Here is a 57,671-nt window from a genome sequence, read left to right on the forward strand (position 1 = left end):
TTCCAGGTTCACAGAGTTTTGCCATCGCGGCATCGCCTCTTCGTTAGAAATTCCGCTCCATATCCTTACCCGTTAGGGACAACCCATAGCTGGTGGGTATAGAACAACGCGATCCATGAATTCCCAGTAGTTTTGCACATCCGTAAATTCCCGATAAAGATTGGTGATTTACATCACTTCTTTTTTGTCGTCTGGAGTATTGTCGTACAAGCACGTACAAGAAAACTTGGAAAATGCACTGCCATGACCTCTCTGAACTCAGTGATTTTACTGGGTCGTGGTCATCGTTGCGGGCCGCGTTTGGAAAAGTCGCTTAGCAATCCTCGTTCCATCATGTCTTTCAACTGGCAGCAAATTTTGACAACGAAAGTACCCGTACTATCCCTGGCGCTGGCCCTTGCTGGTGTTGGTTGGGGCGCAGCGTTCGCTCCTCCTGCCAGCGCCGCTTCGTTCTCATTTTCCGTGAATGAATTTACGGGAGACGACACCAAAGTTGATTTCTTGGTCGAGGATATTGCTGGCGGTGTCCGCATTTCAGCCTCGATCAACACTTCGGGAACCAATGTTGCTGGAGACATCAGTGGTATTTGGTTGAATCTTGTGAACGATGCGATCGCCGGTAGTTTGGTCATCACTGGTGCAGACATCACTAAAGCGGTGCAACAGGCCAATGCTGTCGATGACTTAGGCGGCGGCGTCAACTTCAATGGTGGCGGCAATACCAATACTTTGTTCGACCTGGGCCTGAAAATTGGCCGCAACGGTAATGACGATATCGAACAAACCAGCTTTGAAATTTTTGGTCAAGATCTCAGCATTGTTGACTTTTCTGAGCAGATGTTTGCCGTCAGGATTAAATCTAGCGACGGCAATGAAGGGAGCAGTAAGCTGATTAGTACTGGCGGGCCTGCGAATCAAAGCCGGGGTTGGCAAGAATGTGGCCAAGGGGACAATCCGATTCCCTGTGTGACAGAGCCCAGCGAAGAACCTGAACTTGAGTTCACACAGCCGACTCAACTGCCTCCGGGACAGCAGAAAAGAAATCCACCCAAGCGTCGATAACGATCGAGCCGTATCTGCGCTAGATCGTCTGCCGATACTTGTAAAGCCAGACTTGGCAGACACTTTACAAGTATTGCTAGAGCAGGTCTTGAGTGGACTGGACGAGACTTACGACAAGACCCAGTTCACCAGAGTGCGCACGCCGTAGCCTGTCGCTCCCGGACTGTTGTAGGCGTTTTCGCGCTCGTTCCACACGGGACCAGCAATGTCGAGGTGTGCCCAGGCCGTCTCTTTCACAAACTGTTTGAGGAACAGCGCTGCGGTAATCGAGCCGCCAAAGCGAGGTCCGGTGTTTTTCATGTCGGCGGCTAGCGACTTCATCCCTTCAAAGTATTTTTCTTCTAACGGCATCCGCCACAGCTTTTCGCCAGCGGTGACGGATGCCGCCTCAATTTCGCCTGCCAAAGTATCATCGGGACTCCACAAACCCGCGATGGAATCGCCCAGCGCCACGATACAGGCTCCGGTCAGGGTCGCCAGGTCGATCATGGCGTCAAGACCCAGTTTTTCCGCAAAGACGAGGGCATCTGCAAGGGTCAGGCGGCCTTCGGCATCGGTGTTGTTGACTTCGATGGTTTTGCCGTTAGAGGCAGTGATGATGTCGCCGGGATGCAGCGCATTGCCGCTGATCATGTTTTCCGCAGCGGCGCTGATGAAGTGGACTTCGACATCGGGCTTAATTTGCGCGATCGCTTTCGCGGCTCCCAAGGTGGCGGCGGCACCGCCCATGTCAAACTTCATCATCTCGATCATGCTGCCAGCCCCAGCCTTGATATTGAGGCCACCGGAGTCAAAGGTCAGGCCCTTGCCAATGATGGCGAGCTTGCGGCGCGGAGTGCCGGTCGGTTTATAAGTCAGGTGAATGAATTTGGGCGGCAGATCAGAGGCTTGCGCTACCCCGAGGAAGGCCCCCATGCCGAGTGCTTCGCAGGCTTCCTTTTCCAAAATCTCGACTTCAATGCCGTGATCCCGAGCGATCGCTTCAGCCGTCTCGGCCAGCATGGCGGGGGTTGCGACATTGGGCGGGGCGGCAACCAGTTCTCGCGCCAAAATCACGCCGTCGGCGACCTGCTGGGCGCGAGCGATCGCGGGCGCTTCGTTCGGGTAGCCAATTAGCTCAATGCGCTCGATGGCAAAACTTTTGTCATCACTCTCTGACTTGAAACGGTTATCTTCATGCAGGGCCAGCAGTGCCCCTTCACAAATGCCCTGGGCCGAAAGCGAGGTGTCTGCGTTCCAGGTCGGCAGGCTCATGCCCACTACTTTGCACTTTTCTTTTTTAGCTAGTCGCGCGGCGATCGCCCCCGCCCGGCGCAGGGTTTCGAGCGTCATGGCCTCCGGTTTGCCCAGGCCAATGAGGGCCAACTTTCGCACCGGGCCGCTAGAGCCGACACGAATCACTGCACTGCTATCAGCCGCAGCCTTAAACTCAGATTCGTCAATCAACTCTTGCACCACACCCGAGAGCTTGCTGTCCAAATCTGCCAACCCTCCAGACAGGGGCAAATCTGCCTCAGTGACGCCAATTGCCAGGCAGTCGCCAGTCCAGTCAAGTACGGGCTGAGTTGATAAATGGAGATCCATAGGGAGGCCGATCGCTGTTGTGAAGAAAATACCTTTTACATTTGACTACAGCTTGGAAGGTTCTGCAATTTTCTGGCGGGTGGGGCAGCTAATTTTCGAGTCAGGTCGGCAAGGCGTCTGGGTTGTCGCCCCCTGCCGTGTTGTCGGTAAACGATAGCGAGGGGGTGTTATCCACCCCAAAAGCGCATTAGCAAACAACGCATTTGACGGGGGATTTGTTAGAACTGCTAGAGGCAGCGCACTGGCACTACACGATTTTGTAATGAAGGGGAAACAGCAATGCGGCGGCGGTTAGGAAACTGGATGCCCTGGATTGGACTTTCGGGGGCAACGGCCTTGGGGCTCGGCGCAACGTTGGCGTTGGTGGATGCCGCGGGCTGGTTGCCGAACCCGTCGGGACTCTCCGATCCGGCGGCAGATGTCGAATCGGCTACTGTGATGGGGGCTCCAGCCGATTCGCTGGTGTGGTCCTTGGCACTACAATCGCCCGAAACGCGAGCGGAGTCATTGCAGGCGATCGCCGCCCAACCCGTCTCCGAAGAACAGGTGCGCGCGCGCTATTTGCTAGCCCAAGATCTGATTGACCAAGGCCGGGGCGGTGCGGCGGTGCCCCTGTTGGAAACCCTGCCCGAAGATTTTCCTGAACTTGCCGTCCACAGTCGCATACAGCTCGGCAAGGCCCAAAAAGCCAGCGGCGACACCGAAACTGCCAACACGACCTGGCAAACCGTCCTTCAGCAGCATGGTGAGCATCCTGCCTCTGGGGAAGCGTTGTACCAACTCGGCCAGCAAGAACCGCAGCAGTGGGATCAGCTGTTGCAAAAATTTCCCGCCCATCCCCGCAGTGTCGAAGTCGCCCACAAGCGCTTAGTGGAAACAGCACAACCCCCAGACGAAAAAGGGCTACTGCTGATCATGACGCGCCACGGCATCTATCATCCTGATGTCCTGACGTTTGTTGATTTGCTGGTGGAAAAGTATGGCGACCAACTGACCCCCGAAGAGTGGCAGGATGTGGGCTTCGCCTATTGGGAGCGGCAAGCTTATAAGTCGGCGGGCAATGCCTACAGCCAAGCGCCTGCCAGTCCGCAAGTACTGTATCGCGCCGCTCGGGGATCGCAAATTGGCGAGCAACGGGCCGCTGCGATCGCCGGATACTACCGGCTAGATGCCGAGTTCCCCGAGGCTTCTGAAACGGCCCTGGGGCTGATTCGACTGTCTTACCTGGTGGATAAAGAAACGGCGCTGCAAATTCTGGATCAGGTGGTGGAGCGTTTCCCTGAGCGAGCGGCGGAAGCTCTGGCCGAACAGGCGGCGATTATGGCGTCGCTCGACAGTCCCGACACGGCGGCCCAACTGCGCGAACGCATCCTCGCGGAATACAGCGGTTCCGAAGAAGCGGCCAAGTTGCGATCGCAGTATGCCCATAACGCGGGAGATGCGGGGAATTGGTCGGCGGCGATCCAGTGGGCCGATCAATTGCTGGCGGAAAACGCCGATGACGAGCTCGCCCCAGAGCTCGGCTTTTGGGCCGCCAAGTGGGCGCTCCAATCGGGGGATGAGTCAGGCGCGACCCAGCGGTTGGAGCAAGTCATTCGCGACTATCCCGAGTCTTACTTTGCTTGGCGGGCCGCCAGCACCCTGGGCTGGGAAGTGGGCGATTTTCAAACGGTGCGATCGCTACAGCCCGATATTGCGCTCCCTACTCAGCGGCAACCGTTGCCCGCCGGGTCTGACAAGCTGCAAGAACTATATCTGCTGGGCCAGGACAAAGACGCCTGGACCCTCTGGCAAGTTGAGTTTGAAAATGCTCAAGATCCTTCCGTCACCGAACAATTTACCGATGGGGTCTTGCGGGTGGGCGTGGGCGATAATCTCGACGGCATGTTTATGATTTCCAGCCTGGACTGGCGCGATGCGCCCGACGAGCAAGCCCAACAGGCTGAGGTGCAGCAGCATCCGGCCTACTGGCAAACGCTGTATCCGTTTCCCTACAGTGGCCTCATCGCGAAGTGGTCAGCCGAACGCCAGCTGAATCCGCTGCTAGTCACGGCGCTCATGCGGCAAGAATCGCGCTTTGAGCCTCAGATTCGCTCTGTGGTGGGGGCGGCAGGGCTCATGCAGGTCATGCCCGATACCGCCGATTGGATTCGGTCGAAATCGGATATCACGGCTGCCAACCTGGATGATCCCAACGACAACATCAACTTGGGAACTTGGTATCTCGACTACACCCATGAGGAATACAGCAACCATTCCCTCTATGCCGTGGCGAGTTACAACGCTGGCCCGGGCAACGTCGCCGACTGGATTGCTCGGGGCGGCTATGTCGATGACGATGATTTTGCGGACAAGATCCCGTTCCCTGAAACCAAGAACTACATTCGTGCTGTTTTTGGTGGCTACTGGAACTATTTGCGACTTTACAATCCCGCGATCGCCCGCCAGGTTGAGCGCTTACAGCAGTCTGACCCAAAATAACGTAACATTTCCTTTTACAATTAGCTGGTGATGGGTGGCTTGTCAGACGCAATTCATTACCGTTTCCCTGAAAGAGGCAAGGTGCAAGGTGAATCCAGCTCAGCAGGAGCAACTTAGCAACGTGGGTGCTTATCTCCGTGATTTGAGAAAGGAGCAAGGCACAACCATCGATGAAGTTGCCAACCAAATCTTTATTCGGCCTGCGTTAGTGGCCGCGATCGAGTCCGGTGACTGGGAATCGTTGCCTGAGCCCGTTTTTGTCCAAGGGTTCATCCGCCGCTATGCCGATTACCTGGGGCTCGACGGTCGCGAGATTTCGCAGCAGTTTGAGCCCACGCCAGTCGCTGTACTGCCCGATCCTGTCTTAGCCACCAGCAGCACGGTGGAAGGGGTGGTCAAGCAGCAAGACAAGCACGGCTTAAAAGTATTGTCTAAAGCGGAGCCCGTCCCCAGCAATGGCAGCCTCGCCACATCGTCTAGCGGTGGGGCTAGCCGTAACTGGATTTTGGGCATTATCGGCCTCGCCGCCGTGGTCGGGTTAATTACCTGGGCCGTGACGCGCCCAGCTCCTGAGCCTTCTACCGCGCAATCTGACACGGAGACCCCCGAAACTTCTACCGAAGCGGCAGATGCGATCGCCCCAGATGAGGTAGATCCGGATGAGGCAGATCCGGATGAGGCAGATGCCCCTACCACCACCCCTAGTGATGGCCTGACCTTTGCGGTCAACCTGGAACAAGACGCCTGGATGCGGGTGACTGTGGATGGCGAGGTGGCATACGAGGGCATCCTCGCGGCTGGCAGCCAAGAAACCTGGACCGGGGAAAACGAAATCCGCATCACGTCAGGTAACTCCGGGGGCGTTTTATTCTCCTTTAACGGTAGTGAAGAGCAACCCTTGGGGCAGCCCGGTGCCGTTCGTAACCTGACGCTGACCCCGGATACCGATGCCGAGACGCTCGCCTCCCCATGACCAGCGATGACTCTTACAATGAATAAGGGTTTGACCTTACCTGAACCACTCTTACCTTGGCTATGACCACTTCTCCCGAGACCAAAACCCTAGCGCCTCGCACCGATGAGCTTGACCCAGACGCTTATATGGATGAGGTGCCGGGCGATGTGGAGATGTCGATCTTTGATCACCTCGAAGAACTGCGGATGCGGATTTTTTATTCGCTCATTGCCGTCATTGTCGGGGTGATCGGCTGTTTTGCCTTTGTGGAAAAAATTGTTCAGCTCTTGGAGGTTCCAGCCAAGGGTGCGAAATTTTTACAGCTCTCGCCGGGAGAATATTTTTTCGTCTCGTTAAAGGTCGCCGGGTATTCTGGCCTGCTCATCGCCAGCCCCTTTATCCTGTATCAAATCATTATGTTTGTGCTGCCGGGCCTGACTCGGCGTGAACGACGGGTAATCGGGCCGATTGTTCTGGGTTCTAGCGTCCTCTTTTTTGTGGGGCTCTTTTTTGCTTACATTGCTCTCATTCCTGCTGCCCTCAACTTCTTCATCAGCTATGGCGAAAACGTGGTGGAGCAGTTGTGGTCGATCGATCGCTACTTCGAGTTCGTATTGTTGTTGCTGTTCAGTACGGGGTTAGCTTTCCAAGTACCTGTAGTACAGTTCCTGCTTGCCCTCCTGGGCATTGTCAACTCACAATCAATGCTGAAGGGTTGGCGCTATATTTTGCTCGGGGCGGCGATTTTAGGAGCGGTATTGACCCCCTCGACCGACCCCGTCACCCAAAGTTTGTTGGGCGGCGCAGTGCTCTCTCTCTATTTCGGCGGCATTGGTTTGGTCAAACTCTCAGGCCGCTAGGGATGCGCTTCTCGGCGCTTGACGAGGATCATTCTGATTACCTATCCACTGCCCTCAAGCAAGTGGCGGTGGCTACCAATACTGGGGATCACTTAAGGCGGCGACACAAGTACAGCGACCAGAGTAGGTTGCGATCGCTGCTTCACTCAGCGATTGCCCTAACCATCCCTCCGGTTGCGACAGCGCGAAGGGGGGAATGATCTGCTCGGGTGAAATCGCTTGAAAACCTACCTTGCTGTAAAACGCTGGATCACCGTAGGTCAGCACTAAGCTTACTCCCTGATGCTTGAGTTCTGCCAAGCCATAACGGATTAAAGCCTGACCAATGCCCTGGCCTTGGCGATCGCTGCGCACCGCGACAGGCGCGAGGATGAAAGCCGCGATCGCCGGGTCAAACGTTAATCGACTAAACGCGATCGCCCCCAAGATTTGCTCCGCTTCGGCGGCTACAAAGCAAGCCAGGTCAGACTCCTCGGTTTGCGCCAGCAAATTTCGGGCGAGTTGACCAATCAACGCTCCCTCTGCCTCACCTTCCGACCGGGCAAAGACCGAAGTAAATAGCGACACAATCGCTGCGGGGTCATTTTGAGTCGCAAATCGGAAATTCATGGGGAGTTGGGAGCATTGGGTAATGTGCCCTCTAGGGTAGGGCATGACGGGAGGGTGCGTGACTGCAGAGTCGCGATCGCCGCCACAGGCTGGCGTTTGTGACCATCATTATCGGCACGCAAGCCCGTTCATATTGCTGTCGGTTAACGGAAATGTCGTCCTATGAAGAGCGGCAACATTCATGGCTAACCGGAGGTCTTAACCCTTGTGAGTACCTAAAAAAAGGAACCGCCCAGACAAAGTCTGAGCGGAGTGTGGTGTGAGGAGTGAACGGAAACTTTCGTCTCCGATACACCTTATTGTAAGTGTGACAGTTACAATTCCGCCACTCCCAACCTTGTCAAAATTAATGTTTCTTTGGCTAAAGATAAAAGCAAGTTAAAGCCAACCGCTCAAGGCTATAAGCCGCAAGCGATTGGCGAATAGTTGTGAATTGTTAATGCTCTCTACCGTTACCGCTAGCAGCGAAGCGCTGACAGGCCAGAAAATGGCGAGAATCAGGGACCGATGATCGCCCTATTTCCCCATGCCTAACTGCTGAGCCTTTTGATAAACTTTGCCCTCAGTTAACAAGGACGGAGCCACTACCACTTCTACCTGCTGCATTTCCTTCAAGTTCTTAGCGCCGAGGGTGCCCATGCTGGTTTGCAGCGCGCCCAATAGATTGTGGGTGCCATCATCTAGCTGAGCCGGGCCTCGGAGAATTTGCTCCAGGGTGCCGGTGCTGCCCACCTTGATGCGAGTGCCCCGCGGCAACACTGGACTGGGGGTCGCCATGCCCCAGTGATAGCCGCGCCCGGGGGCCTCTTGTGAACGGGCAATGGGTGAGCCAATCATCACCGCATCAGCACCGACGGCAATGCACTTACAAATATCGCCGCCCGTCACGATGCCACCATCGGCAATCACTGGAATGTATTGCCCCGTCTCTCGTTGAAAGTCATCGCGGGCGGCGGCGCAGTCAGAGACGGCCGTGGCTTGAGGTACGCCGACGCCAAGTACACCCCGCGAGGTGCAAGCCGCGCCTGGTCCAATGCCGACGAGAACGCCTGCGGCTCCGGCTTTCATGAGATTAAGCGCCACATCGTAGGTGACGCAGTTACCTAAAATCACGGGCATTGGCATGGCTTGACAAAATTCCGCCAGATCCAGCGGTGTGATGGATTCGGGGGACAGGTGAGCAGTGGAAACCACGGTCGCCTGGACGAACATTAAATCAGCGCCCGCTTCGGCGATCGCTGGCCCAAACTTGGCGGCTCCTGCTGGGGTCGAACTCACCGCCGCAATGCCCCCTTGGGCTTTGATGGCAGCAATCCGTTGTTGAATGAGTTCGGGGCGAATGGGTTTGGAATACAGCTGTTGCATCAGCGTGACAAATTCATCCTTGCCCACTGCCGCAATTTGGTCGAGGATGGGTTCGGGATCGTCGTAGCGAGTCTGAATGCCTTCCAGATTCAACACTCCGAGGGCACCCAACTGTGATAACTTAGCAGCGATGTTGACATCCACTACGCCATCCATCGCGCTTGCAATAATGGGAATCTCACGCTCAATGCCGCCAATTTCCCAACGGGTGTCGGCTAATTGAGGGTCTAACGTACGGTTACCTGGCACCAGGGCAATTTCATCAAAACCGTACGCCCGACGAACAGTTTTTCCTCGACCTAATTGAATCTCCACGGCTCTCTCCATCCCAGAAGTCATTCAGACAGGCTAACATTTTGTCGGGCTACTTAGTCCATCGCCACAGGCGAGGTTACTGGGAGGGGAAACGAAGTCGTGATGGGCTCTCGTTCATGGCCGACTCTCCGCTGTCTGTCATCTCGCGGCATGATGGTAGCCGTGGGCGATCGCCTCTGCCTCGCGAGTGATATTGGCAATGCCTCACAATTAAATTTCGCCAAAGTAACGAGCAGTCACGCAGGTATCGGTAGACTAAATCTGAAGGTCAAGTGACCGGGGCACGGTTGCGACTGTTCTCTTTTCTCCAGATCCTAAGGAGCGTTTTCCGTGAATCTGTCGTCACTAGGCTTTTTTCGCAGTTTAAGGACTCGTAATCGCCAATTTGCCGTGATTGGCCTGGGGCGCTTTGGCCGAGCTGTCTGCATGACTCTCAACGCGCTCGGGTATGAGGTTCTCGGTATTGACCAAGATGAACAAAGTGTGACCCAAGCCTTGAAGGATGAGATTGCCGCTCATGCTGTACAACTTGATTCGACCCAGCGGTTGGCGCTCGAAGAAGCGGGTATTCCTGACTTTGACACGGTGATTGTGGCGATCGGCAATTACATCGAAGAGAGCGTCATTACCACGTTGAATGTGAAAGAACTGGGCGTGAACTATGTGGTGGCGAAAGCGTCTAGCGAAACCCATGGCAAGTTGTTGCATCGGGTTGGTGCTGACCAAGTCGTCTTTCCAGAACATGAAATGGGGTGCAATTTAGCGCGAGCGATTACCCGTCCCGGCATTCTCGATCGCTTTGAGCTGGATCCCGACAACAGCATTGTGGAACTGCGAGTCCCGACTGCCTTTGATCAGCGCACGATCGCAGATTTAGATCTGCGTAATAAATATGGGGTGACTTTACTGGCCATTACTCACCCCGGCAATGACGAAAAATTTGAAGTGAACCCGAGTCCTGTGACGCAGTTGCATAAAGGGGCGGTGATGGTCGTCATCGGCAGCAACCACGGTTTGGAACGTTTACCCCTGGAAGATGATGAAAAAGCCTAGCCTGCGTGTCATCGGCCTCATTAGTGGCACCTCCGTAGATGGCATTGATGGGGTGGTGGCGACGATTGCGGGCACGGGTTATGACTTGCAAGTAGATGTCATCGGCGGTGACACACTGGCCTATCCAGCTGCCCTGCGCGACCAGGCACTCGCTGTGGGAGCAGGCGCACCGTTGGCGATCGCCGACCTCGCTACTTTGGATGATGCGATCGCCCGCCAGTTTGCTCAAGCCGCGCAAACGCTCATCGACCAATATGGGCCGGTTGATCTCATCGGCTCTCACGGACAAACCGTTTTTCATCGCCCTCGTACTGCGGGCTCTCCCTCAGAAACTCATCTGGCCTACAGCCTGCAACTGGGGCGTGGTGATCTTATTGCTGCCCTGACCCAGTGCCCCACCGTGAGCAATTTTCGCCAAGCAGACATCGCCGCTGGGGGGGAGGGAGCGCCGCTGGTGCCGCCAGTGGACTTAGCGTTGCTGAGCCATCCCACTCGTACCCGCTGCATTCAAAACATTGGCGGCATCGGCAACGTGGCCCTGCTTCCTCCCTGGCCGGCCCCCCGTCAAACTCCACCTAAAGTAATCGGTTGGGATACCGGCCCTGGTAATAGCCTGATTGACTTAGCCGTTGCCCAATTCACCCACGGTCAGCAAACCTACGATCGCGATGGTGCTTGGGCTGCCCAGGGCACGCCACATCCTGCCTTGGTGGCCCACTGGTTAGCGCATCCGTATTTTGCCCAGCTACCGCCCAAATCGACCGGACGAGAACTGTTTGGCCAGGACTTTTTAAACCAGTGTTTGCAAGATGCGGCGGCGTATGACCTGCCCCCGGCGGATGTCTTGGCCTGTTTGACCGAACTCACTGCTTGCTCCATTGCCCACAGCTATCAGACCTTTCTGCCCCAACTCCCCGATGAGGTGTTGCTCTGTGGCGGGGGTAGCCATAATCAATCCCTGGTCAGTCGGTTGCAAGCGCATTTACCGACAGTCACTATACAAACGACGAGTGCGGCGGGGGTCGCCGCCGATCTGAAAGAAGCCCTGGCCTTTGCGGTGTTGGCTTATTGGCGGCAACAAGCCTTTCCAGGCAACTTGCCAAGTGTGACGGGGGCACGCCAGGAAGCAGTACTGGGTGAGTTATGGCAGCCCACACCCAGCGCCTCAATTGGCATAGGGCGGAGATAAGCATTGGCAACAAGCTGAACCGTCCAAATCCATGAGCTGACCCAGTCTGAATTAGCTGTGAAACCGTGCGGATATTCGCGTAACTTTAATAACTTTTTGCTCACTAGTCAGTGGCTACTGCCGCCGATAGTCGCTACTATTTTTGTCAGGCTTGTTTGTGAAATCGGGGCAGATAATCTTTGGGCCTCTGCTTGCGCGATCGCAATTAGCCAGTCATCAGCCTTATCAGGAAACTCGGTTTGGATCACACATTTTTAATTGAGCCTGGTCGCTGGACGCTGCAGGGCAATTGGTTAGAGCGTGATAAGCCGCCGATGGTATTACGAGGAGGGATCCTCATTGCCTGGGGCCGAGATAATTGGTTCACTATGGTGATGAAACTCACATTTCCGAATGATGACCACGACGAAATTTCATTGCAGTACAAAGGCCGCCTAGCCGGTGGCGAACGTCAGTACACCTTTGTCTTGCAGCACAGTGAACTAGGTCGGGTCGAAGGTGAAGGTTGGGTCGCCCCTGCCTCAGTCGTTCAGCGGTATTGGTGTTTGGGCGATCGCCAACGGCGGACTGGGTTTGAAACCTTATACCAAGTGGGTGAAGCGCATTACCACCTCTCTAGTGGCATCATGGCGGGGCATTATCTAACCACTGCAATTGAGGCTAACCTAGAGAGGCAATAATCGGTAGAGGTGTCCCGACATTGGGTATCTTGAACCTACTTGCTTAAGTTAAAGCGGTCAGGGGGAGGCGATCGCCAATCAGGGATCGTAAACCCTTTAATGGTTGCCGCTTTCTGCCGCTAGATTCCGGTGCATTTACTGTCTGTAGCAGAAAGGACAATCGTTTCAGCATCGCTTCTCCGACCTACTATTGACCCGGCATCGCTAAGATGGCGGTTGGTATGAGTCAGGTACGGAGATGTCTGACTGCTCATTCGTCACCTGATCATTGCGATTCATTTGAGCTGAATGCTCCCTCCGCTAGAGCCGGAGTTAGACCCAACCATATCTCAAGCTGGGGGTGACTGAGCTCTTGGGATGATCGCGGTGAATCATTTGACTACTCAACTTGCAACTTGTGCGCTTGCGGCATCAACTATGACAGATCCCAATATTGGGCAAAAACTTGCGAATCGCTACGAGCTGATGGAACTTGTAGGGCAAGGCGCGATGGGCAAGGTCTATCGGGCAGAAGACACGTTGTTGGGAGGGGTCATCGTTGCGGTTAAATTTCTATCCCAAACCTTGCTGACCGATAAGATGCGCGATCGCTTTGTGCAAGAAGCCACCACCTGCGCTCAACTCGGACAAAACAGTATTCACGTAGTGCGCGTCACTGATTACGGCGTCAACGAAGATGACATCCCGTTCTACGTGATGGAATATTTGCAAGGAGAAAGCCTCAGCATCTTAATCAGTCAAAAAGCGCTCCCGCTGCCCCGATTTTAGGCATCATTCGTCAAATTTGCTTAGGTCTTAAATCCGCCCATGACGGGATTCGTGTCCGCGGCTACGATCGCCCTGTTCCCATCATTCATCGAGATATCAAACCCAGCAATATTTTGGTCACTCAAGACCCGACCCTCGGTGAACTGGCTAAAGTCCTGGATTTTGGCATCGCCAAGCTGATGCAGACCGATAGCGAACAGACCAGTTCCTTTATGGGAACGCTGGCCTATGCCTCGCCCGAGCAAATGGAAGGCAAAGAACTGGACAACCGCTCTGACATCTACAGCCTGGGAATCTTGATGTACCAAATGCTGACAGGGCATTTGCCGCTGCGGGCTGCAAGCCACACTTTTGGCGGTTGGTATAAGGTGCACCATACCGAGCCGCCGACGCCGATGAGCCAGGCCGCCCCAGATTTGCAAATTCCCCAGGTGTTAGAAAACTTGGTGATGAGCTGCTTGGAAAAACAGGTAGATAAACGCCCGCAAAATATTGTGGCGATTCTCAACACCCTGGAACCGCTAGAACAGCGATACGGTACAGGCTTTCGGGTCGGACAACGAATTGGGGCAGCGTTATCGCGCGTGCCGATCTCCCCCAAAGCTAAAAAAGAGAGGCCGGCTGAAATTCCCTCCGATGCGTTATCAACGACTGAAGGGGATGTCTGTCGCCTCGCCTCGTGGCCGCCGAATAAACCGATCGCCGAAATTGTCTTTCCCCATATTCTCCAAAGTCGTGACGGTGCACTCTCGACGTTGTGGGTGATGATGCCGCCGGACGAGATTGCCAAGCGCCTGCGAGGAACGCGCTACAACACCTTTATTTGCACTATGTCACCTCATCCCATGGCGCTGTGGCTCACGGTCTTGTATAGTCCCAAGCATGGACCGCGTTGGCTCCCCTGCTTCCTCGATCTCAAAACTCAGGCAGGCCAGGAAATTGCCTTCCATTTGGGCCAAAGTGGAGAGTACAAAGTCCTCTACTTTTCGACCCAGGAACCCCAAAAATGTGCCCACGTGGTCACTTGTAGCATCGCTGCCCCGCAACAAAAGATGCTGCAAAGCTGGGTCATGACGGCCCGTACTCAGCCATCGGTGGGCAGCCCAAATTTCAGCAAACAAATGCTGCGCGATGAACTCAACAACAACCTCAAGGAAAAAGTCTTACAGCATTTAGAGTCGTTGTATCTCGATACTGATTGATATGTCTGCCGCTGTGGCCAGCTCTGAGTCAACGACAGCTTTAAGCCGTTGGGAGAGACGGCGCTGGATTTCTGCCTTAATCAGCTTTTGGGAAATACAGCACCGGATGCCAGCTATGGCGCAAAATTTCACGAGTCAAGCTAGGCACTGACCAGCGCAGTAAGCCGCCGATGCCCCGCGAAGAGGTCGCGATCGCCCCGATATCGTGACGGTCAGCTGCCCGCAAGATTTCCGTCAGTGGGTCTCCCTCGACCACCAAGGTTTCCACCTTAAGATTCAGTTCCCGCAACATTTCAGCGGCTTTTTCCAAGCGTTGGCGGGCATCCTCCATGGGACGATCCCCCTGCAATTCCCGGCGAATGTTGTCGTCAATCACCCAAAGCAGCCAGTATTGATGATCGGCTGGGGGCGGATTTTGCTGAATTCTGGCTTTGAGGGCCTCTAAAAACTCTGTGGAGCCTGCTGTTCCGTCATAAGGGATCAGCAAATAATGAAACAGATGGCGACAGCGTAGCGACAATTCTTCCGTCGTGAATGTCGAAATCAGATGGGGCCGCAAAATCATCATCGGCACTGGCGTCCGCTCCACGAGTTTCATCGTGGTGCTGCCAAAGAGCTTTTCCGACAAGATATTGCGGGTGGGCATCCCCAAAAAGAGGACCTCACAGCCGGTCTCCTCAACTGTTTGCAAAATGTTGCTGCTGGCCCGACCGCCGCTTACCAGGACCTTGACATCTACCCCGTCAGGCACCTCTTGAATCACCTCTTTGAGCTTGGTCTGCGCGGCGGCAACTTCATCTTCATCCACTCTCGGGACGCTGCGATCAGTTTCGACTGGCACATTGTGGAAAAAGGTAATGTCTTTGAAGCCACTCTCTACCAAGCTAGGAATGGTATATGCCAAACGATATAGGCCATCTTCTAAATCAGTACTGATCAGAGCTTTCTGAAACATCAAAAGGCTACTCCACCGAGCGCTAGCGTCCTTATCATGATGCATTTAAGCACCAGCAGCAATGAAAGATGGGGATACGGTAACAACCGCTTAAATATCTAAACGCCCATTTTGAGCGGGATGAACTCTTGGGGGATGATCGAGCAATTCCTGAAAGGCCAGCAGCGAATGCTTGGTCAGGGCAGCCGCTAAGCAACATTATCAAGCGGGGAAAGTCAGCCGGACTACTCAAAGGAATGAATTTGCAAGGTGAGCTTTTGTTCCCTTCTTGCTGTCGACTCTACGGCTGTGAGGAGGGCTGGCTTTCCAGTTCTGCAGGCGATCGCAGCAGCCTGCGAGTCAGCTAAAAAATCACGAAAGTTGGTCTAGTGGAGAGCACCATACGGCTGTGAAAAGAATGGTGCCGATGTGGTTCAAAAATATCGATGTAATGGCCAGTTACGCTGACAGACAGCGAGGAATCACAGAGAGCTGCATGAGTTCAACCAAGCCAATACTAAGGTCGAGAGATGTCGTTGGAAGTTGATGAATAAGGTAAACGCCCCATCATCCCCAGCTCAATTCTGAGTAGAACTCAGCGAGAGAAGGAGGTCGTCCCTCATCAGTACAGAACAGATCGATAAAGTCAGTAACCGTTCAGAGCGATACGTTACGCGGCGGAGTCGATGCCCCATTCATGCTTCAAGAATTGCTTGTACATGGTTTCGCGCATCATCATTTGCTCGTATAGCTTGACCAAGAACTCTTGGGCTTGCTCACGGCTCATCTTATCGACTTGGGTCTCAAAGGAGCGCAAGCTAAACTTTTGCTCCAACGTGAGTTTCATCGGTTCGTTCATGATTCAATCGTCCAACTTGAGAAACAACCCTTGCTAGAACGTGTGAGACAAATTCACTCGCAAGTTGCATCTTTTGTACCCGCGATCGCCTCAAACTTCCGCAAGTGGCTATCAATATCTTACAAAATGTAAAAAGCGTTTGACAAATAGACTACTGTTTGTGGCTGGAGTGACAAGTAGGCTACCGTTTCCAGGGATGAAATTTTGTGGGGGAATTTTAAAGTTGCACTTACAGCTGGCGTTCTCGCCGCAACATTTGTCGGTAAGCGGCCCAACCCGCAATGAGCATTGCCCCTGCAAAGCCCACTAAAAAAGTTAGGTGGGGGACAATTACCTCGCCGTCTTCGGTGTTATCCACTGCCGCTTGCAAGGCCAAAATCATGTGATACACCGGATTATATTCGGCCAGGGAAAGTAGCGAATCGGGAAATAGACGGATAGGTAAGAACGCTCCTCCGAGCAACAGCAGCGGTACTCCAAAAGCCGCCACCAACGCATTCACGTCTTCGGTGCGTCGCGCCAGTTGCGTGCCTAAAATAAAGCCCAATCCCACATATGCGCCAATGCTGAGCAGAATGATCAGCACAGCTAGCGGTAGCGATCCGGTAAACTCAGCGCCGACGGCGATCGCGATCGCCCATACCAAAAGCGCTTGAGCCAGTCCAATGCCACAGTGCGCCACAAAAATGCCTAAAAAGTAGGCCATGCCGCTGAGCGGTGAGAGAAACAATCGCTTGAGGGTCTGTTGTTCTCGCTCCGATACCACAGTCGCGACACTGCCCCCCAAGCAGCTAAAAAAAAGCGCCGCCCCGACCAGCGTGGGGGCCGCCGCTTGTTGATAGGCGAGCGCGGTATCAATCTGTGCCCGCTCAGCCAAGATCAGGCTGTTCATCACCAGCATCAAGACGGGAAAGACTGCCCAAAAAATCAGGCTACGTCGTCGCCGCCACAACTCTTGCCAAATTCGTTGCGCCACTGCGATCGCTTCTTGCAGGGTTTTGACTGCCATAGCTGTGCACCTTAAGGCCTAATCCTGACTGTAGCCACGTTACCAATGCAAGTTGGCATGCCACAATAGATTCACCCCAGAAAAAATCTCCGTTGCGAGTAATTGACTGTCGCTGTTAAGAGTTATGGTCTCAGGCTCGAAGCCATGTTGGGGCAACACCGTAAACGATTTGCTAGCTGGAGATAGCATTGATCAGCCTGCTCAAAAAAACTCAGGATGTCTTGATGCGCTGGTGGCGTGACTTCACGCTACAGACGCGCTTGCTGGCTGGGGCTACCCTTGTTGTCTCACTACTTATGAGTGGTCTGACGTTTTGGGCCGTTAACTCCATTCAGCAAGATGCGCGTTTTAATGACACACGGTTTGGTCGCGACTTGGGCTTGCTCCTGTCAGCCAACGTCGCTCCCCTGGTTTATGAAGGGGATACTGAAGAGCTGGCGCGGTTTTCCTACAGCTTTTATCAGAGCACGTCGAGTGTGCGGTACATGCTCTATGCCGATGATGAAGGCTCCATTTACTTTGGGATTCCCTATTCCGATGCCTCCGTTCAAAGCTCGCTCACCCTGCGGCGGCGGATGCAATTGCCGGATGACTACGCCCGCAACGCCAATCTGCCCTTTGTTCGTCAGCATTTAACCCCAGCGGGGGAAGTGACCGATGTTTTCGTGCCCATCAAGTACGACGGCAATTATCTCGGCGTCTTAGCCCTGGGAATTAACCCAAATCCCACCGTCGTCGCTTCCTCAAACTTGACCCGCGATGTCACAGTGGCGGTATTCGTGTCGATTTGGGCCATGGTCATTTTAGGTGCGGTATTTAATGCGCTCACCATCACTCAACCCATCAAAGAGTTGCTTACTGGGGTGAAAAACATTGCTGCGGGTAACTTCAAGCAGCGGATTGATTTGCCGTTGGGCGGTGAATTGGGGGAACTGATCTACAGTTTCAACGATATGGCCGAGCGCCTGGAGCGCTACGAAGAACAAAATATTGAAGAATTAACCGCTGAAAAAGCCAAGCTAGAAACACTCGTTTCCACGTTCGCCGATGGGGCAATTTTGCTCGACACCAATATGCATGTTGTGTTGGTCAATCCGGCCGCTCGACGCATCTTTGGGTGGGAAGGGCGTGACCTCAGCAACACCACGGTTTTGCAGCATTTTCCGAATGCGGTACGGGTGCAACTCACGCGCCCCCTCTTTATGGCCTCAGCGGGTGAGTCCGAGGGCATGGAATTTCGCATTGTGTTGACTGAGCCCACCAGTCGCACCATTCGGGTGCTGCTGAATACGGTGCTCGATCCGTCGCGCGAAAATGTTAAAGGGATTGCAATTACCGTTCAAGATGTGACGCGAGAAGTCGCTCTGAATGAGGCCAAAAGCCAGTTCATCAGCAATGTCTCTCACGAACTGCGGACGCCGTTGTTCAATATCAAGTCATTTATCGAAACCTTGCACGAATACGGGGATGACCTGAGTACCGAGGAGCGCCAAGAATTTTTGGAAACGACTAATCATGAAACCGATCGCTTAACTCGGTTGGTGAATGATGTGCTCGATTTGTCCCGCTTAGAGTCGAATCGTCGTTATCAATTTGGTGAGGTCGAGGTGGCGCAACCGATTGAGCAAACATTGCGCACCTATCAGCTCAACGCACGGGACAAAAAAGTCAGCCTCCATCATGAAATCGAAGCTAATCTGCCACCCGTGCGGGGCAACTATGATTTGCTATTACAGGTGTTGGGTAACTTGATTGGTAACTCGCTGAAGTTTACCGAAGCGGGTGGCCAGGTGATGATTCGGGCCTACCAACTCCCCACAGAACAGCATCACGACAGTTTAGATGAATTTATCCGCATTGAAGTTGCGGATACTGGCATTGGGATTGCGGCTGAAGATCAAGAGGCCATTTTCGATCGCTTCTTCCGCGTCGAAAACCGGGTACACACCCTGGAAGGAACTGGTCTCGGGCTCTCGATTGTGAAAAATATCGTCGAAAAACACAGCAGCCAGGTGCATTTGGTCAGTGAAGTCGGCGTGGGGACGACTTTTTGGTTTGATCTGCCCGTTTATCAGTCTGAGACGCCGCCGATGGTGATGGTGGCGACCCCTGATGAAGGCGAAACCCCAGATGAGGTCTCGCCAGAACTGATCTCAACTCAAAGCAGTAACGATAATTAAGGCGGCTTTAATGCTGCCGCTGTCAGTCGAGGCAAGTTATCGCTGGCTGTCAGCGACGCATTAAACGCTGTCTGTTGGTGTTTGCGAGCAGTTGCCAACTAGTCTTCTGGCACCACCCACTTGGGCGGTTGGGACGCTCGTTCCATCATTTTGCGTCGCACGGCTTCGTCCGCCATGGCGAGCATTTGGTCGAGGGAGGTTTCTTCAATAAATTTGGAAGCCTGTTCTTTGTATTCTAAATTGGGGCATTTATCCCCCAGAATGCAGCCATTCTTACAGGCTTCGGCACAGTTGATTGTCTCCATTCCACTTCTCCGAACTGCTTTGCGGTTAGGGTGCGGTCACATCACCCCCGACACAAATTTTAAGGGATTGCTGTAGGGCTTGCTGATGACCTGTTAGTTGTCAGGCTGTGGCAACGGTTCATACTTGTCGAATAAGGCATTCAGGAGGGGCGGAAGGCGATCGCTTCAGCGTGGCAGTCAGTAGGATAGAGAAGTTACCTCTGTGAACCCATGCCATGTCTTCTACTGTGACTGCCACGACCCCTGATGCTACGGTGACGCCGTTGCTGGGCCAATCGTTGGATGAGTTGACCGCTTGGGTGCAGGCACAGGGACAGCCGGGCTATCGCGGCAAGCAGTTGCACCAATGGATTTATGGGAAATACGCACGAAGCTTGTCTGAGATTACGGTCTTTTCGAAAGCGTGGCGGGCGGAGGTTGCTGATGTGGCAGTGGGGCGATCGCATCTGCATTTTCGTTCTGTTGCGCCAGATGGCACGATTAAGTATCTGCTGAAGCTGACGGATGGCAGCGTGATTGAAACGGTGGGCATTCCCACAGAAAAGCGACTGACGGTGTGTGTGTCATCGCAGGTGGGCTGTCCGATGGCGTGCGATTTTTGCGCGACAGGTAAGGGTGGCTTTTTGCGTAATCTTGAGACCTATGAAATTGTGGATCAAGTGCTGACGGTGCAGGAAGATTTTGGTCAGCGGGTCAGCAATATTGTGTTTATGGGTATGGGTGAACCGCTGCTCAATGCGCCGCACGTGGTTAAAGCGGTGCGATCGCTCAACCAAGATATCGGCATTGGTCAGCGTTCGATTACGGTTTCGACGGTGGGCATTCCGGGACAGATTCGGCGATTGGGTGAAGAAAAGCTCCAAATCACGCTCGCCGTCAGTCTTCATGCTTCCAATCAACAGCTGCGCGAAACGTTGATTCCCAGTGCGCGGAAGTATCCGTTTGAGGAACTGATTGACGAGTGTTATGACTATGTCCGCACGACAGGCCGGCGGGTGAGTTTTGAATATATTTTGCTGGCGGGGTTGAACGATTTACCCCAGCACGCGGCAGAACTCGCTCAGATGGTGGGGGGCTTTCAGAGTCATGTCAATCTGATTCCCTACAATCCCATCAGTGAGGTGGATTATCAGCGGCCGAGCGATCGCCAAATTCAAGCCTTTGTGGATGAACTGCAAAAACGTCACGTTGCAGTCAGCGTCCGTTATTCGCGGGGATTGGAAAAAGATGCCGCCTGCGGCCAGCTCCGCGCCCAAAAGCTGAGCGACTCATCCATGCCGGAATAACTCATGGGCCTCAGAGCGGTATGGTCGGTGACGATGCGGCAAGCTTGCCTGCGTCACTTAACCCGTAATCCCAATCAGCGGCTGGGCGTGGAGCAGTTGATAGCGATCGGTGGGTTTCGCTAGCGGTTCGACGCTAGCCAGGATCAGTAGGAATAACACAAAAGTTCTTTTCATTCTGGGGGCAGGGAATGTGGCTACTTAAAACCACCGCATCCCCACCCCAAATCACGCAGGCGATTGTGTGTTTGTGATGGCTACTGCCTTTGATATGGATCACAGAAATTGGCCGTCAACGCTCTGTGCCCTCTCTCTGCATATTCAAAAACCCGCCGGGAGCAAGACTTCCGGCGGGTTGAGCAACCTAAAAATGTGTCTCAGGCTTATTGAGCGGCAAGAGCCTCTTCAATCCAACCGTCAAACTGTTCTTGGTTCTCGGCCACCCACTCTTCGGCATGGGCGCGAATTTGTTCCGGGGTATCTTCGCCGTCTTGCATCAACTGATTCTGAGCGCTCACATCACCGATGGGCACCTCAATCAGTTCAAAGAACTTGGCCGCTGCCGGATTCGCATCAACAAATTCTTGGTTGGCCAAGATGACCTGCTGGTCAACGGCAAAGCCGAGATTTTTGCCTTCGGCACTGGTGTCATCTTCAGTGACCTCAGCTTGAGCCTCGGGCAGGCTGGTGTAAGGCACTTCCAACCAGGTCACATCTTCACCTTCTGTCAGCACACCGCTGACCCAAAGGGGAGTCCAGGTGTAGAACAGGATGGGCTCGCCCTGCTCATAGCGGGTAATGGTGTCGGCAATCAGGGCAAAGTACTGTCCTTGTTCATGTTGCACCGTATCCCGGAGGCCGTATTCATCCAGTTGGTGTTCGATCACAAGTTCACACCCCCAGCCAGGATTACACCCTGTGAGGTTGGCTTTGCCGTCGCCATCGGTGTCAAACAGGGCGGCAATTTCGGGATCTTGCAGTTGCTCAATAGAGGTGATGCCGTATTCTTCGGCAGTGGCAGTATCGATTTTGTAGCCTTGCAGCACGTTCGCAATGTAAGTACCCGTGCGTTCAAGCGCGTCGTCGCCGCCGCTGTTGGCGAAAAACTCTTCGTGCAAGGTTTCCCAATGGGCTGCGGTGTAGGTGATACCGCCGTTTGCTGTATCAACGTGCAGGGTAGCGTATTCGAGCTCCTTAGGCGATTCGATCGTATAGCCCATCTGCTCTAGACCGATGTTGACAATCTCGGTCTGAAAGAGTTCTTCTAACACGGCATAGCCAGGTACAACGCTGACGCCTTCGCCGGGCAGGTCACCAGTAGCGGCGGTTTCTTCAGTGGTCTCGCCGGAGTCTGTGCCGGTATCGGTGGCTTGTTCGCCGCCACAGGCAGAGACGCCTGCGATCGCCACCGCTACGGCTGCGGCTGCGCCGAGACGATTAGCCGCGATGGGCAATTTGAAAGTATCGAAATTGAAAACCATAATGTCGAAAACTGAACTGCATAACAACAATGAAAATTTGCCCCCACCGTAAACAGATGCTGATGGTGGTGGGCAAGACGATGGCAAACCGACTTTAAGACGTGGCGGTGGGTACCCGACGGCGCTTGCCCAGCATGGTGCGAATTGCGCCAACTGGGCCGCGGTCTTGCCAAGAGAGCCCGTCTTTAGGCGGTTTGCCAATCGCTTGGGTTAAGCGATCGAGCACGATCGCCATAATCACGATGCCAAGTCCGCCGACGGCGGCGAGACCAACATCTAAGCGGCCAATGCCCCGGTTCACCATTTGGCCGAGCCCCTCGACCGCAATCAACGAGGCAATCACGACCATCGACAGCGCCAACATAATTGATTGGTTGACACCCGCCAAAATGGTCGGCATGGCAAGGGGCATCTGCACTTCCCAGAGCATTTGCCCAGGGGTAGACCCAAAAGACTGGGCGGCCTCGATGGTCTCTTCAGAGACTTGGCGGATGCCAATATTCGTCAAACGAATCAAGGGAGGCACAGCAAAGATAAAGGTAACAATCACCCCCGGAACCTTGCCAGTGCCAAACAGCATCACTACTGGAACAAGATATACAAAAGCGGGGAGCGTCTGCATGGCGTCGAGCACGGGACGGATGGTGGCCTCGACGCGATCGCTGCGCGCAGCAGCAATGCCCAACGGCAATCCAACCAAAATGCAGAGCACCACAGCGGTGATCACCAACGACAGAGTCGTCATGGTTTCTGACCAAGCCCCAATCAGCCCGACAAAAGTCATTGCGACGATGCTAAAAATCGCTAAGTTGCGACTGGCAAACTGCCAAGCAAATAACCCTAAAGCCCCCAGAAACACAAACGGGGGTATGGCTTGCAGGAAGGCTTCAATGCCATTGAGGGCCTGACTAATGGGCACTCGAATAGCTTGAAAGACCCAGCGGAAATTGGTGACGACCCAATCCACAATGCTGGAAATCCAATCGCCTAAGGGGATAATTTCAGTCGACTGGTTGAGAAACAACCAGTTAAAAAAGTCTTGAATTGCGGTGTCCATGAGCTTAAGAAAATTACAGCGTGGCTCTGACAGTGCGGGACTGACCAGTCCGATGAGAGAGCCACTGAGGCCATCGGTGAGCTGACGCGACAAAACGGCGTCCAGGCTCGCGCTAAACAGCGACTTGATCAATCGGGGTCATGTCAACTTCCGGCTCCTGGCTAAGGCGACCAATGCTCGCGAGAATGTCTGATTGCTCGACCACGCCCTTAAACTTGCCTTTGCGGTTCACGACGGCAATGGGGGCACCAGATTGAGCTATGTGGAAAATTTCTTCCAGGCTGGTAGAGGCTTCCACGGTGGGGAAGTCCGTGCGCATGACCGATGACACATCTTCGACACCGCTGTTGACAGCACTTTCAAGATCTTGGCGCATGAGTATACCGACAGGCTGACCTTGGCGATCGACCACATGCATTCGGCGACGATTGTGAGTTTGCATATCTTGCAAGGCAGCCCGCGCGGAGCCCTGGCCCAGAATAAAGGGCACGGTTTGGCGCACAATTGATCCCGTTTTCAAAACCTGTGCCCGATTGACATCTTGGGTAAAGGCGGCAATGTAATCATCAACGGGGTTGGTGATGATTTCTTCAGGGGTGCCGACTTGCACCAAGTAGCCGTCTTTCATGATGGCGACGCGATCGCCAATCTTCAGCGCCTCTTGAATGTCGTGGCTAATGAACACAATGGTGCGCTGCAATTCCGTTTGCAAACGCATGAGCTCATCTTGCATGCCTCGGCGAATCAGGGGATCGAGCGCACTAAAGGCTTCATCCATAAGCAAGATGGGGGCATCAGTGGCAAGGGCGCGGGCCAATCCGACCCGTTGCTGCATACCACCACTGAGCGAACTGGGCGCATAGTCTGCCCATTTCCGTAAACCCACAATTTCCAGCGTTTCCAGAGCCTTTTGGCGTCGCTCTTCAGGGGAGACGCCGCGCATTTTTAAGCCGTACTCGGTGTTCTCTAAAACCGACTTGTGGGGAAACAGTCCAAAGCGCTGGAAGACCATGGAAAGTTTCGTGCGGCGTACTTCTCGCAATCGCTTGACATCCACCTTTGCCACGTCTTCTTCGTCAATGTAGACATGGCCACTGGTGGGCTCAATCAGGCGATTAAGACAGCGCACCAGCGTCGATTTACCAGAGCCAGAGAGGCCCATGATGACGAATAATTCGCCCTCGCCAATAGAGAGGGTAACGTCAGCGACCCCGAGCACATTGCCGGTGGCCTGCAAAATTTCATCCCGATTTCCCCCTTCCCGAAAAAGTTTCAGGGCATGCTCAGGATTTTTCCCATAAATTTTGACAAGATTTTCAATCTTGATTTTGGGTTGTGAACTTGACATTGCTAACTCCTATGAAGTCGAGCAGTCGGCTAGTTCACTCAAACAGAGCGAAAAACCTACCTCCTCTTGAGAACCCCAAGTCCTCGGATTTTATGACTACTCTAGAGTACCGAATTATGACCATAAAGTAAGCCAAGAACATGTGAAAGCTTTGTTTGAACGCATCTTTGTGATTTAGAAAATTAGGGATTCTGCTATTTGCTTTTGCCGCAAAATAGCCTTGCAGAAAAATAAACATATAGCAAAAATGCATTTTCATAACATGTCATGACACGAATAAAAAGACTAAAGATTTTTTTAACAATTCATTCCATTTCACTCAGGGTAGCGCTATAAAGAATAATCGCCACTGAATTGTGATGCAGAGAAATTTCTTAGGTCTAATTTGAAATCCGTTCGTTGATGTTCTGTAGGGTCCAAAAATATGCTTGAGACGTGGGTCTTTACATAGTCTCTTAGCTGTGATGGCAATGATCTTTTTCTGTCCCGAAAAATGTAACGTATAGTTAAGTCTGGCTGGATTTGGGATCTGGGTTCTCGATTGAATAAAGTTTATTTTCTCGATAGAGGAAATCTTGGGTGGATGGTTGACTATTGGTGTTGAGTCTGTATGTCAAGTGTTTGACGTCATTTTCTGGATGGCGATCGCGTTTCTAAGTCATGTTCACGCGGCTTTTCACTGGCTGGGGCATGAATCTGATGGTGTTGTAGTGATGAGGATTGTGGATGACTGCCCCCGATGAAATGACTGGCGAGATGAGCTTGGTTGAGGTGCAGACTTATGTTGAACAAGCGGCTAAGTTATTAGGCTTGTCGTTGCCCGAGTCAGTCGAGCCGCAAGTAGTGGAAAATTTTGTCCGTGTGGTGGCGATCGCTCAACCAGTTCTGGAGTTTGAGCTGCCGGACACCCTCGAATCGGCTCCGAGATTTGAGCCTTAGCGGTAATCGGGGCAGGGCTCCAGTTTCTTATTGCTTTTAATGGATGGTGTAACGAGCGATGGTGTCTTTTAGCAATGCAACGGCGATCGCCGCCGCAATTACTCAGGGAGAGGTGCAGGCCCAAGCGCTGGTTGAGGAGACTTTGCACGACATCAGTGAACGCGATCGTGCTCTAAATTGTTTTACCTCGACGGTTGCCGAACGAGCCCTAAAACGTGCCCAGGCCATTGATCAGGCGAGGCAAGCCGGACAACCCCTCGGGCCACTGGCTGGAGTTCCTTTCGCCGTTAAGAATTTGTTTGACATGGCGGGGGAGGTGACCTTGGCCGGGTCCAAAATCAATCGTGACCATCCGCCCGCGATTCAAGATGCCACTGCGATCGCGCGATTAGAGCAGGCGGGGGCGATTCTCGTCGGGGCGTTGAATATGGATGAGTATGCCTATGGATTTGTGACGGTCAACCATCACTATGGGGCAACGCCTAATCCCCATGCGCCCCAGCGGGTTGCTGGTGGTTCGTCGGGCGGCTCAGCCGCTGCCGTCGCCGCGCAACTCGTGCCCCTCACGCTGGGGTCAGATACCAACGGTTCCATTCGAGTGCCAGCGGGCTTGTGTGGTGTGTATGGTCTGAAGCCCACCTACGGCAGGTTGTCCCGGGCAGGGGCGGCGCTGTTTTCAACCAGCTTGGATCACATTGGTCCGTTTGCACGATCGGTGCGCGATATCGCCCTCAGCTTTGATGCTATGCAGGGGCCGGATGCGCGTGATCCCGTTTGCACTGAAAGAGCTCCTACGCCGACCTTGCCGCAATTAGACCAGGGCATTGACGATCTGAAAATTGCCTTGCTAGGCGACCACTTTGAACGAGGTATGCAACCAGAAATTGCCTCGGCGGTGGATAGCGTGGCGACTGCATTAGCAATTGCGCAAAAGGTGACCTTACCGGAGGCGGCTCGCGCTCGCGCTGCGGCCTATTTGATTACCGCGAGTGAGGGCAGTCAGCTGCATTTGCCCCGCTTGCAAACCCGCCTGATGGATTTTGATCCAGCGACCCGCGATCGCTTTGTGGCCGGAGCCCTGATGCCCCAGAGTTGGTATTTACACGCCCAACGGTTGCGCCGCTGGTTTCGGGACCAAGTGCGCGCCGTCTTTGAGCAAGTGGATATTTTGATTGCGCCGACAACCCCTTGCGTAGCACCTTTTCTCGATCAGGAGACGATGCTCATTGAGGGCCAATCGGTGCTGGTGCGCCCTCATTTGGGACTGTATACTCAGCCACTCTCATTTATTGGGCTCCCGGTGTTATCGGTGCCCGTGGTGCAGGCCGGGTCGCTGCCAGTGGGCGTTCAAATTATTGCGGCCCCCTACCAAGAGGCCAAAATTTTACAGGTAGCTCAATGGCTTGAAACTCAAGGCATTGTTGCCCCAACAGCCTATGGGAACCGGGCGATCGCGGATTAACATTCGCGCCGCTGACGGGTGAGCGATCGCCGATCGCCAGTCACTCCATCTGGGCATCCTGAAGGAACCATTAGGGTGCAGGAAAAAATGATGATTCAGCGTTGCTCAAGCTGGGCAAAGCAGCGCTTGCTGGTGCGATCGCCAGCGGGCTTAACCCTCATAGAGGCGTTAGTCGTGGTGGTGATGATTGGTATCTTAGCGGCGATCGCGACGCCCTCTTGGCTGCAATATCAACTCAACCAAGAAGTCAAAGCCGGACGCGATGAGCTGCGGCAAGCCATTCTGCAAGCCCAGAACAATGCCATTACTCACCGTGAAGCATGGCGTTTTAGTTTGCGCCAAGTTGATAATCGGCTGGAGTGGGCCATTCATCCCAACAGCATCGACTCACAGAATGCGCTGGGCTGGAACGTTCTGAGCCCCAAGCTCATGCTTGACAATGCCGATACGACGCTACGTTCGCGGAACGGCATCCGCTATGTTCGCTTTGGTTTTCAGGGGGAAGTCGAGTGTTGCCTGGGTACCGTCACCCTCGACAGCAAAAATGGGGCCGCCCGCAACCAATGTGTGGTCATTTCGACCTTGATTGGCGCGACCCGCAACGGCAACGAACATTCTGTGCCTAATGATAGCGATCGCTATTGCTACTAAGGAATTGGAATTAAATTAAGTGTGAACAGCCGTCGCGGCTGTTCAAGAGCTGGCAAGATACCTGCCCGACAAAACTTGGATTTTATAAAATCCTGATTCCTAAGCTAATGGCCAGGCGCGATCGTCATTAAACCCCGTATTCGGCCTCGACCTGTTGACGGCACGTGGTGCGGTCAACGCCGGTGACATTGCACCGCTCAAAGGCCAGTTGTCGCAATGTGGGATCGGGTAACTGATCGGCATAGGCCAGTGCCTGATCAAAGTACTCAATACTTTCGGGAATGCGGTCTAAGCGACGCAAAATTTGCGCTTTGAGGTACAGCAAGTCAGGATTCTCAGGGGCTGCTTCGAGGGCTACGTCAATGGCTGCCAGGGCTTCCGCATCGCGGCTGAGGTCACGGTATCCCAAAGCAATGCCACGATACGACACATAGGTGGGATAGCCGTAATTTTGTAACCGGGCGATCGCCCGCTCGGGGTTCGCAAAGGGTAAATTCACCGCCAGTAACAAATCCATATAGCCCTTGATCAGGCTCAGTTCTGGATCCGTGGCATCCACCGCTTCAGCCGCATCCATGCGATCGAATACAGTTTGCAACATGCCCAACGCCTTGGGGGTACCTTGAGCAATCCCCTCAGTTTGCAAAATATGTGCTCCTTCTAAGAAGGTGCCGACGGCCTCATACAAATTACTGCGCAAGGGATCCGTGCTTGAAAGCTGCATGGCCGTTTGTTCGGTCAGCTTGGCTTTTTCGTACAAGCCATCCCAGTCGGCATCGAGATAAGCAAACGCTGCCCCCAAAGCGTGAAATAACGGATCGCTGGTAGCTTCGGCGTCGGCATTCGCCAGTGCCTCGCGGGCCACCACGTAGTCACCATCGCGGAACATCGCGTAAAAAATCTGTTCACTCGTCTCGCTAATGCTGGTCGCGGGTGACTGGGTCCGAAATGGATCGCCCGCCCACCCCGGTTGCATCAATGGTAATAGCGCCAGTGCGACGCCTAAAACCACTCCGAAGAGTCGCCGCAGAATGGTTGCCCGGCCCAAACGTGGTCTAAAAACAGAGAGATTTGCCATAGGTCGTGTGGAGCTCAAGAGATACTCAGAGTGAACGCTGTGTGAAAGATACTGACAAGATTCCGGTAGATCGTTTTACTAATCATCGATCCACCACTGCATTGACGCTGGCGCGCAGTGATTTCAGCCGTGATGGGATGCCAGCAAGCATCCTGATTTTTTTGCACGTATCTGAGCTTTATCGGCTCATCAATATCGGTGAAATCAGTTAACTCTGAGATCATATGGTATTGACGGATACGATGCTTCCTTTGACGATGATAGCGATGGAGAGTTCCTGGCTGGTGATCGCGATCGCCTCCGACAAGAAATATCGGCGATCGCTCCATCAAGCGAGACAAATCCGGGTAACTTAGGAACAGCCCACCCCGCCGACGAGATGGCATGCTCAACCTTTGTGATCTGTCATATCACCCCGCCTCGACCCCGCAACCGATTCTGCAAAGCCTCAACTTGCAGCTAGGTCCGCAACAGCTCGGCCTGGTCATCGGTCCGAGCGGCTCTGGCAAAACGACGTTGCTCGAAATTTTGGCAGGCTTGGCTTATTCCACTGCGGGGGAAGTGCGCTGGCGGGATCAAGTCTTGACCCCCGAAGCCTTGCAGCAATTAGCTGGACTTGTCTTTCAGTTTCCTGAGCGCCATTTTTGTGGCCACAACGTGTTGGAAGAGTTGCGCCTCGGCCACCCCGAATTGTCTAAAAATCACATCGTCACCGCCCTCGAATCCGTTGGCTTGGGCCATCTGTCGTTCACTTCAGAGCCGCATGCGCTCAGTGGTGGTCAGCAGCGTCGTCTCGCGTTAGCGGTACAGCTCATCCGCCAGCCCTATCTACTGTTATTAGACGAACCAACCGCCGGCTTAGATTGGTCGATGCGTCGCCAACTGATTACGCTGTTGAAAAAGCTCAAAAAAGACTGGAGTCTCTTAATCGTGACCCATGACGCGGCAGAGCTGATCGAACTCGCCGACTGTGCCTGGAAGCTGGATCATGGTGTATTGACGCCATACGCTTTACCCTCTGCGGCTGAAATGACCGCTTGAGCCCTGGACGGGCCTAATCTCAAACCGCAGCCATGAGGCGAGGGTGATGTTTCGGCACAAGTTTGCCTGGGGAACGCCTAGCAGTAACGGCCTGCTGTCAGTTAGTTTACAGCTCCCTCATTGGGCTGTAATACTGCTGTTTCTAACTGTTGTTTGGCCATTCGCTCCATGTCTTCTTTGCCCGATTTCGCAACATCCTGGCAAGCCACGCTGCATTGGGAACCAACGCCTGCTCAACAAGCAAGCTTTCAACAATTGTTTGAGGGCATTTTGCAGGGCAACCAGCAAATGAATCTGACGCGTATTACTGAACCGACCGAGTTTTGGGAAAAGCATCTCTGGGATGCGCTGAGTGGCCTAGCCCCTTGGTTGTCTACAGCAGGGGTAACGCCTTGGCTCCCACCTGGGTCTTCGCTGCGCGTGATTGACATTGGTACTGGCGCAGGCATTCCGGGGTTGCCAGCGGCGATCGCATTTCCCGACTGGCAAATTACGCTCCTCGATTCCACCCAAAAAAAGGTGCGGTTTTTAGCGGAGCTGGCGACCGCAATGGTGCTGCCGCAGGTGCGGGCGATCGCGGATCGCGCTGAATTTCTCGCCCATCAGCCCAGTCATCGCGAACTCTATGACGTGGCATTGCTGCGAGCGGTCGGACCAGCCGCCACTTGCGCTGAGTACGCTCTCCCCTTCTTAAAGCCCAACGGCATTGCCATTTTGTATCGCGGTCAATGGAGCGAGGCCGAAGCACAGCAGCTAGATAGCGTGGCAGGCCAACTCGGTGGCAAGTTGGTGGCTGTCCAACCCTGGCAAACCCCGATCACCCAAGGCATTCGCCACTGCGTTTATCTGCAAAAACAACACCCCACGTCGGAAGACTTTCCGCGAGCCGTGGGCATTCCTGCAAAAACGCCCCTCGTTGGCTAGTTCACTGCCACGGTCAAAACACGCTGCGTCTCAGTGCAAAAGGGGACGCTAGGCATCCCCAAGGAGTGATGGCCGGGAGCTGTCGCTTAGCGATGCGAGTGATGTGGGGCAGGCTTCAAGCAATCATTAGAGAATCTTGACTCTCTCCCAAGGTTTTCTGAACTTAACAATCGTTTATGAGCTGCATTGAATATGAGTCTGATATTGTAGTTGTGTGAACATTTAAGAAGTTAGCTGCTTTGCATTGAGGTTTGTCTGGTCTGGCGATGGTGCAAAGCGCTCGGTTATGGAGTGATAGTTGATGGTTGATCACACTGGCGTTGGGGCCTCGTCTGCGCGTTCGGGTCATCGAGTGACGCCGTGGCAAGGCCTCTGGCAGCGCCTTTCAATGCGCTTGCTGCTGCTTTTAGGCATTGTGGTCTTTGGCGCTGCGGTGGGTGTTGACTCTCTACAGCAAGCGATCGCGGCTGATATGACCGTGGATGCGATCGCGCCCAACTTGGTCTCTCCCATGGTTGGTGAAAACCATCCTGATGGGTCGGCCAGTTTGGCTGGCACCTATTTGGAATTTGACGCCGAAACTGCCCAGCGCTTGCAGCGTAGCGATTTACTCAGCTCTCGGTTAACGCGGAGTCGGCTTACTAGCGCTCACCTGTTTGCCAGCCGTTAGTCCCAGCCTCTACCCAGACTCAATATGAAAAAGCCCTGCCGTCAACGACGGCGGGGCTTTTGCGTGTGCTGTCTGTTTGCTAAGAGAAACGACAGGAAGTCTGACCGCTGACTAGACGTTGGACGCCGTTGCTGGGCTGACCGTCCTACAAGATTCTCAATGCATACTTGATCCCAGGCTGCCCATTTGCCTGGGCGTAATAACGTGATATTGCCGTGTTTTGATGACATTTATCTCGTCTGTAGCGGCATCCAAGGGACCTGCCAAACCCTCATTCATCCACCCAAGTCCTCGCCACTAGCATCGGAGTTGATTGTCGATCGCCGGCCTGATCTCTACCAGGGCAAACGACTGCCATCCCACGAAAAGAAGGCGCCGTTGTCGGCTTCGGTGGCGTTGTCGATGATGGTCAAGAGTTGGGTGACGGTGCGATCGATCGAGAAGAGTTTGCCCGGTGGCACGTTGCGCTGAAATGGCTCTGATAAGCGCGTGTCGGTCGTGCCGGGGTGCAATGCCAAAATGACCGTGTGGGGATTTTTGCGACCATATTCGATCGCCGCTGTCTTCAACAACATGTTTAGCGCCGCTTTGGAGGCCCGATAGCCATACCACCCCCCCAGACGGTTATCTTCAATGCTGCCGATTTTGGCGGAGAGATTAGCGAACACAGTGCGGCCCTCTTGGCGGAGCAGCGATTGCAAGTGCTTTGCCAGCAGAATGCCCGGCACACTATTGATTTGAAAATATTGCATCAGCTGGTCGACATCAATTTGTCGTAGACTCTTTTCTGGCTGCAAGCTGCCCTGATGTAAGACCCCGACACAATTGACGACTAAATCTAAGCCTGCCGCTTGAGCTTGAATCTTGGCGGCAAGTTGGGCGACTTCGCCTTCTTCAGTTGCCTCTAATGTCAGACAGTGGAGCTTGGGATGGTTTTGTAGCGCTAGTAAATCAGTCGCTGTCTCAGGCTGACGATAGGTGGCAAATACGCGGTGAAAGCGATCGTCGGCGAGCAAATGACGGACGAACCCCAACCCGATTCCCTGACTTGCGCCCACGACCAGCGCATTTCCCTGTTGCCAAGTTTGTGCCAATGCGTTCACCTTATGTTTGTAACTTTTCCTTAACACTATGGTGGCGAACTGAGAGCATCCGCGCCACATCGGTCATGGCCAGTCGGCTGATAACGCTGGCATGTCATGCCTGAGGTCATCCCTGTATGTCAGGGACGATATCTCTTGTCGATGTGAGTCACACAAGGCGATCTCGGCTAGTCAGGGAATCGCCCCCTGGTGCTAATTTGTTGCGTTGTGTAACGCTTTTTTGTCCTTGTTTTCTCTTAGGTAAAGCAAATCCAAAGTTTACCCCCGGGATCAGATCCTGCTGCTTACGATGATTGCCAGTGGTTATTGCGATACCGCAATGATCAGCATTTATGAACACACCTCCCATTGGGAGCGATCGCTATGAAACAAATTCCCGCTCCTTTATTAACGCTGACAGTCGGGGTCGTGGTGACCCTGGTCAGCCTCTGGGTGGGCTTTAACCATGGTTTATTGCCAGAGCAAGCTTCGGCCCAGTCAGTGCTAGTCGACAACTTTTTCGACGTCATGATGGTGATCGGCACCGCTCTCTTTTTGGTGGTAGAAGGCGCGATCTTGTATAGCGTGATTGCCTTTCGTCGTCGCCAGGGAGATGACACTGATGGCCTGCCAATTGAAGGCAACTTGCCGCTCGAAGCTTTCTGGACGGCGATTCCTGCCATTATCGTGATTGGCCTGGGGATCTACAGCGTGCAGATCTTTCAGGATATGGGTGGCTTTACGCCCGGCGATCGCATGCCCGACCACGGCACGATGATTGCTCAGTCACCCGACGCCTCGTTGTCAGGCTTGGTGCCCGAAGGCGCAGAGCCCGAGCTACTGGCGAAGTCCGTGTATGGCTTTGGTGCGCCCCTTGAAAAAGAAGGCATGGCAGCAGATGTCGAAGTGAATGTTTCTGGGATGCAATACGCCTGGATCTTTACGTATCCCGAAAGTGGCATTGTCGATGGTGAGTTGCATGTGCCGGTGAATGCCGATGTTCAGCTCAACATTTCAGCGCAAGACGTGATCCACTCGTTTTGGGTCCCGCAGTTTCGCCTGAAGCAGGATGCGATTCCGGGCAAGGATACCGAGTTGCGGTTTGTCGCCACTAAGGTGGGCACTTATCCCGTCGTCTGTGCCGAACTCTGTGGCGGCTACCACGGGGCCATGCGCACTCAAGTCATTGTGCATTCCCCCTCGGATTATCAAAGCTGGCTGCAATCGCGCATTGCCCAAGCGGAGCCGACGACCCCTGAAGCGATCGCGATGAATCCTACTGACATGACCGATACCGAATATCTCGCGCCCTACGGTGCCGAAATGGAGATCGATCATCAACTACTGGCGCATTTGGCGCATTAAGATTTCCTGCTCCCAGCTTTATTGGCTCTCTCAAGTTTTTTCATCTCTCTGCTCTCTTAAATTTCTCTATGGCACAAGCGAATATCACCAGCGACATGATGGGGCAATCGTTTCCCCATCCCGATAAATGGAAGTGGTATCACTACTTCACCTTCAATATCGACCACAAAGTCATCGGTATCCAGTACCTGGTCACGGCCTTTTTCTTTTATTTGGTCGGCGGCGTGATGGCATTGGTGATGCGGTCTGAGCTGGCAACCCCGAGTGCCGATTTGGTCGATCCCAATTTTTACAACGCCATGTTGACCAACCATGGCACCATCATGATCTTTTTCTGGATTGTGCCAGCGGCGATCGGCGGCTTTGGCAACTACCTCGTGCCGCTGATGATTGGCGCGCGGGATATGGCTTTTCCGAAGCTCAACGCCCTCGCCTTTTGGATTACGGTGCCAGCGGGCTTGATGATTATTGCCAGCCTCTTTTTTGGTGGTGCGCAAGCCGGGTGGACGTCGTATCCGCCGCTGAGCCGCATTACCGCGAATACGGCCCAGTCGATGTGGATTTTGGCGATCACGCTGGTGGGTACCTCGTCCATCATGGGGGCGGTCAACTTCATCGTCACCATCTGGAAAATGCGCGTCCCCAGCCTCAAGTGGGATCAGATGCCACTCTTTTGCTGGGCCATGATGGCGACTTCGATCCTGGCGCTATTTTCCACACCAGTGCTGGCCGCTGGATTGACCTTGCTCTTGTTTGACATCAACTTTGGCACGTCCTTTTTTGATCCGGCCAAGGGGGGCGATGTGGTGATGTATCAGCATTTGTTCTGGTTTTACTCCCACCCGGCGGTGTACCTCATGATTTTGCCGATTTTCGGCATCATGTCTGAGGTGATCCCCGTTCATGCGCGGAAGCCAATTTTTGGCTACAAAGCGATCGCCTACTCATCCCTAGCTATTTGTTTGGTGGGTCTGTTCGTATGGGTCCACCACATGTTCACCAGCGGCACCCCTCCGTGGATGCGGATGTTCTTCACCGTGTCCACGCTGATTGTGGCCGTTCCCACTGGGGTGAAAATCTTTAGTTGGGTGGCAACGCTGTGGGGCGGCAAGCTGCGGTTGAATAGTGCCATGCTGTTTGCGATCGGGTTGCTGGCCATGTTTGTGTTGGGTGGCCTCAGTGGCGTCACCTTGGGAACTGCTCCTGTCGACATTCATGTTCACGACACTTACTATGTCGTTGCTCACTTCCACTACGTGCTGTTTGGTGGCTCAGTGTTTGGCCTCTATGCCGGACTTTATCACTGGTTCCCCAAGATGACCGGCCGCATGATGAACGAGCCCTTGGGCAAACTGCACTTTGTGCTGACGTTCATCGGCACCAACCTGACATTTTTGCCCATGCATGAGCTAGGGCTAAAAGGGATGCCGCGCCGTGTCGCGATGTATGATCCGCAGTTCCAATACATCAACATCATCTGTACGGTCGGTGCGTTTTTGCTAGGCATTTCAGTGTTGCCGTTTATCATCAACGCGATTTGGAGCTGGCGCAACGGCCCCAAGGCATCTGGCAATCCTTGGAATGCGAAGACCCTGGAATGGACGACAGCGTCGCCCCCGATCATTGAGAACTGGAATGTGCTGCCAGTGGTGACGGAAGGGCCGTATGATTACGGCCACACGCCGGAGCCGACGGAAGTCTCCTCTTCATGACTGGGATGAAAGCTGAATGGGGCAATTGCCCCACTCAGCTTTCCCCCTTTTGCTCAATCGTTTGGGCGGCGATCGCCCCCCTTATTTTCTGCAATTCCCTATCGGTTTTTGAACTATGCAAGGCGCAATTGACTCCCATCCCGACACCACCACGGTGGAATTCCAGCCTTCAGAACATCACGACTTTCGGGTGTTGGGGCTGATCACCTTTCTCTGTTCCGAATTTTTGATGTTTGCAGGCTTCTTTGCCCTGTTCCTCGTATTTCGCGCCGAGGCCGCTGCTTGGCCCCCCGAAGAAACCGAAGTGGAACTGTTGCTGCCTGCTATCAACACGATCATCCTGGTTTCCAGCAGCTTTGTGATCCACTTTGGTGATACTGCAGTCAAACAAGGCGATGTCAAAGGGCTGCGTAAGTGGTACATCATCACCGCCGCTATGGGAGCGATTTTCCTGGCGGGCCAAATCTATGAGTACTTAACGCTTGGCTATGGCCTCACGACAAATCTGTTCAGCAACTGCTTTTATTTGCTGACGGGTTTTCACGGGCTGCACGTGTTTATCGGACTGCTGCTGATTTTGGGTGTGTTGTGGCGATCGCGCCGCGATGGTCATTACGGCACTGAGCATCACACTGGCGTCGAAATGGCCGAAATTTACTGGCACTTCGTTGACGTCGTGTGGATTATTCTGTTTTCTCTGATTTACTTGCTGACGCTCATTTAGCGTCCAAAACAGATCAGCATTTCCATTAACCGGGGGCTTAAAGCTCCTGGTTTTTTTATTTAAATATCAGCATCCCACAGCGGGAATCATTCCCTCAAAGATCTTGACCCTACTGCATCAGTTGAGCAGATGGGAAACTGCTCCCTAGTGACTGCTTGCAACCTAGAATTCGATCGGGGTACGACGGCGGGGAGGGGTAGATTCCGCTTTAGGCGAGGCAGAACCATTCAGATCAATATCGTCTTCATCCTCAGTAACGAGGGTATCGTGGCGCATTTGTGCCGCTTTCAGGGGAATATCAGCCGCATTAATCACGCCGCCCAAGACTCGGATATCTTCTTTTTCTTCTAGTTGCTCTAACAGTTCTTTGATGATGGGTTTCTTGGTCACTCCTGGGCGGGTGACCAAAATCAGTCCGTCGGTTTTCGGTTCCAGGAGCACCACATCATTGCTGCTGGTGAAATGGGGCGCATCCAAAATGACAAAATCGAAACGAGCTTGCGCATCTTGTAAAAAACGTCGCATCTCACCAGAGTCAAGAATTGCGGCAGGGCTACGCTGCGGCCCTACCCCTGGAGCAATGGATAGATTTGCCACCTGTGGCACCATCCGAATCGGATCAGAAAAGCGGCCACTGTAATATTGCAGCGGCTCGGTCAAAGCCTGCTCGTCTGGCTGAATCCCCAACCGCATACACTGCGGCGGATTTCTCAGATCCATCTCAATAATTAAAGTGCGCCGACCGGTGCGAGCTGCAGCAATCCCCAAGTTAAAAGCGGTTGTGGTTTTCCCTTCGTGGAAAATGGGACTGGTGACTAGGACTGTTTTGGGAATGCGACCGTCATTAATCTCAGCACCCGACAGTTGGAGATTACTGCGCAGACGCTCATAGATTTCAGAGCACGGATGATTCATATCGGTGATCAGGAGCGACTCACCCAGTTCGGGTTTTAACTCAGGCACCACCCCCAATAAGGGAATTTCTTGATCTTTGAAGAGTTTGTCGAGGTCTTCGAAAATGCGGATTTTGGGATCGAGCATATCCAGCAGGAAGACTAAGCCACCGCCCAAGCCGAGGCCTACCGCGCCCCCTAAAATCAACACTAGAATCGGAGACATCGCCTCTACAGGAATGACTTCTGTTGAGGGTGGACTGGCGACTGACAGGCTGCTGACCGTTTCAGCCTCCGCAGCTTGAGCGTCAATGCGTTTAGCTTGGACTTGGTCGTAAAGGGCTCTTTTCAGCGCAACTTGCTGAGCCAGGCGATCGCGTTCCAACTGCTTGTTGGGTAAGCGAGTATAGGCTTCGCGTAACTGTTGCTCTGATTGAGCCAGTATTTGCTGTTGGGTAATTAATGCATCCCGTTGAGTTTGTAGCCCTACCAGCTGATTAGCCAGTTCAGCTCTTGCTGGGTCAAGGTTACTATTGCGGCGAATGACGTCTGCGCCAGGCACTGCAGGTGTTCGTCCACCACCACTCAGAACTTCGGTGGCTCGCTCCTCTAAAAGCCGGTTGAATGTGTTGAGGCTTGTACGTAACTCGACGACAGTAGGATGTGCTTCTCTCAAGGTTTGCGAGAGAGTGGCTAGCTGCGATTCAGCTTGGTAAATCTGAGCACGCAAGTTTTGGATAATTGGATCGGCACTCAGAGCTGATGAAGCATAGGCGGCTTCAGGGGAGAGCCCTAGCTGGTTTTGTAAACTTTGCATCTGCGCGTCAATCGTAGCAAGCGTGATAAGGTTCTGCCGCCGCTGATTTTGGCTGGATGAAATTTCTCCTAGCAAGCTGCCATCTAGTGCTGCCTGAATCGCTGGCCCCTCAATGCGATCGTACGCTTCCAAAGTTTGTTCTGCTTCTCGCAAATCTGCCTCGATCGCCGGCAACCGTTCATCTAAGGCGGAAACAATGGTGCCGAGGCGGGCTCGGTTCGTAACCCGGCTCAGCTCAACCATGCCTTGAAATAGCACTGAAAGGACAGCTTCGGCCTCTTCTGGGTTTTTGGATTGGTAAGTGACATTAACGCTTTGAAGGATGTTGCCGCCCCCTTCGTCTCCGCCGCCTGTATTAATTTTGATGTTTGTACGGCTGCGGATCTGTCGAGGCGTGATTTCTAAACCACCGTTATTGAGCTGTTCGGCCACCCGTGTCAGTAAGATATCAGCCAATAAGAAGTCTTCTGTAATGATGCCTTGACCCTGCTGCTGCAGCTCAACCCCAGTCGCTGTAAAAGACACAACCGGCGTGTTTTGGACTAAAACCCCAGTTGTGCGGAATTCCTCTTCTGGAGGGGGCTGTAGGGCCAAGATGGTGGATAACCCCAAGCCGCCCAGAAATGTGGTGATCGGCACCCATTTATAGCGCTTGAGGGCTAAGCCATATTTTTTGAGCAGGGGCATGACCATGGCAGCAGGCAATCAATAAAGAATCAAGAAAGCAATTATCAGGCGTTAATGAGGTGGTTAAAGCAGTCCTCGCTTTGGCATAAATATCTAAGGTTGGAAAAGATTAGTTGCCGAATCTGATAAAGAATCAAAGAAGAGTAGAAACCCAAGGACGTCTCGGAAGGGTTGCGTAAAGGTATTTAGAGCATACGATACTCTCGCGAGTAAGGACCGGTTGACAATGATCACGTCATTTTGCTGCAAGGGCGGATTTTCCGCTGGGATGCCTCGGAACGCATCATGGCCATCGATCAATGTCGTAACGGCCCGGCCCGCAGTTTCATCAAACCGGACTAAGGCAATTTCACCCAGGTTAGAGGCATCGGCGTTGACGCCGGTGCGGACCAATGCGTCCGCAAACCGACTGCCATTAGGCAAGTCAACGGCAGACAGAATGCCGCCATTTGGCCCGTAATTCAAGAGACGGACAGTAATGGTTGGAGTGGCCAGAGTTGAACGAGCCACTAAGGCCTGGTCGTACTCATCTAAAGCGGCTGGATCTAAGCGTTCGACGAAGATGACATCACCATCTTGCAGGGCAATGTTCGGTAAGGCGTCGCCGTCCTTTAGGGGGGTAAAGAGATCGAGATTGCGCTCTAAAAGTTGACCATCGGGGAGTCGCCGTTGAACGATGACGGACCGTAAATCAGCCGTGTTGGTCGTGCCCCCAGCCGTGAGCAACGCCGATGCAATTTGGGGAGCACCTAGCGGATAGTAGCCGGGACGCACCACTTCTCCCAAGATGGTGACTTCGACGCCGCGCTGAGCCACGAGCGTCAAACTGACGTCAGGGTTTATAACATACTGGTTAAAAATATCCGTGATCAGGGCGGCTGATTGGTCGAGGGTGAGACCGTTAAAGGAGACAACCCCCTGTAGCGGGACAATGACATTGCCTTGAATATCAAGGGTTGCTTGAAAGCTCAAGTCAGGAAACTGACGCACATTAACAAAGAACGCATCTCCTGGCCCGAGCCGATACGTATCAAAATCAGGCTCTTGGGGACGACCGAGCAGGCTATCGACGACCGGGTCGACTCCCGGCTCTGGTAACGGCTGTCGGGCTGGTAGGGGTGCCGTGAAATTGGGGTCAGGGGTGATTTCAAGCGTTGGTGCGGCACTGTCGGTCGCGGAAGAGGGCACTTGACCAGTGGTGGGGGAGGTCGCCTCGGTCGCCGTGGGTGACAGCGATCGCTCTGTGGTGGCCCGATGCGTTTGCCCATAATCTGTATTGGCAAGTTGCCAGTCAGCTGTCGTGGTGGCATGGTTAGCCTGATCACGACCATTGGCCGCGATCGCCTCCATGCCGCCGCCCCAAATGAGCAGGGTCGACAAGGTGCCAGCGGTTAGCCAACGGCAGGAGGCTAGCCTCGCATTCTGTTGGTCACAATGGTTTGCAGCCATACCCATTACATTCGACCTGGTCAATAACTTTTTCCAATAGGTTCTAAAAATGCTAAACGTTTTTGCGCGTTGCAGAGCATTGTCTTCATTTACCTTTTTCAGAACTTGAATCAGGGTTCGGGACAGTTCTGTCGTTGGTAGCGGTGAGCCAGCACCAGGATATCGGCACCGGGTAGATATGTCGATTCTGGCACATCACCGCTTGGCAGGGGTGGCGATCGCGCTCCAACAACTCAGGATTAGCCATCGCTAGAGAAGGTGGTCGTCAACAGTCCTTGTTGCACCGCTTGGGCAATCTCAGTGACCGTGGCGGTATGGCTGCGAATGTCGCCCACCGGTTCAATGGGTAGCAAAATGCTGACGGCGACCCAGGGGAGCCGCTGCCGCTGTTGCCACTGTTGCACCTGATCGGCCCAAAACCACTTGCCAGGCGCAAAGTGACCGCCGCTTGGCCAGGCATACCACTGCATCACGGCAAACGTATTGCGGGTGTCGATACCCCGTAAATATTGAGTCGTCACTGATAATGGGTCCGCAGTCCCAGATTCGGGAGCGAGCTGCCAGCGCACCTGATGGCGATTATCCACTTGCCAACTTTGTGCGCCTCGTAAATCGACCCACTCGACTTCGGGTTGCTGGTCCCCCGATCGCTGCGGACGGAGCAAGAGCCCAAAGGTTTCCCCTGGGGCATCAGTGCCCCCTACCTGACGATATTCGGCTAGGGTCCAGCGATCGCCACCAATGGGTACCTCTTGATAAAACGTGTTTTCCCAACCGGGAACCGCGAGGGGCTCTTCTAAGAGGGTTCGGAGTTCTTCTAAGTGGGGGACGGGGAGTTCACTACTCCAGGGCCACTGACCGCTGAAATAACTGGGCAACGCTGCGATCGCCACAATGGCTGCGAGCATCGCAATGAGGCCCCACTGAACCAAGGAGCGTGGTTTAGGTCTGGTTTGGGCAGCGTCAGCCATGAATGAGAGCCTCCTTTGGATGAGAATGCGGGCTAGACCGCTGTTTCAGATTTGATTTCAAGCGATAACTGCGACGGCACGTAAGTTTGGATGAGTCGCAAAATGAAGATCAGCGAAAGTAGCATGAGAGCAGAGTAAAGGTCACCGCCCCAGCTGTCGTGTAACCAGGCAAACGCGGCTTTGTTGCCCACTCCGTGAAAGTAGCTCAGTAAGGCATTGCGAATGATATTGCCAGAGACGCTGACGCCTACCGTGGCGAGCAAAAAGAGGATGGTGCGCAGCCGCGATCGCCACACATCGTTCCAGTAAATCAGCATCAAAGCCACGTATAGACTGGTGAACAGCATTTTAAGGCCCGCGCAGTGAGGCGCGACTTCCACCATCTGGTCGTTGACTCGCAAATAGATCTGATCCACGGTGACATCAATGCCCGCTTGCATCAGCAAAAAGCCCGCCACACTGGCAATAAAGCTTTGCAACGGCAAGATGTACGGCTCAATCAAGTAAGGCAGTTGGCTCGGGGTGGCGAGGGCGACAAGAGCCAGGGGAAAGCCCATTAGCTTGAGTCCAGGCCAGCCCTTGAGCGTCATACAAAGACCCGCAAGCATCAGCGGAAACGAAATGTTCATCCAGTCGGACAGTTGACTCAGATAAAGAGCACTGGCCATGGCCAACAAGCCAATGCCCGATGGATGTAGCTGATCGGGCAGTTCGCGCCACTGGGGGCGCAGGCTCCAAGCCAAATAAGCGGCAAAGGGTAAGCCAATCAACCCATGACTAAAATATTCGTGCTGAATGCTGATGGACTTATTCAGCCAGCCATCGACCCAATGCCAGAGCAGGGGGCCATACATCACGGCCAATAGGCCCATCAGGGCGATCGATAAGGGGGCCAGTGACCCACGAGATTTGAGTACAGATGTCTTCAACGTCATAGGTCGGATTTATTTGACTGACAACACAGTGGACGATGCGGGCAGGTTGGCACCTGAGTTCATGGCTTGGGCGATCGCGTCAATCACCCGGTCGGCTTGCTCTAACGTCATACCGGGGAACATGGGGAGTGACAGGATTTCTTGCGATAACGCCTCTGACATGGGGAAATCACCGGCTTGATATCCCAACGACTGAAACGCCGGCTGGAGGTGACAAGGCACTGGGTAGTGAATGCCGCTTTGAATCTGTTGTTCCTCGAGCGCGAGTTGTAGGGCGGTGCGATCGAGAGGGCAGTCGGCGGTGATGCGCACGACATAGAGGTGGTAGACATGCCCGGTGCCGCTGTCGTTGCGCATGGGAATGATGCCGAACTCTCGCAGACTGGCCAAGCGTTCGTCGTAGTGTTGGGCGATGCGATTGCGGGCTTGATTCCATTCCCGCAGGTAGGGAAGTTTGAGGCCCAAAACTGATGCCTGTAGGGTATCTAAGCGACTGTTGGTGCCTTGAGGCTCGGTATGGAAATACTTGCGGACGGCACCGTAGTTGCGTAGCGATCGCGTCGTTTGGGCGACGAGGGCTTCTTGAGTCAACAACATGCCGCCGTCGCCAATGGCCCCCAAGTTTTTGCTGGGATAGAAGCTAAAAGCCGCCGCCATGCCGATGCTGCCTGCCGTAACGCCTTCCCGCTGGGCTAGGTGAGCTTGGGCGGCATCTTCAAAAATCAGTAAATTATGGCGTTCGGCCAAGGCTTTGAGGCCGCTGGGGGAAACCATTTGTCCATATAAATGGACGGGGACAATCGCTCGCGTTTTGGGTGTGATAGCAGCTTCAGCGGCGGTTAAATCAATCAACGCCGTCTCGCGATCGCAGTCCACAAAGATGGGCGTAGCGCCGCTGCGCAAAATGCCGATGAGTGTGGCGACAAAGGTGTTGGCGGGCAGTAAGACTTCATCCCCTTCACCAATGCCGCAGGCCGAGAGGCCGAGGGCGATCGCATCCGTGCCACAGCCCACGCCGACCCCATGCTGCGCTCCCGAAGCCGCCGCAAAGGCGGCTTCTAACTCTTTGACGGCTTGCCCTAAAACAAAATCACCGCGACTCAAAACTGCGGTTAAGGCAGCTTGCATCTCGTCTTGAATCTGGTCGTGTTGCCAGGACAGATCGACAAACGGAATTAATTCTCTGGGTTTAGTCATAAGAAATATCGGTGTTTAAGGGCAAGCGATAGCAGATAAATAGGCCAGCCAATCGATTGAGGGCAATTGCGACAATTTGCAGGCGGGCTGCTTTGCTAAAGAACCTAAGAGCAGTTTGATTTCCTCCGCTCGCGTCATCCAGTCAGCGATATCAAAGATCAATCATTAACAGCAATTCAGGCATTAGATGTATTTTTGATGTTAGTGATCGTCACCAACGTTGATGGCAATTGCTATAGTGATTCGCAGTTTTATTACAGAATTAGTCGCTTTCTTGATAAAGTCTCCATGAATGTTGAGGGCAATCTCGCATCAACAAGTTGGCTTTAGGGTGCCCGGAGTTGTCTCGCTTGCAACAATCTCAACGTGTTTCCTCGGAGGATGCTGCCATCATGGACTTTGATACTGCACGTCGGTTTGTGCTGGCCCAGACCCTAGCACCAGTGCCAGGACAAACCCCCTTCATCGATTGTTTGCGGCGTGGCGAAGCGCCAGTGCCGGGACAGGTGACGTCGCTGTTGCTGGCGCTCAAAACGCTGGCTCAGGGACTGAAAAAGGAACCGATGATTGAGCGATCGCTGGGGCATGCACTGTTTATCCTGACGTATGAAAGTCGGCAGCTCTATCTCCAGGGCAAGACCCAAAACGTTGACTGGCCACCTTTGTTAGACGACGACCTCAGTCGGATTGCGGTGGCAGTTGAGCAAATTTGGGCCGACGCTGCGACCTGATTGCCCTGTGGTTGCCCTTGCCCGATGTGGTTGGTCATTCTGGTAAGCGGCGAGATCGCAACCCGACCCAGAGCGCCCACAGCGTTGTGATCAGCAAAACCGGATAAATCAACAGCAGATCGACGCGAATATTGGCTTCGGGAGTCCGCACCAAAATCAGCCATTCCCAAAGGGCGAAGGTGGCCCAGAGACCGGTGGCCCACAGCAGGGGCCAAGGCCAGCGTCGCCGCGCCCAGCCCAGCACTCCAAACATCGCGAGGAGCACCGTGGCGACCGCGATGCTGCGCTCGGGATGCGCGATCAACGGTTTGATAGGGGTAAAGAATAAACCGAGCCAGTCCATGATGTCTCCTGGGCGATCGCGCTCCACGTTGCTCTGCCACAGCCAACGTTTTGGCCTCAAAGCACCGGGCTTCTACTCGGAGGTCGTGATGGGTAAGAGATTGGCATCAAACTCCAGGCTATCGAGCACGGTATTGGCGGCGGGCCAAAACTCGTCAGCCATCTCGGCGGGATACAGCACCACTACTTGAATGGGCTGCCCAGCCGCTTGACCAATCAAGATATGGCCGGACTGCTCCATGTCGGTGCTGATGTCGAACACCATCTCAAACCAGGGATAGGGAAACTCTGAAGCCGTGTCGGCACGGGAGCCGTCCAAAGTCCAGCCATTGTTTTCGATCAGACCGTTGGGGCCAGTGATGAAGTCCATCAGGTCGCCTGTGTCCGAGGTATTGGCAGGCAAAAAGACGCTGACTTCCGCATCGTCGAGGGCGTTGCCCTGGGGCGTAAAGGTAAAGAAGACGCCAACGCCTTCGCCACTGCCTGTGCCCATCACGGTCATGGTGTCGGGGTACTGAGCGGTGACGGGGATATTTTCGGCGGGGCCATCGTAGGTCAATAGCGCCGCTGGGGCGGTGCTTTCGGTGCTAGTTTCAGAGGGCTCGGAACCGGTCTCCGGTGCGGTGCAGGCGGTGCCCGCAAGCAGCAGAAGGCCAACGGTGGCGAGGGGCAAAAAGACTTTTTTCATGATGACAACTTCACGATACAAAAAGACATTGGGTGTTCTCATTCAAAAATGCAGCAAATGCACCCCCACCGCCGCTGGCAGCCGAGTTTTTTGGCTACCAGCGATGTATCTGATGCTGCTCCAGGATGCTATGTGGGCTTTACAAATAGCCTTCGTCAGCTTCGCTGTAGATGTAGTTGAAGAGTTCTTCGCCGTTGTACAGATTGATGATCACCACGCGACTGTTGCCGCGATCGTACATGACACGAAACCGGCCATCAGAGCCGACAAACACATCGCCAGAAGACCGATAGAGCGGACCATTGAAGTAAAATTGGCCTTCGCTAAATTCGGCAGAATATTCGTTGTCGGCTACGCGGAGCAGTTCAGCGAAGGAAGGAGGGCCGGTGGTGTAATCGTCGTAGCTGCTCGCGTTGCTGTTCGTCACACTGCTGGGTTCGGTAAAGAAGTAGTTGTAGAATTCCTCGCCCGTTTCATCAGAGATGACGACTACGCGACCGCTGTCGCGATCGTAATTAACGCGAATTCCGTGATCTGTCGCCTGATAGGTGTTGCCATAGCCACGATGCAGCACATCGCGAAAATAGAAATTTCCATCCGTAATCTGCACGATAATTTCGTTCGGGCCTTGGGCAGTCATGTAAGTGGTGGGCACCGAGCTTTGTGCCAGTTGAATCGGCGTGGTCGAAAGGCGGGGATTTGCCTGGGCGGGCATGATGGTGCCCGCTGCCCCCAACATCAGTAAGGTCGCCAAAAGCGTAGTAGAAGATTTCATGGTGATGGTTCTCGAAAAAAGTGTGGATTGGCAGAATGCAGCCATGGCCGGGGGGCCGTCATGATTGAGCGGCTGGCGACAGAGCAGCGCAGCCTTTAGCCCCTCGCCCAAACCGCCGAGACGATCGCGACACTGCTGCTGCCGCCAGGTTGTGAACATTGATTGAATGACCCGTCCGCGTCTGCGCTGGCAACGCGATTACAAATAGCCGTCGCTGGGGAAGATGATGAAGTCGCTGCGCACCCAGCCCACTGCGCCGGATTCTAAAAACTGCACTTCACACCAGTTCAGGTCGCTGCCTGCGGTGTCGGTATCCTGCACGCATTGCAGAATTTCCACCTGATCGCCCGCGAGGCCGTAGCTGTGGGCATAAGAATAGACGGTGGGTTCGCTACGGACGTTGATTTGGGAACCGCGATCGTAAGCCGTCAGCGTCCCCACCCGTTGGCCATAGTCCTGCACCGGGGCACTGCCGTAGGAACTGCTGGCATCCCAATAGACGTACAGTTCTGAGCCATCGGGAAACTCAAAACTCTGGCCCGACTCAAACACGTTTTGATAGATCAAACCGCCGTACTGGTCGGTGTAGCGGCCAGACTGCCCGGTTGGCTCAAAGTCGTAGCGCTGGCCGTTGGCCTGTAACTGCACCCCGATGTAGCCCTGTCGTTGGGAGAAGGTACAGCTGGTGGATAGATAGGCATAAGCGCCACCGGGGGCGTACAAATCACAGTGGGCTGGCGCGGTATCGGCTTTGGCCGCGATCGCTAACCCTAGGGGCATCAGCGCAGTCAAGAGAGCGACAGCAGAAATTTTTGTTCTCATTAGTTTTTAGACAGCAACTTGAACTCAACCTGAAATACTGTGTCGGAAAAATACCCTTCATCTAGTATTTGTGCAGCTATGTATAGCATGTCACTTAGCATTTACAGGCACAGATAATACTAAGAAAAGATTCTGGTATGAATTCTTCTGGAAATCCATATCGATATCGTTTAGAACCTTTAAGACAAGGAAAGAGCCTGTTTCAGTTAAGTCATTTAAGGAGTTTTATAAGGAAAAACGATCCTTTGGAAATTTTGATCCTGTCGCTTTTAGCTACCGAGTGGTTGGCTGAAATGGTTAGATAAAGTCATGGCTGAAGAGTACATCCCACTTTTGTCAATTGGCCCACCCTGCGGGAAGTGCAAAGCTCTACATCTCCCAGCCCCTGCTCCTAGTTTTTGGAAAAGGGGGCGGATAAGTCTCTCTCTAGGCTGAGCGAGGAATTCAGGGGAGGGTGACGCAACGGGGATGCACTCCGGACTGAATTACGAGTGTTGAGCATGGGCCTGAGTTTGTGAGCTTGAGGGTCCTCCTCAGTCAGTCATCGGACAGCACGACAGGGTTAAGGGGAATGTTGAGGGATGGGTGATATGAGCCCCAGGGAAAAATTTACAAAGCGCCAGCGGGGTGTATTTTTGAGCGCTGAGGGGCGACGTCGGCTTACCGCTGCGATTAATCAGGCCGCAGTCTTGATGAATCAAGGCGATCGCTTCACGGCGGCGGATATTAGCCAGCAGACGGGAGTTTCTAAGTCAACGATTAGTCGGCTCTGGTCGGGCAAGGTAGGGGTTGACCACAAGTCAGTGCAGTTAATTTTCAGCACCTTTGACCTGGAGCTGACGTTAGATGACTTGCAGAGTCCGCAAAGCAAGGGGGCAGTGGGGGCCGCGTCTACCCCGACCCCCCTCTCAGGGCCGCTCCCCTATCCCACGGGGCCAGTGCCGCTAGATTCACCGCTGTACGTGGTGCGATCGCCCTTAGAAGAACGGGCGTATCACGAAATGACGCAGCCGGGTTGTGTGATCCGCATTAAAGCTCCCTCTGGATTTGGCAAGAGTTCTCTGGTGTTGCGGCTATTAGCCCAGGCCGAAAAACTGGGTTATGGCATCGCCTCCATCGACCTCCTTCAGGTCGAACCCAGCACATTGACGAATCCCAGCGCATTTTTGCGTTGGTTTTGCCACGCGATCGCCGTCAAATTGGGTCGCCAACTCAATGTCGAAGACTATTGGAGCGATGTACTGGGCAACGCCCTGAGCACAACCCTGTTTATCCGTGAGCAAATTTTAGACGCCAGTGCGGTGCCCTTTTTGCTCCATATTAAGGAGTTCGACCGGCTATTTGACCACGCCGCCACCGCCCAAACCGTTTTGCCCGTGCTGCGCTCATGGTATGAGGAAGCGCGGCACGATGCCGGGTGGCAGCGCCTGCGGCAAGTGGTGTCTTATGCCACCGAGAGCTACTTGCCCCTCGACATCAATCAATCGCCGTTTAACGTCGGCTTACCCATTCCCTTGCCAGAGTTCACGCCTGCGCAGGTCAATGACCTGGTGGCATGGCATGGCCTGGAGCTCGATGCCGTCGCGCAGCAGCAGTTGATGACACTAGTGGGGGGACATCCACAACTGATTCGATTAGCGCTTTACCATTTACGTCAGCAAGCGTTGACCTTGACTGAGTTGCGACAGCAGGCAGCGGAGCGTACGGGCATTTTCCATAGTTATTTGCAGGAGATGCTGGTGCGGGTGCAGGATGGGCCGGAGCAAATGGCGGTGCTGAAAGAATTGGTGATGAGCGATCGCCCGATCTCGCTCGACCCCATCTTGGCGTATCAGCTTGAGGCGACGGGCTTGATTAAATCGACCTCGACCGGTTGGATAATGAGTCTAGAGCTTTATCGCGATTATCTGCGGAATGCCCTATTTTCGCTGTATGAGTAGGGTGGGCACTGCCCACCATCCCCTCTATCACCAGTCAATCGGGAACACTCAACTTAACGTCTCTTCCCATCCCCAAATGCCTGATTACCGACGTGTCTACACTCCCGGTGGGGCGGTCTTTCTCACTCTGGTCACTTACAATCGAAAAACTCTCTTTGCACAGCCCGAAAATATCCAACGCCTGCGTCAGGCGGCGGCCATCGTTAAGACCGAAATGCCCTTCGACATCACTGCCGCCGTTATCCTTCCTGATCACCTGCACTTTGTCTGGACTCTGCCCCCTCACGATGACAACTACTCCAAGCGCGTCGGTCGACTGAAGGTATTGTTTACTCGATCCTTTAAAGGAAATGTGGCGCTACCGCAGGATGTGTGTCTGTCTCGCCAACGGCAGCGAGAAAGCGACGTATGGCAGCGACGATTTTGGGAGCACACCATTCGCGATGAAGCCGATTGGATTGGACACATCAATTATTTGCACTACAACCCGGTCAAGCATGGCTTTGTCGGGTGCCCCCATCAGTGGGAGTTCTCAAGCTTTCGGCAATTTGTCAAGAATGGATTTTATGCAAAGGATTGGGGATGTCGGTGCGGCGGGCAAGAGGCCGGGGTTGAGTATGAGGGGGCGAGTTTGGTGGTGGGCGAATAGATTGGGGGGTGGGCAGTTATCAGGTGGTGGGCAGTGCCCACCCTACTTTTTCTACTGGATGATTAGAGGCATCTCCTTGCAAAGCTTATGACCTCATCCTTTTGCTATCACGTCGGCGGCTGTCTGCAAGCCGATGCCCCTAACTATGTGGTGCGCCAGGCCGATCGCGACCTTCAAGCGGCCCTGCAAGCTCGCGAGTTTGGCTATGTCTTTAGCTCGCGGCAAATGGGCAAGTCGTCGCTGTTGATCCGCATGAAGCAGCAGCTGCAAGCGACGGGGGCGGCCTGCGCCTATCTGGATATGACCCGCCTGGGCACCACGGGCCTCACCCAAACCCAGTGGTATGCCGGGGTGGTGATGAGCCTGCTGCAAAGTTTGGGCCTCTCCCAACGGCTCCAGTTTCATGACTGGTGGCAAGCCCACGCCGAGTTGACGCTGGTGCAGCGCCTCAATCACCTGGTGGAAACGGTGCTCTTGCCCGAGGAGACCGGGCCGCCGCTCTATATCTTTATCGACGAAATCGACAGCCTGCTCAGTCTGGAGTTTTCTACCGACGACTTTTTTGCCTGGATGCGAGCCTGCTATAACCAGCGATCGCACGATCCCCGCTATCGTCGCCTCACGTTTGCCCTCTTTGGGGTCACGACACCAACAGACTTGATGGCCGATAAACAACGGACCCCTTTCAACGTGGGGCGGGCGATTCCCCTTACGGGTTTTACCCTGGCGGAGAGTGCGCCCCTGCAAGCGGGGCTGGAACCCTGGGTGGATCATCCCTCGGCGGTTCTCAAAAGCATTCTGGACTGGACGGCAGGGCAGCCATTTTTGACGCAAAAGCTGTGTGACCTGGCAGTGCAAACGGCGCAGCAGGCCGAGATGCAGCCGTTGTCGCTATCGTCCGGTATGGCGGAACTGTGGGTTGAGGAACTGGTGCGATCGCGCATCCTCGACCATTGGGAAGCCCAAGACGAACCCATTCACCTGCGCACCATTCGCGACCATCTGTTCTGGCATCAGAACCGCACCGGGCGCATTTTGGGTATTTATCAAGCGCTATTGCAAGGGCAAACCATCCCCACTGACGATAGCCGCGAACAGGTTGATTTACTGCTGTCTGGACTACTGGTGCGCCAGGGCAATCGCCTCGCCATCAAAAACCGCATTTATCAGGAGGTGTTCACTGAGCCGTGGGTCGAGCGACAACTCCAACGCTTGCGGCCCTACGCGGCGGCCCTGACCGGGTGGGTGACCCGCGATCGCCAAGACCCCACCTATCTTTTGCAAGGTCAGACACTGCAACAGGCAGAGCAGTGGGCGCAGGGCAAAAGTCTCAGCGATCTGGACTACCAGTTTCTCGCGGCCAGTCAAGATGCCGAACGCCAGCGGATCCAGCACCTTTTGGATGCGAAAGCGGAGAGCGAGCGGTTCTTTCGCCAATTGGCCGAAGCCGTGCCCCAAATCGTGTGGATTGTGGAACCCGACGGCAACCTGTCCTACAGCAATCAGCAGGGTAAAGATTTTTCGGGGTTGCCCCTAGAGGCTCTGCAAGGGCAACAGCGCATGAATGTGGTGCACCCCGACGATCGCCCTGGCAGTCGCGCCGCTTGGGAAAACGCTCACGCCACGGGTGAACCCTACGAGGTGCAGCTGCGGATGCGGGATGCCGAGGGGAATTATCGCTGGTTTCTCAATCGAGCAGTGCCGATTCGCGATGCCCAGGGCCAGGTGATGAAATGGTTTGGCACCAGCACCGATCTGGATGATGTGAAGCGGGTGGAAGAAGCCAAGCGCCTGCAAGAGGTGGAGGCGCGGTTGGTAGAGCAAGAAAAACGCCTGCAACAAGAACAGCGGGCGCGACGATTACAGCGATCGCTGCTCGGATCCGTCAGCTTGGCCTTGCTCGTGTCGACCCTATTGGGCAGTTTTGCCTTTTGGGAAAAACGCCAGTCGGCGCTGCGAGAAGTGGCCGCCATCACCAATGCCTCCGAAGCGCAGTTTGCCTCCGGCAATCGATTAGATGCTTTGGTAGCAGCGATGCAGGCCCAAACTCGTCTCAACCAGTTGTCCCAGGCCCCCGCATCCCTAGCCACTCAAGTCGAAGCAGATCTGCGGCGGGCTAGCTTTCAAGTGGTGGAACGCAATCGATTTGGCACGGATGCTGGCATTGTTTTAGGGACGGCAGTGAATGCCGAGGGTCGCATCGCATCAGCTCACCTATCGGGCGCGATCGCCCTGTGGCACCCCGATGGTCGCCTGATCCAAGTGCTGACTGGGCACGAGGGCGAAGTCATGGATGTGGCGTTTAGCCCCGATGGGAAAATCCTGATCTCGACGGGACGCGATGGTACTGTGCGCTGGTGGACGGCAGACGGCACCCCCATTAAAACCGTGAATGCCCACCAAAATCGTGGCATGGCTGTGGATGTGAGTCCCGACTGGCAGTGGATCGCCTCTGCCAGCGAAGACCAGACCGTAAAACTCTGGAGCCGCGACGGGCAACTGCAACAGACTTTCCGGGGGCACGATGATTTTGTCTGGGATGTGGCCTTTAGCCCCGACAGTCAAACCCTGGCCTCGGCCAGTTGGGACAATACGCTGAAACTCTGGTCGATGAACGGCCAACGCTTGCAGACCTTCGCCAATCGGCAAGTGTCAGAGAAGGGCGAAAATCGGTTAGTCAGCGTTACGTTTAGCCCCAATGGGCAAACCATTGCCACTGGCGACTGGTACGGTGATGTGATTTGGTGGCAGCGCGATGGCACCTGGCTGCGCACCCAGTCAGAGCACGACAATGCGGTGATTAGTCTAGCGTTTAGTCCTGACGGTCAGACCCTGGCCTCCAGCAGTTGGGACGACACAATCAAGTTTTGGAACACTGAGGGCAATCTGATCAAAACGCTAGCCGGACATGCGACGGGTACTTGGGAGGTACAGTTTGCCGGAGATAACCAACGCCTGATCTCTGGCGGCGGCGATAGTCTGTTGCGTCTCTGGCAACTGCAACCGGAAAGCCTCACGGTCTTGCGCGGTCACCAAGCCTCGGTGTGGGGAGTCGCGTGGACGCCCGATGGGCACATTGTGTCGGCCAGCGCTGATGGCACCCTGAAGCAGTGGAATGCTCAGAATCATCTCCAGCACTCGATCACTGTGGAGCGGGGCGAGAGTTGGACAGTGGCGGTGAGTCCCAACGATGGCGCGATCGCGGCGGTGCACAACGATGGCAGCCTTACCCTTTGGGATGGCGCGGGCAATTTGCGGCAAACGGTATTGGCCCATGAGGATGTGGCGTTTGATGTTGCCTACAACGCCAACGGTCAGGCAATCGCCACCACCGGTTGGGATGGGGCGATTCGGCTTTGGAGCGATGATGGCACTGCCCAGCAAACCCTAATCGCTGATCAGCAGCGGTTAAATGCGGTGGCGTTCAGTCCGGATGATCAGTGGTTAGCTGCCGTCGGGGACGACCAAATTTTGCGACTTTGGCAACGCCAAGCGTCTGGTCAGTTTGTGATTCCGCCTCAGATCGAACTCACTGCCGACACCGAGAATCTGCTGGATGTTGCCTTTAGTCCAGACAGTCAATACGTCGCAACAGCGGGTGAGGGGGGCCTGGTCAAACTCTGGACGCTGGCTGGGGAACCCGTGAAGACGTTGGAGGGACACACTGCTCGCGTGAATGCGATCGCCTTTATACCCTCTAACTCTGGATTGCCAACAGACTGGGGCACCGTGTTAGTCACCGCCAGTTGGGATAAAAGCATCAAACTCTGGGGTCTGGACGGCACCTTGCGCCTCACCCTGGAAGGCCACGAAGAGCGAGTGCTGGATGTGGATTTTGCGCCTGCCACGGCGACTCATGGCCCAATGCTGGCATCGAGCGGCATTGATGATGTGGTGATTGTGTGGCCGCTCGATCAACTCCTCAACCCCGATCAAGTCATGGCCGCAGGCTGCACTTGGGTGCAAGACTACCTCGCCACGCACCCAGAGGTTGCCACTCAAGTCAACATCTGCCAGAAGCCATAGGTTGTCCGGGCAAGGCTGTAGACATTGCTTCGGTTAACACCCAGCTTTACAAGCAGTTCAGCACCATGTGGCCGTCGGAGGCATTTTCTGGGGCGGGGTCGAGGCCTGCGTGATCGCTGAGGCATTGGACGCGGGTGTATTCGCCCTCATTGAGTTGCAGGGCATTGTCGGCGATCGCCGGAGCCACCACCGTCACCCCCTCAAAGCCCGATTCGCGATCGCTTTCAAAGCCGTCAAAGGTAGAGCCACAGCTCACGAGTTGGTCATCGCTGCCCGGTTCTTCTCCCACAAAGGAAATCGCCAGCTTGCCGTCACCGCCCATGCAGTAGGCGTCGAGCATGGCAAATTCAGCCATGACAATGGTTTGACCATCCTCGCTGAGGGTCACGCCTTCCACGATTTCAGAAACCGGGGTTTCGGGGTCGGGGGTGGCGACTTCTGTCTCAGGGGGCAGGTCGGCCTCGGGTGCGGTGTCAGTTTCGACACTGGGGTTGGTGCAGGCGGTGAGCGAAAGGAGGGCGATCGCTCCCCAGGTACTAAAAAGTCGAGTATTCATGGGCTGTCATCATGTATTTGCAGTGAAGTGAATCGTCGGGACGCAGGGTCGTGTGCCTAAATCCCGGCAAAGGCCGTAGGGGCGCACGGCTGTGCGGTACGTGTTTAGCGTCGATTTAAGCAGCGCGATTTTGCCGCACCATGGCTTGGGCGACTTGTTCGATGAACGAGTCGCCTCGTTGTTGGCAGGTGNNNCATCCTATCAGCGCGATAGTCACTACCTTAAGCCTCCTTTTCTCTGCTGGGAGGAATGACAACCGAACACAGACGCTAAACACGTACGCTGTGCGCCCCTACTAGCCACCATAGATAATGGCATCGGGCAGAACATAGCGATTTTCGCCAACGAAAACCACCGTCTGGTCGCCCTGACGGCTGGCCGAAAAGGCCCCGCTGCCCCCTTCGGCACCCACCGCTTCGCCATTTTGGAAATAGATGGAGACGGCGCTGCCATTGGGATGGGTGACTTCGACAAAGCCGCTGCCACCGCCCTCACGGACCACCCCAAACGCACAGGAACCATCTGCCCCATCGCGGCCAATAACACAGGAGATATTGCCCGTCGCGTTGTAGGGCGTGCCCGCTACCAGGGCATCGTCTTGGACGTTGCTGCCGCCGGACCCCGAGGCGCTGCCGCCGGAGCCAGCTACTACCATTTCCAGACGATAGTTGGCGGCCTCATCGCGGCGGGCGGCGCTGCGCATCAGGTAAACCCGAATTTTGTAGTCGCCGCTGGCGGGCAGGGTGCCCTCATACTGATTGCCGCTAGTCGACCCGACGAAGATGGCTTCATCGTTGCTCCCCGGCGGCAAAATATTGAAATAATTGGCTCCGTTATCGGTGGCCATGCTGATGTTGGCGTACTGTCCGGCCTGGGCATTGAGCACATAGTCAACGCTGTCATAGCCCACGATGCGATCTTCGACGGTGGCGCTTGTGGCTCCCGAAGCAAACTGCACCCGCTGCGTGCGATTGCCCCCTGAGCCAGCGCTGCTGCTGGCAGTGGGTTGATTGTTAGTCGCCGTCGCGTTGTTGGCGGATGCGCTTTCCGCAGGAGCGGTGGCGGGCTGCTCGGCCTCGGCGGTCGAAGTCTTGAGAACGCACTCGGTCAGCACGATCGCATTATTCACCTCCACCACAGCCTTTTCACCATCGATCATCAGCTTGGTGCTGCCGTCGCTATAGGTGGTGCCCGAGTCTGACTCCACCAGGGGCAAGGCCAGGTTGGGGCGATCGGGCAGGTCAGCCACTGCCTCATCTGCCGCTAGTCGCGCGGTGAACTCGTGACCGTCTTTGCACTGATAGGTGACGAGAGCGCCTTGTCCAGCGGCGGTGTCGGTTTTCGCGTTATTGCAGCCCAGCAGCGCCAGACTGGTGAGCAAGGTAATGCTCGTTAAAGCAGACAGTTTTTTCATCAGGAATTTCAAAAACGTTATGGATGACAGATGCGATCGCTCTTGTTTTGTCTCCAATCTTACCGATTTGCCTGGGGCAGACCAGGAAACTAAGACAATTTTTCAGATTCCAGCAAAGCCGAGATCGCGCCGTCCATTTTTCTCTGAGCGAGCAATCACACCCGGCTAATGAAGCATCAGGTCGCCTTTTTAACAGGCTGTTTTTGATGCCAATCTCCTGTCAAATATTTCAAAAATTTCTTAAGTGACTTATCTGACTTATCTGCAACGCTAGAAATTTGATGATCTAGAGTTGTCAATCCTACTGATGTGATAGATCGAGGTCAGATTACCTCCTGATTTGGATGGCATTGCCCCGAACTCCCAAGGCTAAAATCAGCCCTGATCTAATATTTGACGCCAATTAATCAGCTTAATTGACTTATCTGACGCAGTTTCACGATAAAGTTATGGCCTAACTGATTTAACTGAATAGTCTATTCTTGGCATTTTTTCATCAATCAAGATCAATTTTGGTTGCGCTCATCTATTTTCAGGGAGTCCATCAAGCTTTGCATGGCGAAAACTTTATAGGAGATTTATGTGAATACCGAGATCATAAAGCTTCTGCCAAAAACAACTTTTATACCTTTACCCGTAAAGTTGCTTACGTGATACTGCGAACGTGCATTCGTTATTGCTCAAACAAGCAATCTGCTCATTCGTTATTTCACGGAAAAGGAAGACAAACACATGAATAAATTGGCCCTGATGGGAATCGCCGCCGCTGCTGCCACAGCCTCGATGGTTGCCGCTGCCCCCGCCGAAGCTGCCCTCTTTACTGTGGGGGGCACGCAGTATGAAGTCACCACTATCGAGGGGTTTTTCCCCGATTTTCTGTCAACGCTAGAAAATCAGGTCTGGTGGGGTGACGCAACGCTAGCGACTGAGTTTGCGACCGTCGTGAACGACGATTTAGGTCTGCCGAACGGTGATTCTACTTCGGGTAACACTAATATCCTCGGTCCTATATTTCTTTATCAGGAGCTTATTCCTGGTAGCACCGCCTTAGGCAGCGCGTGGAATACCACCCAAAACCCTCCAAGCGCAGCACCAGCTGCAGCTATTGGCGGCGTAAGATCCACGTTCGCTGTGGCCACAGAAGTCGCCGAGTCGGTGCCCGAGCCGATGACGCTGTTGGGTCTGGGGGCAGTTGGCCTGGTGGGTGCAGGCTCGGCCCTCAAGCGCCAGCGGTCGGCTAAGGCGTAAGCCGTGGCGCTACATTCTTGAGTTCAATGAACTGGTTCAGGCGGGGCGATCGTCCCGCTTTTTTATTGGCAGGGGTGCGTTAGGGGCGATTGTCCTGCGGACAGGCTAGCGCCAACGCCCTTTTTGGCGTGAAGGGAAGGAGGGCGGGTGGAGCGATCGCAATTGACATGGTCTATTGCAGGGCTCGTTGCACGACTGCTCGGAGGGCTTCAATAAATTGAGCTGGCGTCTGAATCACCAAGCCCGCCCGCTCAGCAACCGCAGGCGTAAAGTCTTTTGTATTCAAACTCAGCAGGCGATCGCTCCCAGCTAGCATGGCGGCAGCCAAAATCGGCGCATCTTTGGCCTCAATGACTTCCAGCCAGGGCCGCACCTCATCTTGGCTGGGCATCGGTTGCACCACAGGCTTTAAAGCCGCGATGAGTTGATTAAACACTGGCAACGCGGCTGGCAACTTTTTCGTCAGATTGCGTTGGCATTCTTGCAATACTTGCTATGCCACCACTACTTGAAATAGGCCTACTTCAGCCAGCGTAAGCACCGCTCGACTCGCCCCTGTCCGCGATGCTGCCCCCGCAATCAACACACTGGAATCCAGAAATACCTTACGCATCCGTAGCGTTTTCTGCGCCGATGAGTTGCCGCTCAGTTGCCAAGCCAGTCAGTAAATCGGCTAGTTCTAGCTGACTGTTTTCTCGCAGAGCGGTAATTTGATCAGCCAACTGGGGTACTTGCAACGGTCTCGGAGTTAACAGCAAGCAATCACCAATCTTAAGGAGATTGAGCATATCCCCGGTACCCAAACCAAGTTCCGCTTGAATGGACGGTGGAATCGTAACACTGCCAGTTTTTTGCAGACTCACTTGCAACGCAGTCACGGCTGCTTCTCCATTTTCAGACACTGAATCCTGACCTCCCAACCAAATTGATTTGCACCTATTGTAACGATCTGCCCTCATCCCCCGATGAGCAAGAGCTGCAAGCAATTTGGAACGCGGCCATCGCACCGCGTTTGGCGATGCTGGGTGGAGGCAATCGCGCTGTTGTTCTGCGGAATGATGGGGGGCGATTGTCCTGCGGACAGGCTAGCGCCAATGCCCCTTTTTGGTGTGAAGGGAAGGTGGAAGGTGGGGGCGATCGCGTTTGATCCCTTAATCCTGCACGTATTCTTGACCCGCCAGGAGCGCTAATTCCGCCCGGACGAACTCGCGACCCAGGTAAGCGGCATGATCCATCATGGTGACGGGGCAGGGGCGATCGCTGGATTCAAAGATGGCAATGCACAATTCTTTGGCGGTGCGTCC

Annotated in this window: 50 protein-coding genes and 1 pseudogene (1 of these 51 running past the window's edge); 25 read left to right on the forward strand and 26 right to left on the reverse strand. The window is 54.2% G+C overall.

Going from position 1 to position 57,671, the window contains the following annotated elements:
* Window positions 1–132: 132 nt before the first annotated feature.
* Entirely contained in the window at window positions 133–1,062 is a 930-nt protein-coding gene (locus tag DYY88_RS20750; protein WP_130199546.1) for a hypothetical protein, read from the forward strand.
* Window positions 1,063–1,170: 108 nt separating this feature from the next.
* Here DYY88_RS20750 and DYY88_RS20755 read toward each other — a convergent pair whose 3' ends face one another.
* Complete coding sequence (locus tag DYY88_RS20755; RefSeq protein ID WP_039726207.1) at window positions 1,171–2,646, reverse strand: leucyl aminopeptidase; 1,476 nt, start codon at window positions 2,644–2,646, stop codon at window positions 1,171–1,173.
* Between the two features lie 303 nt (window positions 2,647–2,949).
* Between DYY88_RS20755 and DYY88_RS20760 the strand changes: the two genes are divergently transcribed.
* The 3 genes from DYY88_RS20760 (at window position 2,950) to tatC (ending at window position 6,942) form a co-directional block, all read left to right on the forward strand.
* The gene (locus tag DYY88_RS20760) at window positions 2,950–5,127 is read left to right on the forward strand and encodes a transglycosylase SLT domain-containing protein (protein ID WP_201278971.1); all 2,178 of its coding nucleotides are present in this window, start codon (window positions 2,950–2,952) and stop codon (window positions 5,125–5,127) included.
* 88 nt (window positions 5,128–5,215) lie between these two features.
* Window positions 5,216–6,100, forward strand: coding sequence for a helix-turn-helix domain-containing protein (locus tag DYY88_RS20765; protein ID WP_039726210.1), 885 nt, complete (start codon window positions 5,216–5,218; stop codon window positions 6,098–6,100).
* 62 nt (window positions 6,101–6,162) lie between these two features.
* Window positions 6,163–6,942 (forward strand): twin-arginine translocase subunit TatC, encoded by a 780-nt coding sequence (tatC, locus tag DYY88_RS20770; protein ID WP_039726211.1) that lies wholly within the window; start codon window positions 6,163–6,165, stop codon window positions 6,940–6,942.
* 72 nt (window positions 6,943–7,014) lie between these two features.
* Here tatC and DYY88_RS20775 read toward each other — a convergent pair whose 3' ends face one another.
* A complete protein-coding gene (locus DYY88_RS20775) occupies window positions 7,015–7,551 on the reverse strand; it encodes a GNAT family N-acetyltransferase (RefSeq protein ID WP_039726213.1) in 537 nt (178 codons plus the stop codon).
* Between the two features lie 516 nt (window positions 7,552–8,067).
* A complete protein-coding gene (locus DYY88_RS20780) occupies window positions 8,068–9,231 on the reverse strand; it encodes a GuaB3 family IMP dehydrogenase-related protein (protein ID WP_039729638.1) in 1,164 nt (387 codons plus the stop codon).
* Window positions 9,232–9,561: 330 nt separating this feature from the next.
* On the opposite strand from DYY88_RS20780, the gene DYY88_RS20785 reads away from it, so the two are divergent.
* The 4 genes and pseudogenes from DYY88_RS20785 to DYY88_RS20800 all read left to right on the forward strand — a co-directional run bounded on the left by DYY88_RS20785 (window position 9,562) and on the right by DYY88_RS20800 (window position 14,123).
* The gene (locus DYY88_RS20785; RefSeq protein ID WP_039726214.1) at window positions 9,562–10,284 is read left to right on the forward strand and encodes a potassium channel family protein; all 723 of its coding nucleotides are present in this window, start codon (window positions 9,562–9,564) and stop codon (window positions 10,282–10,284) included.
* The gene (locus DYY88_RS20790) at window positions 10,271–11,473 is read left to right on the forward strand and encodes an anhydro-N-acetylmuramic acid kinase (protein WP_201278974.1); all 1,203 of its coding nucleotides are present in this window, start codon (window positions 10,271–10,273) and stop codon (window positions 11,471–11,473) included. Before DYY88_RS20785 ends, DYY88_RS20790 begins: the two co-directional genes overlap by 14 nt.
* Before the next feature lie 239 nt (window positions 11,474–11,712).
* Window positions 11,713–12,153 carry a hypothetical protein gene (locus DYY88_RS20795; RefSeq protein WP_039726216.1) on the forward strand — a complete coding sequence of 147 codons (441 nt, stop codon included), beginning with the start codon at window positions 11,713–11,715 and terminating at the stop codon, window positions 12,151–12,153.
* A 489-nt stretch (window positions 12,154–12,642) separates the two neighbouring features.
* A pseudogene (locus DYY88_RS20800) lies at window positions 12,643–14,123 on the forward strand (serine/threonine protein kinase).
* Between the two features lie 76 nt (window positions 14,124–14,199).
* On the opposite strand, the gene DYY88_RS20805 reads toward DYY88_RS20800, so the two are convergent.
* The 3 genes from DYY88_RS20805 to DYY88_RS20815 form a co-directional block, all read right to left on the reverse strand.
* Window positions 14,200–15,078 carry a universal stress protein gene (locus DYY88_RS20805; RefSeq protein ID WP_039726217.1) on the reverse strand — a complete coding sequence of 293 codons (879 nt, stop codon included), beginning with the start codon at window positions 15,076–15,078 and terminating at the stop codon, window positions 14,200–14,202.
* Between the two features lie 649 nt (window positions 15,079–15,727).
* The gene (locus DYY88_RS20810; protein WP_039726219.1) at window positions 15,728–15,916 is read right to left on the reverse strand and encodes an NblA/ycf18 family protein; all 189 of its coding nucleotides are present in this window, start codon (window positions 15,914–15,916) and stop codon (window positions 15,728–15,730) included.
* A 229-nt stretch (window positions 15,917–16,145) separates the two neighbouring features.
* Window positions 16,146–16,925, reverse strand: coding sequence for an ABC transporter permease (locus DYY88_RS20815; protein ID WP_039726220.1), 780 nt, complete (start codon window positions 16,923–16,925; stop codon window positions 16,146–16,148).
* 224 nt (window positions 16,926–17,149) lie between these two features.
* Here DYY88_RS20815 and nblS point away from each other — a divergent pair, with 224 nt between their 5' ends.
* On the forward strand, window positions 17,150–19,105 hold the full coding sequence (gene nblS, locus DYY88_RS20820) for a two-component system sensor histidine kinase NblS (protein WP_242517650.1): 1,956 nt from the start codon (window positions 17,150–17,152) through the stop codon (window positions 19,103–19,105).
* Window positions 19,106–19,203: 98 nt separating this feature from the next.
* On the opposite strand, the gene DYY88_RS20825 is transcribed toward nblS, so the two are convergent.
* The gene (locus DYY88_RS20825; protein ID WP_039726221.1) at window positions 19,204–19,410 is read right to left on the reverse strand and encodes a hypothetical protein; all 207 of its coding nucleotides are present in this window, start codon (window positions 19,408–19,410) and stop codon (window positions 19,204–19,206) included.
* A gap of 215 nt (window positions 19,411–19,625) precedes the next feature.
* Here DYY88_RS20825 and rlmN point away from each other — a divergent pair, with 215 nt between their 5' ends.
* On the forward strand, window positions 19,626–20,696 hold the full coding sequence (rlmN, locus tag DYY88_RS20830) for a dual-specificity RNA methyltransferase RlmN (protein ID WP_039726222.1): 1,071 nt from the start codon (window positions 19,626–19,628) through the stop codon (window positions 20,694–20,696).
* Window positions 20,697–21,076: 380 nt separating this feature from the next.
* Here rlmN and proX read toward each other — a convergent pair whose 3' ends face one another.
* The 3 genes from proX to DYY88_RS20845 form a co-directional block, all read right to left on the reverse strand.
* On the reverse strand, window positions 21,077–22,174 hold the full coding sequence (gene proX / locus DYY88_RS20835) for a glycine betaine/L-proline ABC transporter substrate-binding protein ProX (RefSeq protein ID WP_084607018.1): 1,098 nt from the start codon (window positions 22,172–22,174) through the stop codon (window positions 21,077–21,079).
* 94 nt (window positions 22,175–22,268) lie between these two features.
* Window positions 22,269–23,231, reverse strand: coding sequence for an ABC transporter permease (locus tag DYY88_RS20840; protein WP_039729643.1), 963 nt, complete (start codon window positions 23,229–23,231; stop codon window positions 22,269–22,271).
* A gap of 112 nt (window positions 23,232–23,343) precedes the next feature.
* On the reverse strand, window positions 23,344–24,579 hold the full coding sequence (locus DYY88_RS20845) for a quaternary amine ABC transporter ATP-binding protein (protein WP_039726223.1): 1,236 nt from the start codon (window positions 24,577–24,579) through the stop codon (window positions 23,344–23,346).
* 726 nt (window positions 24,580–25,305) lie between these two features.
* Between DYY88_RS20845 and DYY88_RS20850 the strand changes: the two genes are divergently transcribed.
* From DYY88_RS20850 to DYY88_RS20860, 3 genes are all read left to right on the forward strand, one after another.
* A complete protein-coding gene (locus DYY88_RS20850) occupies window positions 25,306–25,518 on the forward strand; it encodes a DUF4089 domain-containing protein (protein WP_236146332.1) in 213 nt (70 codons plus the stop codon).
* Window positions 25,519–25,576: 58 nt separating this feature from the next.
* A complete protein-coding gene (locus tag DYY88_RS20855) occupies window positions 25,577–26,980 on the forward strand; it encodes an AtzE family amidohydrolase (protein WP_039726227.1) in 1,404 nt (467 codons plus the stop codon).
* 87 nt (window positions 26,981–27,067) lie between these two features.
* Window positions 27,068–27,631 (forward strand): pilus assembly FimT family protein, encoded by a 564-nt coding sequence (locus DYY88_RS20860; RefSeq protein ID WP_130199547.1) that lies wholly within the window; start codon window positions 27,068–27,070, stop codon window positions 27,629–27,631.
* A 127-nt stretch (window positions 27,632–27,758) separates the two neighbouring features.
* Here DYY88_RS20860 and DYY88_RS20865 read toward each other — a convergent pair whose 3' ends face one another.
* Window positions 27,759–28,709: a Sll0314/Alr1548 family TPR repeat-containing protein gene (locus DYY88_RS20865; RefSeq protein ID WP_072041311.1), complete on the reverse strand. Its 951-nt coding sequence runs from the start codon at window positions 28,707–28,709 to the stop codon at window positions 27,759–27,761.
* A 41-nt stretch (window positions 28,710–28,750) separates the two neighbouring features.
* On the opposite strand from DYY88_RS20865, the gene DYY88_RS24340 reads away from it, so the two are divergent.
* From DYY88_RS24340 to DYY88_RS20880, 4 genes are all read left to right on the forward strand, one after another.
* Window positions 28,751–28,921, forward strand: a complete 171-nt coding sequence (locus DYY88_RS24340; protein WP_160299528.1) for a hypothetical protein — start codon at window positions 28,751–28,753, stop codon at window positions 28,919–28,921.
* Window positions 28,922–29,093: 172 nt separating this feature from the next.
* The gene (locus tag DYY88_RS20870; protein ID WP_039726228.1) at window positions 29,094–29,750 is read left to right on the forward strand and encodes an ABC transporter ATP-binding protein; all 657 of its coding nucleotides are present in this window, start codon (window positions 29,094–29,096) and stop codon (window positions 29,748–29,750) included.
* 168 nt (window positions 29,751–29,918) lie between these two features.
* The gene (rsmG, locus tag DYY88_RS20875; protein WP_039729649.1) at window positions 29,919–30,674 is read left to right on the forward strand and encodes a 16S rRNA (guanine(527)-N(7))-methyltransferase RsmG; all 756 of its coding nucleotides are present in this window, start codon (window positions 29,919–29,921) and stop codon (window positions 30,672–30,674) included.
* A gap of 301 nt (window positions 30,675–30,975) precedes the next feature.
* Window positions 30,976–31,344: a hypothetical protein gene (locus DYY88_RS20880; RefSeq protein ID WP_039726230.1), complete on the forward strand. Its 369-nt coding sequence runs from the start codon at window positions 30,976–30,978 to the stop codon at window positions 31,342–31,344.
* 335 nt (window positions 31,345–31,679) lie between these two features.
* Here DYY88_RS20880 and DYY88_RS20885 read toward each other — a convergent pair whose 3' ends face one another.
* Window positions 31,680–32,438 (reverse strand): SDR family NAD(P)-dependent oxidoreductase, encoded by a 759-nt coding sequence (locus DYY88_RS20885; protein WP_236146333.1) that lies wholly within the window; start codon window positions 32,436–32,438, stop codon window positions 31,680–31,682.
* 372 nt (window positions 32,439–32,810) lie between these two features.
* On the opposite strand from DYY88_RS20885, the gene DYY88_RS20890 reads away from it, so the two are divergent.
* From DYY88_RS20890 to DYY88_RS20900, 3 genes are all read left to right on the forward strand, one after another.
* Window positions 32,811–33,791: a cytochrome c oxidase subunit II gene (locus tag DYY88_RS20890; RefSeq protein WP_039726232.1), complete on the forward strand. Its 981-nt coding sequence runs from the start codon at window positions 32,811–32,813 to the stop codon at window positions 33,789–33,791.
* 68 nt (window positions 33,792–33,859) lie between these two features.
* On the forward strand, window positions 33,860–35,503 hold the full coding sequence (gene ctaD, locus DYY88_RS20895; RefSeq protein WP_039726233.1) for a cytochrome c oxidase subunit I: 1,644 nt from the start codon (window positions 33,860–33,862) through the stop codon (window positions 35,501–35,503).
* Between the two features lie 115 nt (window positions 35,504–35,618).
* Window positions 35,619–36,227: a cytochrome c oxidase subunit 3 gene (locus DYY88_RS20900; RefSeq protein WP_044151121.1), complete on the forward strand. Its 609-nt coding sequence runs from the start codon at window positions 35,619–35,621 to the stop codon at window positions 36,225–36,227.
* A gap of 162 nt (window positions 36,228–36,389) precedes the next feature.
* On the opposite strand, the gene DYY88_RS20905 is transcribed toward DYY88_RS20900, so the two are convergent.
* The 5 genes from DYY88_RS20905 to DYY88_RS20925 form a co-directional block, all read right to left on the reverse strand.
* Complete coding sequence (locus tag DYY88_RS20905; protein WP_039726234.1) at window positions 36,390–38,630, reverse strand: GumC family protein; 2,241 nt, start codon at window positions 38,628–38,630, stop codon at window positions 36,390–36,392.
* Window positions 38,631–38,717: 87 nt separating this feature from the next.
* Window positions 38,718–40,004, reverse strand: a complete 1,287-nt coding sequence (locus DYY88_RS20910; RefSeq protein WP_242517651.1) for a polysaccharide biosynthesis/export family protein — start codon at window positions 40,002–40,004, stop codon at window positions 38,718–38,720.
* Between the two features lie 308 nt (window positions 40,005–40,312).
* A complete protein-coding gene (locus DYY88_RS20915) occupies window positions 40,313–41,044 on the reverse strand; it encodes a cyanoexosortase B system-associated protein (RefSeq protein ID WP_039726235.1) in 732 nt (243 codons plus the stop codon).
* A 32-nt stretch (window positions 41,045–41,076) separates the two neighbouring features.
* Complete coding sequence (crtB, locus tag DYY88_RS20920) at window positions 41,077–41,979, reverse strand: cyanoexosortase B (protein ID WP_039726236.1); 903 nt, start codon at window positions 41,977–41,979, stop codon at window positions 41,077–41,079.
* A gap of 9 nt (window positions 41,980–41,988) precedes the next feature.
* Window positions 41,989–43,176: a DegT/DnrJ/EryC1/StrS family aminotransferase gene (locus DYY88_RS20925; RefSeq protein ID WP_039726238.1), complete on the reverse strand. Its 1,188-nt coding sequence runs from the start codon at window positions 43,174–43,176 to the stop codon at window positions 41,989–41,991.
* 392 nt (window positions 43,177–43,568) lie between these two features.
* Between DYY88_RS20925 and DYY88_RS20930 the strand changes: the two genes are divergently transcribed.
* Window positions 43,569–43,907, forward strand: a complete 339-nt coding sequence (locus DYY88_RS20930) for a hypothetical protein (RefSeq protein WP_039726239.1) — start codon at window positions 43,569–43,571, stop codon at window positions 43,905–43,907.
* Between the two features lie 34 nt (window positions 43,908–43,941).
* On the opposite strand, the gene DYY88_RS20935 is transcribed toward DYY88_RS20930, so the two are convergent.
* The 4 genes from DYY88_RS20935 to DYY88_RS20950 all read right to left on the reverse strand — a co-directional run bounded on the left by DYY88_RS20935 (window position 43,942) and on the right by DYY88_RS20950 (window position 46,534).
* A complete protein-coding gene (locus DYY88_RS20935) occupies window positions 43,942–44,310 on the reverse strand; it encodes a hypothetical protein (RefSeq protein ID WP_130199548.1) in 369 nt (122 codons plus the stop codon).
* 12 nt (window positions 44,311–44,322) lie between these two features.
* Complete coding sequence (locus DYY88_RS20940) at window positions 44,323–44,937, reverse strand: hypothetical protein (RefSeq protein ID WP_039726241.1); 615 nt, start codon at window positions 44,935–44,937, stop codon at window positions 44,323–44,325.
* Between the two features lie 139 nt (window positions 44,938–45,076).
* The gene (locus DYY88_RS24560; RefSeq protein ID WP_201278976.1) at window positions 45,077–45,712 is read right to left on the reverse strand and encodes a hypothetical protein; all 636 of its coding nucleotides are present in this window, start codon (window positions 45,710–45,712) and stop codon (window positions 45,077–45,079) included.
* 198 nt (window positions 45,713–45,910) lie between these two features.
* Window positions 45,911–46,534: a hypothetical protein gene (locus tag DYY88_RS20950; protein ID WP_039726242.1), complete on the reverse strand. Its 624-nt coding sequence runs from the start codon at window positions 46,532–46,534 to the stop codon at window positions 45,911–45,913.
* A 590-nt stretch (window positions 46,535–47,124) separates the two neighbouring features.
* Between DYY88_RS20950 and DYY88_RS20955 the strand changes: the two genes are divergently transcribed.
* From DYY88_RS20955 to DYY88_RS20965, 3 genes are all read left to right on the forward strand, one after another.
* Complete coding sequence (locus DYY88_RS20955; RefSeq protein WP_039726243.1) at window positions 47,125–48,474, forward strand: AAA-like domain-containing protein; 1,350 nt, start codon at window positions 47,125–47,127, stop codon at window positions 48,472–48,474.
* A gap of 76 nt (window positions 48,475–48,550) precedes the next feature.
* The gene (locus DYY88_RS20960; protein WP_039729657.1) at window positions 48,551–49,123 is read left to right on the forward strand and encodes an REP-associated tyrosine transposase; all 573 of its coding nucleotides are present in this window, start codon (window positions 48,551–48,553) and stop codon (window positions 49,121–49,123) included.
* Window positions 49,124–49,210: 87 nt separating this feature from the next.
* Window positions 49,211–53,149: an AAA-like domain-containing protein gene (locus DYY88_RS20965; RefSeq protein WP_039726244.1), complete on the forward strand. Its 3,939-nt coding sequence runs from the start codon at window positions 49,211–49,213 to the stop codon at window positions 53,147–53,149.
* A 46-nt stretch (window positions 53,150–53,195) separates the two neighbouring features.
* On the opposite strand, the gene DYY88_RS20970 is transcribed toward DYY88_RS20965, so the two are convergent.
* Both DYY88_RS20970 and DYY88_RS20975 read right to left on the reverse strand, forming a co-directional pair.
* A complete protein-coding gene (locus DYY88_RS20970) occupies window positions 53,196–53,705 on the reverse strand; it encodes a hypothetical protein (RefSeq protein ID WP_039726245.1) in 510 nt (169 codons plus the stop codon).
* A gap of 295 nt (window positions 53,706–54,000) precedes the next feature.
* Window positions 54,001–55,119, reverse strand: a complete 1,119-nt coding sequence (locus DYY88_RS20975; protein WP_052288322.1) for an MliC family protein — start codon at window positions 55,117–55,119, stop codon at window positions 54,001–54,003.
* Between the two features lie 732 nt (window positions 55,120–55,851).
* On the opposite strand from DYY88_RS20975, the gene DYY88_RS20980 reads away from it, so the two are divergent.
* Window positions 55,852–56,367: a PEP-CTERM sorting domain-containing protein gene (locus DYY88_RS20980; protein ID WP_039726246.1), complete on the forward strand. Its 516-nt coding sequence runs from the start codon at window positions 55,852–55,854 to the stop codon at window positions 56,365–56,367.
* Window positions 56,368–56,539: 172 nt separating this feature from the next.
* Here the strand turns inward: DYY88_RS20980 and DYY88_RS24565 are convergent, their stop codons facing one another.
* The 3 genes from DYY88_RS24565 to DYY88_RS20995 form a co-directional block, all read right to left on the reverse strand.
* On the reverse strand, window positions 56,540–56,809 hold the full coding sequence (locus tag DYY88_RS24565) for a hypothetical protein (RefSeq protein ID WP_201278977.1): 270 nt from the start codon (window positions 56,807–56,809) through the stop codon (window positions 56,540–56,542).
* A gap of 163 nt (window positions 56,810–56,972) precedes the next feature.
* The gene (locus DYY88_RS20990; protein WP_039729659.1) at window positions 56,973–57,245 is read right to left on the reverse strand and encodes an AbrB/MazE/SpoVT family DNA-binding domain-containing protein; all 273 of its coding nucleotides are present in this window, start codon (window positions 57,243–57,245) and stop codon (window positions 56,973–56,975) included.
* 273 nt (window positions 57,246–57,518) lie between these two features.
* On the reverse strand, window positions 57,519–57,671 hold the final stretch of the coding sequence (locus DYY88_RS20995) for a DUF4346 domain-containing protein (RefSeq protein WP_044151123.1). It continues 255 nt past the right edge of the window; 153 of the gene's 408 nt are visible here — the last part of the coding sequence; its start codon lies beyond the right edge, outside the window; it ends in the stop codon at window positions 57,519–57,521.

Source organism: Leptolyngbya iicbica LK (genome assembly GCF_004212215.1).
In the GTDB taxonomy this organism is placed as follows: Bacteria; Cyanobacteriota; Cyanobacteriia; order Phormidesmidales; family Phormidesmidaceae; genus Halomicronema; species Halomicronema iicbica.

Bases quoted from the DNA above. Each gene is read 5' to 3' on its own strand.
- DYY88_RS20755 (WP_039726207.1), bottom strand. From the start codon at position 2,646: ATGGATCTCCATTTATCAACTCAGCCCGTACTTGACTGGACTGGCGAC.
- DYY88_RS20760 (WP_201278971.1), top strand. From the start codon at position 2,950: ATGCCCTGGATTGGACTTTCGGGGGCAACGGCCTTGGGGCTCGGCGCA.
- tatC (WP_039726211.1), top strand. From the start codon at position 6,163: ATGACCACTTCTCCCGAGACCAAAACCCTAGCGCCTCGCACCGATGAG.
- DYY88_RS20775 (WP_039726213.1), bottom strand. From the start codon at position 7,551: ATGAATTTCCGATTTGCGACTCAAAATGACCCCGCAGCGATTGTGTCG.
- DYY88_RS20790 (WP_201278974.1), top strand. From the start codon at position 10,271: ATGAAAAAGCCTAGCCTGCGTGTCATCGGCCTCATTAGTGGCACCTCC.
- DYY88_RS20805 (WP_039726217.1), bottom strand. From the start codon at position 15,078: ATGTTTCAGAAAGCTCTGATCAGTACTGATTTAGAAGATGGCCTATAT.
- DYY88_RS20810 (WP_039726219.1), bottom strand. From the start codon at position 15,916: ATGAACGAACCGATGAAACTCACGTTGGAGCAAAAGTTTAGCTTGCGC.
- DYY88_RS20815 (WP_039726220.1), bottom strand. From the start codon at position 16,925: ATGGCAGTCAAAACCCTGCAAGAAGCGATCGCAGTGGCGCAACGAATT.
- nblS (WP_242517650.1), top strand. From the start codon at position 17,150: ATGCGCTGGTGGCGTGACTTCACGCTACAGACGCGCTTGCTGGCTGGG.
- DYY88_RS20825 (WP_039726221.1), bottom strand. From the start codon at position 19,410: ATGGAGACAATCAACTGTGCCGAAGCCTGTAAGAATGGCTGCATTCTG.
- rlmN (WP_039726222.1), top strand. From the start codon at position 19,626: ATGTCTTCTACTGTGACTGCCACGACCCCTGATGCTACGGTGACGCCG.
- proX (WP_084607018.1), bottom strand. From the start codon at position 22,174: ATGGTTTTCAATTTCGATACTTTCAAATTGCCCATCGCGGCTAATCGT.
- DYY88_RS20840 (WP_039729643.1), bottom strand. From the start codon at position 23,231: ATGGACACCGCAATTCAAGACTTTTTTAACTGGTTGTTTCTCAACCAG.
- DYY88_RS20845 (WP_039726223.1), bottom strand. From the start codon at position 24,579: ATGTCAAGTTCACAACCCAAAATCAAGATTGAAAATCTTGTCAAAATT.
- DYY88_RS20850 (WP_236146332.1), top strand. From the start codon at position 25,306: ATGACTGCCCCCGATGAAATGACTGGCGAGATGAGCTTGGTTGAGGTG.
- DYY88_RS20855 (WP_039726227.1), top strand. From the start codon at position 25,577: ATGGTGTCTTTTAGCAATGCAACGGCGATCGCCGCCGCAATTACTCAG.
- DYY88_RS20860 (WP_130199547.1), top strand. From the start codon at position 27,068: ATGATGATTCAGCGTTGCTCAAGCTGGGCAAAGCAGCGCTTGCTGGTG.
- DYY88_RS20865 (WP_072041311.1), bottom strand. From the start codon at position 28,709: ATGGCAAATCTCTCTGTTTTTAGACCACGTTTGGGCCGGGCAACCATT.
- DYY88_RS20870 (WP_039726228.1), top strand. From the start codon at position 29,094: ATGCTCAACCTTTGTGATCTGTCATATCACCCCGCCTCGACCCCGCAA.
- rsmG (WP_039729649.1), top strand. From the start codon at position 29,919: ATGTCTTCTTTGCCCGATTTCGCAACATCCTGGCAAGCCACGCTGCAT.
- DYY88_RS20880 (WP_039726230.1), top strand. From the start codon at position 30,976: ATGGTTGATCACACTGGCGTTGGGGCCTCGTCTGCGCGTTCGGGTCAT.
- DYY88_RS20890 (WP_039726232.1), top strand. From the start codon at position 32,811: ATGAAACAAATTCCCGCTCCTTTATTAACGCTGACAGTCGGGGTCGTG.
- ctaD (WP_039726233.1), top strand. From the start codon at position 33,860: ATGGCACAAGCGAATATCACCAGCGACATGATGGGGCAATCGTTTCCC.
- DYY88_RS20900 (WP_044151121.1), top strand. From the start codon at position 35,619: ATGCAAGGCGCAATTGACTCCCATCCCGACACCACCACGGTGGAATTC.
- DYY88_RS20905 (WP_039726234.1), bottom strand. From the start codon at position 38,630: ATGGTCATGCCCCTGCTCAAAAAATATGGCTTAGCCCTCAAGCGCTAT.
- DYY88_RS20915 (WP_039726235.1), bottom strand. From the start codon at position 41,044: ATGGCTGACGCTGCCCAAACCAGACCTAAACCACGCTCCTTGGTTCAG.
- crtB (WP_039726236.1), bottom strand. From the start codon at position 41,979: ATGACGTTGAAGACATCTGTACTCAAATCTCGTGGGTCACTGGCCCCC.
- DYY88_RS20925 (WP_039726238.1), bottom strand. From the start codon at position 43,176: ATGACTAAACCCAGAGAATTAATTCCGTTTGTCGATCTGTCCTGGCAA.
- DYY88_RS20930 (WP_039726239.1), top strand. From the start codon at position 43,569: ATGGACTTTGATACTGCACGTCGGTTTGTGCTGGCCCAGACCCTAGCA.
- DYY88_RS20940 (WP_039726241.1), bottom strand. From the start codon at position 44,937: ATGAAAAAAGTCTTTTTGCCCCTCGCCACCGTTGGCCTTCTGCTGCTT.
- DYY88_RS24560 (WP_201278976.1), bottom strand. From the start codon at position 45,712: ATGAAATCTTCTACTACGCTTTTGGCGACCTTACTGATGTTGGGGGCA.
- DYY88_RS20950 (WP_039726242.1), bottom strand. From the start codon at position 46,534: ATGAGAACAAAAATTTCTGCTGTCGCTCTCTTGACTGCGCTGATGCCC.
- DYY88_RS20955 (WP_039726243.1), top strand. From the start codon at position 47,125: ATGAGCCCCAGGGAAAAATTTACAAAGCGCCAGCGGGGTGTATTTTTG.
- DYY88_RS20960 (WP_039729657.1), top strand. From the start codon at position 48,551: ATGCCTGATTACCGACGTGTCTACACTCCCGGTGGGGCGGTCTTTCTC.
- DYY88_RS20965 (WP_039726244.1), top strand. From the start codon at position 49,211: ATGACCTCATCCTTTTGCTATCACGTCGGCGGCTGTCTGCAAGCCGAT.
- DYY88_RS20970 (WP_039726245.1), bottom strand. From the start codon at position 53,705: ATGAATACTCGACTTTTTAGTACCTGGGGAGCGATCGCCCTCCTTTCG.
- DYY88_RS20975 (WP_052288322.1), bottom strand. From the start codon at position 55,119: ATGAAAAAACTGTCTGCTTTAACGAGCATTACCTTGCTCACCAGTCTG.
- DYY88_RS20980 (WP_039726246.1), top strand. From the start codon at position 55,852: ATGAATAAATTGGCCCTGATGGGAATCGCCGCCGCTGCTGCCACAGCC.